The sequence below is a fragment of the Desulfocicer niacini genome, from assembly GCF_054657595.1.
Genome location: NZ_BAAHYK010000015.1, coordinates 1 through 57,671, shown reverse-complemented (window position 1 = coordinate 57,671; position 57,671 = coordinate 1). Strand labels below are relative to the sequence as shown.

Here is a 57,671-nt window from a genome sequence, read left to right as displayed (position 1 = left end):
AGTCGAATCTTTTTCAATCCTTTTCCCAGGCTGATGCCGGAACGACCCGCAAATATGGTGGGACCGGTCTGGGGCTTGCAATTTCCAGGCAGCTTGTGGAAATGATGGCAGGCCATATCTGGGTTGAAAGTGAGCCTGGCAGGGGCAGTACCTTTACATTTGAGGTGAACCTGGGAGAACAGGAGAGCAAGCCCAAAAGTCTTCGGCAATTCCCGGATAAAAATGTGCTGATTGTGGATGATACGCCAAGCTGGCAAAAGATACTGACCCGCCTTCTCAAAGGGTTTAATATCGGTGTCACCACAGCTGATAGCGGTGAAGAAGCCATTTCAATGATTTGCCAGCAGAAACAAAATTTTGATCTGGTGCTGATGGATTGGAAGATGCCGGGCCTTGACGGGATTGAAACCACAAAAAAAATCCGTGAACAATGCCAAAGCCTCCCGCCCACCATCATCATGGTATCGGCCTATCGCCAGGATAGCCTGCTCAATGCCGCCAAAGAGCAAGGCATAGAGATTTTTTTGCAAAAACCCGTCAATCCGTCCCTGCTTTACAACGTGATCATGGAGGTGTTTGGCGAGAAAATCAAGCGCGAATACCAAAAAAATGTTCAGTGCTCCTCTCTTAAAAATGAGCTCACAACTCTGAGTGGAAGCACGATTTTGTTGGCCGAAGACAACAGCATGAACCGGGAAATTGTGCATGGCATGCTTTCTCACAGCGGAATTCTGATCGTGGATGCCAGCAACGGCAGAGAGGCGGTCCAAATGGTGGAGGCGGAACCGGAAAAATATGAGCTGATCTTGATGGATATCCAGATGCCTGAGATGGATGGATATGAAGCCGCAGGTCTGATTCGGAAGCAAAACAGCGACCTTCCGATCATTGCACTAACCGCCAACGCACTGGTCAGCGATATTGCTAAAACCAAAGCTGCCGGGATGCAGGAGCACCTTAATAAGCCCATTGATGTCGAAAAGTTGTTTGCCACACTGCTGAAGTACATCAGTAAAAAATGTGAGGTAAAAGCTGTAGCCGTTAAAGCGGAACCGGAAGAGGGGCCAGACGGCACACCTCCTGATATGATCCATGTCAATACCCGGGCCGGTATCTCAAGGGTCATGGGTGATGCAACTCTCTATGAAAAATTGTTGGGTGATTTTGTGCGCAATTACAGCACGCTAAAAGTCTCTCCCCAAAAGGAAGATTTTAAGAGAAACATTCACACAATTAAGGGTCTCAGCGCCGCCATTGGTGCAGAAACGCTCAGTGAAGTATCCAAAGCTTTAGAAGATGACCCAAATGTTAAAAATCTTACAGCATTTCAGCAACAATTGACCCTGGTATGTGATGAGATAGTACGCACGGTTAAATTCAAAGAAGATTTAACGATACATAAACCTCTTTCCATAGAACGTGAGCTGGAATTGCTGCAGGAACTCAAAACCGCACTGAAATCCAGGCGGAAAAATCTCTATGCCCCCTTGCTTGAAGAATTGCCCGGACATGAGGAATTAAAATTGTTGGTCAAGCGGTACAAATTCAAAGATGCATTGGAGATATTGGAAAAGGAAATAAACTGAACCGGGCCAAGTGACTGAACACTTCGTCCTTGGAGAGGGATCAACAGATTCAATATTGTCACCCTGCATTATATGAAATATCGATTTGCAATAATAATTTTTTCCATGTAGTTTAATTTAATTTTATCCATAAACAATCAATCTGGTACCCGTTCTATATTTTTTACTCAACGGGTACAAATCAATCAAAAAAGGATCACTCATGCTCATTTTTCCCATAATTCGTTGACGTAGATGCTGCTCTGCTGCCCGTGCTGGTGGCTGCTGCTCTGCTGCATGGGGAATGCAGACATGCGTGTCCTTTCACCATCTTTCCGACTGACCGCTCTTCACTGTCTCATTCCTTTTGCAGTTTTTAATTTATAAAACCCCACTTATAGAATGTTTAATAGGGGATTAATGATTTTGTGGCAGATGTATCTGCCATGCCGTCATCAACTTATCTGGGAGAAAGATACCCCAGTTTTTTGCAAAAGGAAACTCACTATGCTGGATCGGTTGAATATCACCCACCAGAAAACAGAAATCAAAGACAAGGTCCGGGAGCTGCTGCCCGATGGAAATTTCAACATTTGCCTGACCTGCGGTGCCTGTGCCAGCGGCTGCCCTGCCACGGGCATCATGGATATGGATCCTCGTAAATTTGTACGTATGGCCACATTGGGCATGGATGCGGAGCTGGAAAGAAATCCCTGGATCTGGACCTGCACCATGTGTAAACGATGTTATGACCTTTGCCCCATGCATCTCAATATCCCCCAGCTTATTTACTATCTGCGTTCCCAATGGCCCAGAGAAGAGCGGCCCAAGGGGATTCTCGGCTCCTGTGATCATCATCTGAAATCCCGGGGAGGCGCCATGGGAGTCCCCTTAGATGACTTCACCTTCACCGTGGAGGATCTGGCCGAGGAGTGTCGGGAAGAACAGCCTGGTTTTGAAGAGCTTAAAGCCGACATCGACCGTGAGGGGGCCTTCTTTGCCCTGAACCAGAACTCCCGGGAACCGGTGACAGAGCCCGATGAGCTTTTGCCCCTGTGGAAAATTCTTCACACCGTGGGAGCCGACTGGACCTACTACTCCACCATGTGGGCCGGAGAGAACTATTGCATGTTTCTGGCCGACGATCCCTCCTGGGAAAAAATTATCCGCGAACAGGCGGAACACATTGACCGGTTGGGATGCAAGGTGCTCATCAACACCGAGTGCGGCCACTCCTTTTTTGCCCTGTGGGAAGGTCTGCAGCGTTTCAATATCCCCCATAATTTTGAGTTGAAAAGTATTGTGGAACTCTATGCCCAGTGGATCAGAGAAGGAAAACTTAAGGTGAATTCCGACTGGAATAAAACAAACATCAAATTCACTGTCCAGGACCCCTGTAACCTTATCCGCAAATCCCGGGGGGACGACATGGCCCAGGATCTGCGATTCGTGGTGAAACAGGTTGTTGGGGAAGACAATTTTGTGGACATGACCCCCAACCTGTCCAACAACTTCTGCTGTGGAGGCGGCGGTGGGTCCCTGCAATCCGGGCTCAATGACGAGCGGCACGCCTACGGCAAAACCAAGTTTGATCAGATCATGGCCACCGGGGCCACCTATGTGGTCACTCCCTGCCACAACTGCCACGCCCAGATTGAAGATCTCTCCCACCACTTCAGCGGCGGATATCAGACAGTTCATCTATGGACCCTGATCTGTTTATCACTGGGAATATTGGGAGAAAATGAAAGAACTTACCTCGGGCCAGATCTGGCCGATTATGGATTGGAATAAAGGAGAAAACAATGATTAACGTCACTGAAAAAGCACAGGAACAAATTAAGGCCTTTTTTGAAAGCAGAGACATTAAGCCCGTTCGGATTTTTTTAAACCAGGGGTGCGGTGGAGCCCAGCTGGCCATGGCCCTGGACGACAAAAAAGAGACCGATGCGGCAACAGAAATAGCCGGGGTCACCTACCTCATGGACACCGACCTTCTGAAAGACGCAACACCGGTTGAAATTGATTTTTCCGGAACGGGATTCCAAATTTCTTCCAGTCTGGAGCTTTCATCCGGGTGCTCCTCCTGCGGCAGTCACGGTTCCTGCTGTTCATAAGAACTCGTGGTAACGGCGGACGATTGTGGGGTTATACTTCATATCGCCTCCAAGGAATTTTACACGCTTGGGAAAAGGCTTCCTCCCCAAATGGGAGGAAGTCTACCGAAAGTGTAAGCTGGAAAATGGGAATGTAAATATAATGAAACGAAGAATATATATACACACCCGGGTTGAAAAAGAGCTGGAACGTCTGAAAGAACAGGAAAATACACCGGGATTTGCTGCGGAAAGGGCCCATCAGATCATTTGCTCCCTTGCTGGAGGAGAATCCCTGATCAATGCCGGAAGGCTCTCCAGAAAGGGAGATGCCCGCATCCGAAACTGTCTGAAATATAATCTTGGCAAAGGGTATCGACTTGTCTGTGTAAAAGAAAAAAATAATATTTACGTGTTGTTCAGCGGCAATCACGACAGTTGCCATACCTGGCTGGACAAGCACCGGGGCCTTAAAATTGAGAGCATCATGGAGCAAATGGTCCCCTTTGGCGGCAGTTCGTTTCCGGCCTGTGCCGTGCGTCCTCCCCATTGTACAAGATCTGAAATAGGGGAGAGCAATGATTCATGGGACGGGATAGATAAAGAGGCCGATCCCCTGCCGAGAATTTCTCAAAAGGATCTGAGAGTCGTTTTCCAGGGAATAGTCAATGCGTTGTCTTAGCCCATGGAAACAATATGTGTTTGAAATCGAGAGAATGACAATTTTCATCAAGGTGATTGCAATGAGTTATACCACATAAATGAGCTCGGTTAACAATACCTTCGTCAATTTTTAGAATGTGGTTGTGAGCAGGATCACAAGGCTCTGTATGTTGTGTGTTTATGATTTTAAAATCGCATCATATGGCTGGCAAGCTGATCAAAAATATAATTGGCGAAGGTGTTAGTTAAAAGCCATAATTAGAATTACTGATTTACCATGAAAGGAAGAAAAATGACTGAAGATTATCGATCCATGTGGACGGATCTTGGACTGGATCTGGATGGCCACGACGCATTGCTGAAAGTGCTGGGAAACGCTTATAAAGATATCTACCTGGCCCAGAGAAATCGGCCGGAGGGAATGGGGTATTTTGATTTTGTGATGAGTGAAGTCCACGGACTGCGCATCAAGGAGCTCATGGATGAAAAGGCATCCGGTCGAAAGATCATCGGTTCATATTGCGTCTTTGTCCCCGAAGAGATAGCCCTTGCCGCCAATGCCACACTGGTGGGGCTCTGCTCCGGGGCGGATTTTGCAATGGAATCGGTTGAGCAATTGTTGCCCAGAAACACTTGTGCGTTGATTAAATCTTCCTTTGGGTTTAAGCTTGGTAAGGTGTGTCCCTATCTTGAAAGCGCAGACATGATCGTAGGGGAGAACACCTGCGACGGCAAGAAAAAAGCCTATGAATCCCTGGGACATCTGGTGGACAATCTCTATGTCATGGATCTGCCCCAGATGAAAACCGAAAACGGAAGAGCCCTTCTCAAAGGAGAATATCTGCGATTCAAGGATGCGGTTGAAGCCCTAACCGGTGTCACAGTTACTGCGGAATCCCTCAAGTCTGCCATTGACGTGGTCAATGCCAAACGGGCCGCCATTCATCGCCTTTCCAGCCTGCGCAAGGCAGATCCTGCCCCGATTTCCGGGCTGGATGCTCTGCTGGCCAACCAGGTGTTTTTTTACGACAACCCTGCTCGGTTCACGGAGTCGGTTCATAAAATATGTGATGAACTGGAAAAACGCATACAGGATAAAAAAGGGGCCTTTCCGGAAAAGACCCCGCGCATACTGGTTTCGGGATGTCCCCAGGCGGTACCCAACTGGAAACTGCCCATGATTGTGGAGACATCCGGAGCTGTCATCGTGGGGGAAGAGTCGTGTGTTGGGGAACGGGGCACCCGTCACCTCACAGCCGACACCGGCAACACTGTGGACGAGATGATGGATGCTCTGGTGGATCGCTATTTTCAGGTGGACTGTGCCATTTTTACTCCCAATGAACAACGTCTTTTAAATATCCAGGAAATGGCGGCATCCTATCAAGCCGACGGAGTGATCCATTACGGCCTGCAGTTCTGTCAGCCCTATCTCATGGAATCCATCCCAGTGGAAAAGGCCCTGGAAGAAAAAGGTATCCCCTGTCTTCGCATTGAAACCGACTACGGCATGGAGGATATGGGGCAGCTCAAAACCCGGGTGGAAGCTTTTGTGGAGCAACTCAGATAGGAGAATATCATGCGTTTTGCCGGAATTGATATCGGGTCCCGGACTATAGAATTTGTAATTGTGGATGAATCGGGGAAAATTCACCACTCCGCCCAGGCAGACACGGGATTTGATCCCATGACCGAAACAAAAAAACTCATGGACGGTGTTCGGTACGACGGCATCATGGCCACCGGTTATGGGCGCAATCTTTTTGAGATTTCCTTTGAGGCCCCCACGGTGACGGAAATCAAGGCCCATGCCCGGGGGGCGCGGGCGTTTTTTCCCGACGTTGAAACCATTCTGGACATTGGGGGGCAGGACAGCAAAGCCATTGCACTGGCTGATACCGGTCGGGTGAAAAAATTTGAAATGAACGATCGGTGCGCCGCCGGCACCGGTAAATTTCTTGAAATTATGGCCAGGGCATTGGGATTTAGCATTGAGGATTTTGGCAGGGCCGCCCTTTCTGCTTCAAAAGATCTCCATATTTCCAGCATGTGTACTGTGTTTGCCGAGTCCGAAGTGACCTCTCTTATCGCCAGGGGAGAAGATCGGCAGGAGATTGCCCGGGGGCTTCACACCAGTGTCATCCGCAGGGCCGCCGGCATGCTCAATCGGGTTTCCGCTGAGGGGGATATTGTTTTCACTGGCGGGGTGGCTAAAAATCCGTGTATGGTGGAACTGTTGTCGGAAAAGCTTAATCGGAAAATTCGGGTCTCCTCGGATCCACAGATGAATGGGGCCTATGGGGCCGCCTTGTTGGCTGCTGAAAATCAGGAGAGGTGAACAGCTTCCATGAGTTCCTTCATTCAATGATCATCTTACTTTGATTATAACGTTTTTTTGGGTTTTGATCATCAAGTTTAAGAAGGTGTTGTAAAAAAAATTATCATGAAAGTGTCGCTGTAGTGTTAATGGCTGATAGCTTAACATTACAGCGACACTTCGCAACTTTAACCCGGCAGCGAATACCAAACTCCGGGTTTGGTCTCAACGTGGACGCCTCCCCATGCTCTCAGGTCCTTAAGCCCGCGATGAGGCGATTGGGAACAGACAGCAGGCCAAAAAGATCCAGAATGTCCCGGACAACGATGTCCGCAGCTGTCATGGCAGCCACCGCCATTCCTTCCTTGAGCATTACACCGACACCTATTTTTGCGGTTTTAAGCATCCGTGCATCATTGGCCCCGTTTCCGGCGGCCAGGGTTTTTTCTGCGCCAAGGGACGATACATAATCCTGTTTTTTTTTATCCTGAGCCTTTTCTGAGATTACTTTCAGGGTGCAGTTTATTCCTTCAAGTTCCTTTTTTACAGACCCGAAGGTGTCTGCCGTAAGGACATGGAATTCAACCTGTCCGGCAAGGGATGCCATGGCCTTTCCAAGTCCTGGAAGCAGGCAGCCGTCTTCTGCAATGGTGCCATTAAAATCCAGCACCACATGCTGGATGCTCACAGGCCCGAAACCGGGAATATCAATGTTGATCATATCTTTTTATCCTTAATTTACGGGGATGTTTTTGTCCCCATTAGATTTGCCGCTTCTGCCTGTGTAAGCTTAATGAAAGAATGCAACATGGCAATGCGTTGTTTAAGCAAAGTACAGTAAAAAATTCTTCAACCAGAAGCCAAAATATTGGGGGTACTATTTAATAAATCAAACACCACCCGCGCAAAACCAGCGACTTTTGAAGGGTCAGACAATAATTGCATCATCTGATTCTGATGGGCTTTGCCACTGTCCATCACCGCCGCTTTGGATTGTTCCAGCACCCCTTCCAGTCTGCACAGGAGGGTAAAGGGCAGGACGATCCGGCCATATTGGCTCTGTTTGATGTCATCGCGTAACCGGTCGGCCAGCGACCAGATATAGGCCGCAAGATTGTTTGTCCTTTGATTCATAAATTGCGTGTTCCAATGCTCTTTTTTGTTGTGCCTTTAACAGCGGGCGGTTGTTTTTTAAATTGAATCAAACGTACGTCGGAGGGCATTTTATGTCAAGGAAAAGGGGCAGGCAATGTGGTTTACAAGGCTTTTCTTTGTGGGTGTCAACTACCCCTCCTGAATCAGAGATTCAGAAGGGGCTTGTAAAAGCCCAATTTGATTAGCCTGAGTCTTAACCGACTACGTTCGGCGGGATGTAAAAAGATTTTTTACTTTTTGTACAAGATTTTTCTGATTTTTTGAATTTTTTAAAACTCAAAGCAATATGAGATTTGATACAAGAATCAGCTAACAAAAAAATGTACGAGAACGAAAAAAACTGGCCACGTGATTAAAAGGTTCAGCTCATTTATTATTATCCTATTCTTAAGTTATCAGGAGAGCCATTTTATCAAAAGAAACCGGATGTGTGGATAAAACTCGATGTTTATTTTTTAATAATCTGATATTATAAATAAAAATATATCATGTGGAATTATTAATAAAGAAAAGACCAAGGGATGGCATATGAAAAATGAAAAAAATCTCCAATGGAGACACAAACTTGTCAGCCCCGAAAAAGTGATTGAAAAAATAACCCCGGGCATGACGATTTTCATCGGCACAGGGGTTTCTGAACCCCGGACAATCTTCCGGTGTCTTAAACAGTCCAAGGCAGCCAATATTCTGGACCTGGAAGTTTTTCAACTGGTCAGTCTTGGAGATGCCATCGCCATGAAAGAAGAGCACTCTTCACGCTACCGCCTTAAAACATTTTTTTCAGGATGGGATGCAGATGAGGCCATTACCAAAGGCCTGGCTGATTTTATTCCCAGCAGATACTATCAAATCCCTGAACTTTTCCGATCTAATCAGATAAATATTGACACCGTTTTTGTTCAGATCACCCCGCCCAACGAAGCCGGATTCAGCAGTCTGGGGGTGTGTGCAGATGTGGCCCGACTGGCCATCAAGCAGGCCTCCTTTATTGTTGGCGAAATCAACCAATGGATGCCGCGGACCTATGGCGATACGTTTGTGGATATTTCTGATTTTGATATGCTGGTGGAAGCCGGGGAGCCGCCCATTTATTTTGATCGATGGAAATTTGATCCCGTGTATGACAAAATTGCTCAAAATGTAAGCTCAATGATTGAAGATCGCAGCTGCATTGGTTTTTCCATCGGCCCGTTGTACGAGGCCCTTGCCATCCATTTAATTCATAAAAAAGATTTGGGGATTCACACACCCTTTCTATTCGATAATTTAATGGATCTCATTAAAAGCGGTGCTGTGAGCAACCAGTACAAAAAAAATTATCAGGGCAAATCATTAACCTCCTATGCCATTGGTACCTCGGAACTCATGGCCTGGCTGGACAATAACCCCATGGTTGAATTTCAATCCATAGATCAGGTTTTCAACCCTGTGCACATCAGTAAAAATCCAAAATTCATGACGGTTTTGTCGGCCCGTAAAATTGATTTGTATGGGAGAGTTGCGCTGCATACCGGCAGGGGTAATGTGGGGACAGGACCCGGTGAAGTGATTGATTTCATAAATGGGGCGTTGCTTTCGGAAGGGGGGGCGGCAATACTTGCTCTGCCCAGTCGCAATCGTAAAAATGAACCCAATATTTTATCGTCTGTTGTCCAGTATCCCAATCAATTCAGCTCATGGGAATTGATCAGTGCCATTGTCACAGAGTATGGCATCGTTAATATAAGCGGCAGGACGGTGCGGGAACGGGCCCAGGGACTCATTGACATTGCACATCCCGACGATCGGCATAACCTCATTGAAGAGGCCAGGAAAAATAAAATAATTTATCCGGATCAAATTTATATCAAAGAAAGCGCACACCTGTATCCCGCAGACATTCATGTGAAACATACCTTTAAAAATGAGTTGGAAGTTCTGTTCCGGGCCATCAAACCCTCTGATGAAGAAAATATGCGAAGGCTTTTTTATCATTTTTCCCATGAGTCTGTTTATTATCGCTATTTCACCCGGATAAAGGCCATGCCCCACGCAAGAATGCAGGAATACGTGAATATTGATTATAGTAAAACCCTGTCCATTGTGGGGGAGACTAAAAATGGCAGAATTATTGCCGAGGCCAGGTTTGTGATACTGGAAGCCCAGGAAACTCACCCAGAATTTGCCATTATTGTGGATGAAAATCATCAAAATTTCGGCATTGCCACATTTATCTGCAAGCTGCTGATGCGTCTTGGTAAAGAACGGCGGCTAAAGGGGTTTAAAGGTTATATTCTTTCGCGTAACACAAAGATTTTACGGGTAATTCAAAAAATTGATTGGGATGTTCATATAAAGCTTAAAGACGAGACCTCCCATCTGACCATTAATTTTTAAGGGCCTGGATATAATACATGTGGTTGCATGCTTCTTGTTCACGTCAATTCAACATCCCGGTCACCACTTCATTGTTACTCATGACGCTGATCCGCATGGATATAAGCGTCAAACGGATGTCAGCACCACTTTATTGATGGTACGCATCGATCCAATCAACCTTAACAAAACAAGTCTGGATATTTCAAGAAAGGCATTGTCAGTGGGGATATTCTGGTATAAAGATGAGGATTAACAGCCCGTGGAGCCATTTGGTCCGTTACACTGAAAAAACACATTAAGGATGAAAGAATTATATGCCGCACATCATCGTAAAGCTGTATACCGGAAGATCTGAGCAGCAGAAAAAAGAACTGACCGAAAAAATTGTGAAAAGTGTTGTTGATGTCACAGCGTGCAAAGAGGCTTCGGTTTCAGTTGCCATTGAATCGTTTGAACCCCATGACTGGGCGGAAAAGGTCTACAGGCCGGATATACTTGATAAGCAGGAAACCTTGTCTAAAAAACCCGGATATAACCCCTTTTCCCAGGAAGCAGAAAACAAAAAGCAGGCCGATACACCCAGCTTGCAGGAATATGTCCGGGCATCCGCAGCGCTTGCAGCCAGGGAAGATACCAGCGGGATGTTTAATCCCATGGCATGGCTGGACCTTGAACTGGAGGATAATCCCCACTCTTTTGATCCCTTTTTTGATACGCCATGGCAGGCGTTGTCCGATAAGGAGCAGGGGGAACGGATGATGGCTGTCAGGCGGGTGTTGTGATGAACTGCGATCTTTTTAAGATTTGCTCAATTTAACTATTTTTTTTAATTAGCAATATTGCGATGTTAAAGTAAATATTCGGTTTGCTTATCTAACTGTTCGGACAGTGACCCATCTTGGCCTGTTTGGGTGATCAGACCAAAACAGGCCAAGATGGGTCACTGAGCGAATATTTCCATGTGAAAATATTTGAGAGGGGCAATGGCCTAACTGTTGAAGGTTGGTATTCATCAAAATAAACTTGGAAAATTAGCGTTCAGCGTTATCTACATTTAACGCAAGCCTTACTACCCCTCCCCATTCCTCCCTCAAATAGCCCATGTTGTGATCAAGCCCTCTATTTGTTTGTAAGATCATTTGTTTTGTAATAGTCTGTCGAAGCCCGGATATAGGAATTACGTATACTAACCCTACAACAACTGAGGACCTTTTATGTGGCTGCATGCTTCTTGTTCACTTGAATTCAACATCCCAGTCGCCACTCCATTTTTACTTATGCTCCGCCCCCGCAGTGGTCGGCAACAATGGATAGGCCGCGAGCAGTATGTCATGTCGCCAAGCGTAAGGGCGGTGGAGTTCACGGACCCCTTTGGTAACTTGTGCCAGCGTCTGGTGGCACCAGCCGGACCATTTTCCATCAATACCTCAGTGGATGTCGAATGCTCTGAGGCTTCTGATGCTGTTTTGGGAGCTCCCTTTGTTGAGGTGCAGAATTTACCCGAGGAGACGCTGCCCTTCCTGCTGCCAAGTCGTTTTTGCGAATCAGATCATTTCACTCAGATGGCGGCGGAAGTTGTCAAAGGACGGGCACCAGGATATGACCAGTGCGCAGCCATTGTTGACTACATTTCCCAGACCTTACAATACACACCTGGTTCCGGCCAGCAGTGCAAGAGTGCCTGCGAAGTCAATGAGAGTTCACATGTTGTCTGCAGGGATATGGCCCATTTAGGTATTGCCTGTTGCCGGGCACTTTCAATTCCCGCCCGTATGGTGGTCGGTTATCTTGAGACCCTTGAACCAATGGATCTTCACGCCTGGTTTGAAGCCTTTGTGGGAGGACGGTGGTATACTTTCGATCCAACGCAAACCAACCTTCACGGCGGGCGTGTTGCGGTTGCCTATGGTCGGGATGCGGCTGATGTAGCCATCTATACGCAATTTGGTGATCCAGTGACGTTGATCCGTATGGATATAAGCGTCAACCGGATTTTTACTTAATATTAAATTCCAAAAGGCTTTTTGGAGTTGCTCACAACATTGGACACCCATCACAGTAATCCACGAAGATCCCAATTTTTTTATCTCAAAAATTTTGTAAATGGGTTATAATACCCTATTTGACCAAATGGGTGGCTGACCATAACATCCGTAAGCCAGGTAAGATGCCTGGTAGATATGGGGAGGTTTCCGCCAACGGTGACGGCTGGCCCATGTTGTGATCAAGCCCGATTGAAATCATGGACACAGAAAAAAGATACCCATGAAGGACCGTAAGAAATGAGAAGTTCCCAGGAGCACAGGGAGAGCAGGGCGAAAGAAAAAATAGAAAAAATCCTCGGCAAAGCCGAGGGATCAACCCCTTGCCGGCTTCCTGCGTCCGCCAATTTTTATGAGGATGAATCTGAACAGGATATCGCTCATTTTTTAGCTTTCCAGGTTGCCCATCAACAATTTGCCCTTCCCCTTAAACAGGTGGCGCGGGTATTGCGCATGGTGGCGCTGATACCTGTGCCTGAAGCGCCCGATGTGATCGCCGGATTGATGAATATCCATGGAAAGGTGATGCCAGTCATCAGCTTGAGGGCTCGACTGGGCCTTGAAAGTTCATGTCCAGATGTCAATGATCGTATTGTGCTGATAAAAACCGGGGACAGAACCCTGGGGCTCATTGTGGAGAACGTAGAGGCGGTTCTGACAGTTACTGCAGATCAGATTGAACCCCCCCGGGGCAGCCTGCTCAAATCGCATCTACTGCACGCCCTTATTCGAAAGGCCGATGATATATATCTGGTGCTGTCCGCCGATGCCCTGGATCCAGAGCGTTCCAACTCCCATAGTCAAAGGCCCCATGGTGATTCAGCAAAAAAATAATTATTTTTTGGGTGCAGATGATTATCATCGGTTTCAGACATTGATTCTGAGCCGCACCGGGATGCTGTTGGGACAGAGAAGACAACATGCCTTGGGGCGAGGGGTGACAGGACAGGCACAAAAAATGACTGACGGTGATGTGGGCCGGTATTTTAACATGCTGGAACAGACACAAACCGATACCCCCCTGTGGGATGATCTGATCCAGGAACTTACCATTGGTGAGACCTATTTCTTTCGGGATAAGAGTCAGATCAGGGCGCTTGAGAAGCATATTCTGCCCCGGATTATTGCCGATCATCAGCATGATCGGCGAATCCGGATCTGGAGTGCCGGGTGTGCCTCGGGTGAAGAGCCATACACACTGGCCATGCTGCTGTCGGAGTTGATTGTCGACCTGGATCAATGGCACATCACCATCCTGGCCTCGGATATTGACAAGGCCGTTCTGGAAAAAGCCCGGCGGGCATGCTATCGAAGCTGGTCTTTCCGGCAAACCGATGAGATTTATAAAACCCGTTATTTCAGAAAACAGGCAGATGTCTATCAGCTGGTTCCGCAGATTCAAAAGCAGGTTCACTTTTTTTATCTGAATCTCAACGAAACCGTGTATCCATCCCTTGCCACCAATACCAACGCGCTGGATCTAATTCTGTGCCGTAACGTGGCCATTTACTATTCCGAGGCCGTTATTGGACGGGTGGCAGAGCGATTTCACCGGTGTCTGATTGCCGGAGGATGGCTCATGATGGGGGCTTCGGAAACCAGTATTCCGGTATTTCATCAATATACCGCCTGTAATTTTCTGGGTGCCACGGTGTTTCAAAAATGCGATGCTCCCGTTTCCACCAGCGTGCGTTTTGATATGAACCTCATGGGGGAGTGCGGCCACCGGGAAACCGCTTTTCCCATAGAAAAGTGGAATATGCCCAGCCAGGAACCCACCATAACCCTTGATACTTCTGCTTCCCTCCAGGTGCCAGACATCGGTATCGATTCCTTTCCAGAGACCTGGGGGCAGGTACCATCGGCGGACGCATTCTCCGGTAATTCCGTGGAAAAACACGATGACAGGAATGTTTTCGGTCAGGGGAGGCAATTCATAAAGGAAAAAAGATATGAGGCGGCCATTGACTGTTTTAAAACATGTGTCGCATCTACTCCCCGAGATGGTGCCTCCTTTTATCAACTGGCCCGGATTTACGCCAATCTTGGGAAAATGGATATCGCCGCCCCTTTTTGTCAGCAGGCCATTGATATAAATCCTCTCAATCCGGAGGCCCATTATACTCTGGCGTTGATTCATCAGGAAACCGGAGATATGTCATCTGCAGTGGCCCAGCTGAAACAGGCTGTTTTTATTGATAACCGTTTTGCCCTTGCCCATTTCACCCTGGCACTCTTCTATCAGCAGATGGGGCAGATGGAAAAAGTCCGGAGACACCGGCAACAGGCCATGCAACTGGCATTGGACCTTGATCCCGACGCGATTTTGTATGGTTCCGATGATCTCACGCCCAGAACTTTGCTGACCATGCTCAAAACAATGTTTAAATGATTCCATGAACCACGGAAAATTTAATGCGTCAGACACCAATAAGGAAGTATATGGATGATAGAATAATTTACACAGACAAAGAGATGCATGCACATGCAATTTTGGCGGACCGGGCCCGTAAACTGGCTAAAACGGATAACACCGCAACACTGTCCCGGGATGTACTGGAGTTGATCACCTTCCAGGCAGGGGGGGAGCGGTTTGGTGTGGATATTCAATTTGTCCGGGAGGTTCAGCCATTGATCCGGGATCTGTGGTCCCTTGTGCCCTGTACCCCCGGATTTATTGTGGGTGCCGTGAATATCCGTGGGCGTATTTATGCCATGATGAACATTGCCGATTACTTGGGTATTTCAGCCACTGTACCTGGAGAAGGTGCCCATACCCTCCTTGTCCGGGATCATCCCCGGGAAAAAGGTGAGGTGATGGAATTTTGTCTTTTTTCAGATACCATTCCCTGTCTGGAAACGGTTCCCCAGGAAGATGTTCAGTCGTCGTCTGCTTCCGTGTCCGCCCGGGCCCAGAAATATATAAAAGGGGTTACCAGTAACCTTCTCATGATCCTGGATCTTGAAAAACTCTTTGCAGATTCGGGCATTATTGTTAATGAGGGAGCCGGTGAATAAATGGAAGGCTGCTACTCGATGACCCTGTTTTTGCAGAATCGTCATAAAAAACGGGATCATCGAGCAATAAAGACACTGCGGGCAACAGTAGCGGATTAAAAAAAATGAAATTGTTATGAAGGCCATCCGGACATCAACTATTTAAAAACGTCTGGGGACTTTTTTTGCATATTATTAATGAGGGAGATAACACACATGACAGGATCTGTCTTTAAATCAATACGTGGAAAAATTATTCTCTGGGTGGGGATTTCCATGGTGGGTATATTTGGTATGATTATCACCTATGCGGCGGTCAATCAGTACCGCATGGCCACTAAAAGTGCCGAAAAAGAGATTGTCAGCCAGGCAGAAGCCCTTGCAAATTTTATTAAAGCTTACCTGGAGATCCCCCTGAATGCGTCACGCACCATGGCCCAGACCCTGGGGGCTGTGGGCAAGGTAAATCTGGACAGTGTAAATGGAAACGAGGTGTCGCTGACCCGGGATCAGGTCAATGCCATGCTCAAGCATCTGCTCATTGCCAATCCGGGTTTTCTGGGCACCTATACCCTGTGGGAGCCCGGGGCCTTTGACGGCAGGGATGCCCAATTTGCTGGAAATGCTCTCCATGATGACACCGGGCGTTTTATTCCCTACTGGAGCCGGGGAAATTCCGGGGAAATCAAGCTGGAACCCCTTATGGATTATGGGGTTGAGGGCAAGGGGGATTATTATCAGATTCCCAGAAAAACCAAAAGAGAGTCCATTATTGATCCCTATTACTATGAAGTTCAGGGAAAGGATATGCTGCTGACATCCATGGTGGTGCCCATTCTTATTGATGGGGATTTTGCCGGAATTGCAGGGGTGGACATTGAACTGAATTCGCTGCAGACCTATGTGGAAAAAAATAATCCCTATATGGGCAAGGGGATTGTGAATTTGATAAGTTATGACGGCCTGATTGCGGCATCGTCAGGACATGATGAAAATCTGGGGAAAAATCTGCGGGATATCCGTAAGGACTGGGAGGATGATTTAAAAAATATTCGGGCTGCCAAAACAATTTTTCAGACATATGAAGATCAATTTTCCGCATTTGTGCCGGTTACCATGGGCAACAGCCGGGCACCATGGTGCGTGAACATTGATTTGCCAAAAGAGGTTGTTTATCGTGATGCTGTGCGGCTGATGTGGCAGATCATTGGGCTGGGGTTGAGCTTAACACTCCTTGCCCTGGGTGTACTGTTGCTGCTCGCCTCTAAAATAGCCACCCCCATCCAGAAAATTACCATGGCCGCTGAAAAGCTGGGGGCCGGTGACCTGAATGTCACGGCAGAGGTAAATTCCAATGATGAAACCGGTGTGCTGGCCAGAAGTTTTAACCTCACCGTTGCCAACCTGAGACAGATGACCCAAGCCATTGAAGAGCAGGCGGAAGCGGATCGAAACGCGAAAATTTACCTGGAATCCACCATCAAGGATTATGTGGAATGTGTGGCTGCCGTGGGGGCAGGGGATCTCACGGCCCGGGTGACTCCGCCCGACCGGGGGGATGAGTTGACCACCCTTGGAAATCATCTGAACCAGATGACACAGAGTTTAGGGGAACTTGCGGCCCAGGTAACGGCCGGGGTTCAGGAGCTGTCTTCGGCCACCGGCGAAATCCTGGCGGCCACCCAGGAGCAGGCAGCCACGGCCAGCGAGCAGGCGGCCGGTGTGTCCCAGACTTCCAGCACAGTGGATCAGGCCCGGCAGACGGCCCGGCAGAGTTCCGAGCGCACCAATCAGGTGGCGTTGATGGCCAGGGATTCCATGAAAGAGGCGGATCTTGGGCTTGTGGCGGTTCAGGAAACCCTGAGCGGTGTAAGCCGCATAAAGGAACAGGTGGGCAGCATTGCTGAAAATATTCTGGCCCTGAGTGAGCAGACCCAGCAGATCGGGGAGATCATTGAAACCGTCAATGACATTGCCGACCAGTCCAATCTGCTGGCCCTCAATGCCGCCATTGAAGCGGCCCGGGCCGGTGAGGCAGGCAAGGGATTTGCCGTGGTGGCAGGGGAGGTCAGAAGCCTGGCAGAGCAGTCCCGCCGCGCCACGGCCAAGGTAAAGGATATTCTTGGGGACATACAGAAGGCTGCCAATACCGCCGTTATGGTCACCGAAGAGGGGATCAAACGCGCGGATGCCGGGGTGGATCAGGCCCGCAAGACAGGAACGGCCATTGATACCATAAACAGCAATATCCAAAAGGTGACCCAGACCATACAGCAGATCGCCGCAAGTACCCGGGAACAGCTGGCCGGCATGGACCAGATTTCCGGGGCCATGGAAAACATCAATCAGGCCACCCATCAGTCCGAAGCTGGTACGCGGCAGGTGGAGGAAGCTGCCAGAAATCTCAATGAACTGGGTGAGCATTTACAACGGATCGTGGAAAACTACCGGCTGGCATGATGAAAGCGGTTATATCAAAGTTGGGAGTCAATAATGGATCGCAATGAACTCCTTCGTCAATTGATGGAGACATTCAAGCTGGAGCTCGATGAGCATGTAGCCACATTGAACAATGGCCTTCTGGCCATGGAAGAGGGCTTGCCCCCGGAGGAAGGAGACAAGGTATTAAAGGAACTTTTCCGGGCGGCTCACAGTGTCAAGGGCTCTGCCCGGGCCGTTGAAATGCGTGACATTGAGCTGGTATCTCACAAAATGGAGGATGTTTTTGAGGCCCTTAAGCAGGGAGAACTGTCCTTGTCGTCGGGATTGGTGGATGGCTTGCTCCGTGCCACCGATATTCTCAGTGAGACCATGACCCTGCATCTCCAGGGGAAAACAATACCCCGGGGGACCCGGGATGCGCTTATGGCCCGCCTGGACCAGTCATTAACATCTCCCATGCCGGATACCGCAGATACATCTGCAGACACCGGGGCTTTTGCAAGAAAAGAGGAAGATGGTATCCAGCCGCCCCGGGTAACGCCGATACCGGATGGGGATGCATCCACCGTGCCCGGGCTGTCACCGCCTGCCCGGGACCGTATTGCATCGGCCACGGAATCGCCTGTTTTCCCAACCCGGGAACAACAGATGGTTCCAGACCGGTCCGGGGAGGTGGATACCCCTGAAGATCCTGAATGTGCTGCAAAATCAAACTGCCTTTTTATCCAGCCCGTGGGGCGGGATACCATACGGGTTGCCACGGAAAAACTGGATGAATTAATGGCCTTCATGGGGCAGTTGCAGGTGTCCCGCATGAGAATGGAACAACGTCTGGGTGAAGTTAAGGCGGTTCAGGAACAATTTGGTGCCTGGGAAAAAGCCTGGCGAAAAGTGAAACATCATAAAAGAACTGTTTTGCGGCGTGACAATGACAATGACCTGGAGACGCTCATGGGGTTTTGTGAACGCAATGAGCGGTATCTCAAGGAGATGCGACGCGAAGTTGATGGTATCGCAGCCCGGGTGGAAAACGACTACCGGGATATGACCCTGCTCACCGATGATATGCAAAATGGGATTCGACAGATAAGAATGGTGCCGGTGTCCACCCTGTTTGATCTGTTTCCAAGGATGATCCGGGATATTGGAAAGGAAAAGAAAAAATTCGTTCAGCTCAGGCTCGAAGGAATGAAAACGGAAATGGATCGCCAGGTGCTTGAGGGATTAAAGGACCCCTTGATCCATCTGTTGAGAAATGCCGTGGATCACGGGATTGAATCGCCCCATGTGCGAAGGCAAAAGAATAAACCAGAACAGGGCACCATTACCCTGAAGGCATTCCAGCAGGGAAACCAGGTGGTTATTGAAGTCAGCGATGATGGTGCGGGGATTCATCTGGCTGGCGTAAGGAAGGCAGCCATTGAAAATCATCTCATGGCACCGGCGGATGTAAAGACTCTCTCTCTCCAGGAAACCGTGGATCTTATTTTTCATTCGGGGTTGTCCACCCATAAAACCGTTACGGAACTTTCCGGTAGAGGGGTGGGTATGGACGTGGTCCGCGAACAACTGGAAAAACTCCACGGCCAGGTGAAAACCACCACAGAAACGGATAGGGGGACCACCTTTCATCTGATTCTTCCCCTGACCCTGGCCACCAGTCATGTGCTCATGCTGTCTGTTGCCGGTGAAACCCTTGCCATACCCACCACCTCTGTGGAGCGGATTTTATCCATTGATCCCACCGGCATCGGCAGCATGGAAGGCAGACCTGCCATTACCATCAATAACCAGGCACTTCCATTGATTTCCATGGCCCAGGTACTTGAGCTGCACCATGCCGAAGACGGGATGAAGGGGGAGGATAAACTGTCTGTGGTGGTGTTGGGGGCTGTGGAAAAAAGGATGGCCTTCCAGGTGGATAACTTCCTAGGGGACCAGGATGTGGTTGTGAAATCTCTGGGGCCTCAGTTAAGCGGGGTGCGCCACATTGCCGGTGCCACTCTTCTGGGTACTGGTCAGGTGGTGATGATTTTGAATGCCGGCAGTATGATGCAGTGGGCAAAGGGATCTTCAAAACCTTCGTATCCGGTTCGTGCACAGTTAAAAAAACCGGATGCCAAAAAAATACTGGTGGTGGATGATTCCATCACCACCCGCCTCCTGGAAAAAAATATTCTTGAAAATCATGGATATCAGGTACGGCAGGCCGCCGATGGTATGCAGGGCTGGGAGCTGTTGCAGGAGGAGACCTTTGATGCCGTGGTGTTTGATATTGAAATGCCCCGCATGAATGGATTGCAATTGACGGAAAAGGTCAGGCAGGAAGGTCGTTTTGAAAATATGCCCATCATCCTTGTGACCTCTCTTGGTGCATCCATGGATAAAATCCGGGGGATGGAGGCGGGTGCCGATGCCTATATTACAAAGGGGGCGTTTGATCAGAAGGAATTGCTGGAAACCATTGAGCGATTAATTGGCTGATTTTTTTCAATTACAATGTGGGAACTGACATGATAAACATCTTACTGGTCGATGATTCACCGACCATGCGTCACCTGATTCGATGTATCCTGACAACGGATCTGGAGTTGAACGTGGTGGGAGAGGCTAAAAATGGGGAAGAGGCGTTAAAGATGGTCCGGAATCTGGACCCCGATATCATCACCATGGATATCCACATGCCCAAAATGGATGGATACAGCGCCATTCGTCATATCATGGCCGAAAATCCCAGGCCCATCATTGTGTTGACCAGTACGGAATCGGACATTCGATTGGGGATAACCTACAAAGCCGTGGAATCGGGCGCATTGATGGTGTTTGGTAAACCCCATGGCCTGCCCGAAGATGATCCGGAAGCCCGTGCATTGATTGAGGCCATCAAGGCCATGGCCGACGTAAAGGTGGTTCGACGCAGGTGGCCGGTGCATAATTGCTTTTATAAGTCATCCCTACCGAAAGCAGCTTTGCTTAAAAGTCAATCCGAAGAATACACTCTTGTAGCCATTGGCACGTCAACCGGGGGACCGCCCGCTCTTAAAACGATTCTGGAGACGTTGCCTGTCACATTTCCTGTTCCCATTGTGGTGGTGCAGCATATTACCAAAGGTTTTACGGTGGGGCTTGCCAAATGGCTCAATGACACCATTGCGCTGGCGGTGAAAGTTGCCCAGAACAAAGAACCATTAAAAGAGGGGACTGTTTACATTGCCCCCGATGATGCCCATTTTGAAATTTCCCGGGATGGCCGGGTGGTACTCAGCGATGAACCGCCCCTGGACGGTCATCGTCCATCGGTGACGGCCCTGTTTAATTCCGTGGCCCATCACCGGGGTGCATCGGCCATTGGGGTGTTGTTGACCGGCATGGGACGTGATGGTGCCGACGGGCTGGATACCATGCACCGAAAAGGGGCTTATACCATTGCGCAGGACGAGGAAAGTTCTGTCGTTTTTGGCATGCCTGGAGAGGCCGTGGCCCTGGGGGCGGCCCGGGATATTCTGCCGTTAAATCACATTGGGCTGAAATTGAGACGGCTGGTGGAAAAAGGCTGAAATCCCCTGCTACCATTTCTCCCTGGAAATGAATTTTTAACGCAACGCATGCGTTGTAAGTCCTGAACTGTTTTTGAGACAATATGAAGAACACCCTAATTTAGATGTTGATAGAAGATAAAAGGAAGTAACCATGACCTCTAATGTGAGAATACTGGTGATTGAAGATAGCCCCACCCAGGCCCAATTGATAGAGCTTATATTAAAAGACGAGGGATATCTCGTTGATGTTGCCACCAACGGTATGGACGGGATTGAAAAGTTTGAACTGTTTCAAGCAGACCTGGTTATCCTGGATGTGGTGTTGCCGGATCTGGATGGATTTACGGTGTGCCGCCGGATGAAGAAAAAAATGAAACAGTATATTCCCATTTTGATGCTGACCTCAAGGGACAAGGTGGAAGACCGGGTGGATGGGCTTGAGTTGGGTGCAGATGATTATATGATCAAACCCCTGGAAAGCCGGGAGTTTTTGGCCAGGATCAAGGTGCTTCTAAGGATAAAAAAACTCCAGGATGATCTCCAGGCCATGCTTAATAAAGAGCGGGAATCACTTAATATTCTAAAACGGGTGGCCTTGGTGGATCATCTGACAAATGTCTATAACAGACACTATCTGTCCGAAGTGCTGGCTGCTGAATTTGAAAAGGCCCGGCGCTACTGCAATCCATTGTCCTGCATTATGGTGGATGTGGATCATTTCAGGGAATTTAACACCCTTCATGGTCATGACATCGGCGACTGGGTGTTAAAAGAGACGGCTGCAATCCTGAAATATCATCTGCGTCATGCCGATATTCTGGCACGGTATGGGGGGGATGAATTTGTTATCATTCAACCCATGACCGAAGAGCACCATGCCGCCATGACGGCGGAGCGTCTTTGCCGGGCGGTATCTGAAAAGGACTGGGAAAGTGATGCGGGACCGCTGGACATAACCATTACGCTGGGGGTTGCCTCCATGGGAACGCCTCCCCTCTGTGAGTGCGGAATGGACTTGGTTAAACGGGCAGACAATGCCCTTTACAGGGCAAAGGAATTGGGGCGCAACGGGTTTTATCAGTATTCTTTGCTTCAAAAACAGGGGGTGGAATAAATAATGGGGTCGGCTTGGGTTATAAATAACGCCCATAAGCCAAGCCTGACCCCATTTTATGACCCCATTTTACCCCATTGCACTATAAAACCGCTTTCAAGGCTTCCAGAAGTTTTTCAACATTGGCGGGTCGTGCTGTGTGACCCATAAGCCCGATGCGCCAGATTTTTCCCGCAAGGGGACCAAGCCCGGCACCGATTTCTATTTTATACTCCTTTAGCAGCCGGCTTCTGACACCTGCATCATCAACACCTCCGGGGATATAAACAGAATTGAGCATGGGAAGGCGGCAGCTTTCATCCACCAGCATGGTGATACCTGTTTCTTCAAGTCCCCTCACAAGTTGTTTGTGGATGTCCATGTGGCGCTGATGAACAGCGGTTTCACCTTCCTCAAAGATCAGATAAAGGGCTTGGTACAGGCCGTAAAGCATGTTGATGGGGGCGGTGTGGTGATAGGCCCTTGTGGCTCCCTGCCAATAGTTCATGATCATGGTTAGATCCAGGTACCAGTTGGGCACCTTTGTTTTCCGATTTTTAATGGCTTCCACCGCCTTTAAAGACATGGAAACGGGGGACAGACCAGGCGGGCAGGAGAGACATTTCTGGGTACCGCTGTATAGAATATCAATACTCCAGTCATCCATGGCAATTTCAATGCCGCCAAAACTGGTGACGGCATCCACCAGGTAAAGTGTGTCTTTGCCTTTCAGCAGTTCACCGATTTCCGCCACGGGGTTTCTGACGCCGGTGGAGGTTTCCGCATGGACCACTGCCACCATTTTATAGGTTTTTTGGGTGAGTTTTTTCTGGACTTCTTCCAGAACTACCGGGGTACCCCATTCAAAATTTAAGGTGTCCACCCGGGCTCCCAGCCTGGTTGCCACATCTTCCATGCGCATGCCAAATACCCCGTTGATGAGGATCAGAACGGGATCATCCTTTTCCACCACATTGACAAAACAGCACTCCATACCGGCGGAACCGGTGCCTGAAATGGGTAGGGTGAGTTGATTTTCTGTGTGCAGCAGTGCTTTCAGCTGATCCTTCATGGTGTCCATGATGGATATAAAATAGGGGTCCAGATGCCCGATGGTGCTTTTCGCCAGGGCATTTAAGACGCTTTGATCCACACAGGAGGGCCCCGGACCCATGAGGATTATTTCTTCAATGTTGTTTAACAGGTTTTCCATGCCATGATCCTTTTATAATATTTTTTGCTAATATTCGATGATCAATTTTTTTTATATTGACATATAACGGGGATGGGTCAGGCTTGTTTTATGGGCATTATCAGTCACGTTTCGTCTTCGTCCCGGCTTTGGTCGATAACTCCCATAACACACGCCTTACCCCGTTCTCGCAAAATCGTCAGAAAAAACTTGAACTTCAAGTAATAGTGTAATTATGTGATGCCTTTGTCAACAGAGAAATCAAATAGTGGGGTCAACGGGTTTAGGACGTAAATTGTCGGATACTTATCCTTTATATCGTTCCAAATGGTGGCTCAGATCATGTTTTTTAAGCTTACGCACCACGGAGGTCTGACTGATTTTAAGAAAAGCGGCAAGGCTCCTGGTGGAACCGCAGCTTTCCAGGGCCTGGAGCAGCATCTGTCTTTCCACCGCCATTACCCGCTGGGTGAGACTTTTTCCTTGGCTGTTTTCTCCTGGGAATCTTTCTTTTCTCTGTTTTTCAGTTGTCATCAAACCATTGATGGCACCGGCTTCGCCCATGACAACAGCTTTTTTGATGATGTTTTGAAGTTCCCGGACATTGCCCGGGAAGCCATATCGGGGCAGTTTGTCCAGCGCCAACTGTTCGAATGTGCAGGCCATGTCAAATTCCTTGTTATATTTTTCCAGAAAAAAGCGGCCAAGCGCTATCATATCTTCGGGTCTTTGGCGTAAAGGAGCAATGTTGAGGGTAAAAACATTCAAACGATAATAAAGATCCTGACGGAATCCACCGTTCTTAACTGCTTTTTCCAGATTAAGGTTGGTGGCGGCAATGATGTTACAGTTGATCTTGATCGGCTTTAATCCCCCAAGATGCATCACTTCCTTGTCTTCCAGGGATTTGAGCAATTTTGCCTGCACCGTCATGGAAAGTTCTCCAATTTCATCAAGGAACAGCGTTCCCCCCCTTGCCATTTCAAAAAGTCCTATTTTTCCTTTTTCATTGGCCCCTGTAAATGCCCCTTTTTCATAACCGAATAGCTCGGCTTCCAGAAGATTTTCCGGCAATGCAGCACAGTTTATCTGGACAAAGGGTTTGTCTTTTCGCACCCCGTTATTGTGTATAAATTTGGCCAGCAGGCCTTTCCCGGTGCCGGATTCTCCCAGGATGAGAATATTGGAAATATCCATTTCAGACAGTTTCAGGGCCGTGGACAGAATTTTTCGCATTTCCCTGCTGACGGCAATGATCTTCTGCTTTTTCAACTCCATGAGATTTAATTTGGTCAGTTCATCTTGAAACCGCCGATTGATATGACGTTGATTTTCCAGCTCAGTTTTCAGATGATTCAGCTGGGTGAGATCCCGTTCATTGACAATGACCATGCTGATCTCTCCATGATCATCAAATACGGGTGTTCCGGTGATGAGCATTTCCCTTTTCTGTTTTATCAGATGCTGCATCATGCTGATCTGCTTTTTCTTTTTTAAAACCCTTTGGGTGACGCTTTCGTTGATGTGCCCTTCGTCAAGAAGCCTTTTATATGAGCATCCCATTATTTCGGACGCCCTGCATCCGATGCTTTTTTCTGCAGCCCTGTTCAGGCTTATCACACAGCCTCTTCCATCAAACACCCATATACTTTCAGAGGATTCATTGAGAATTGTTTCCAATTGCTGATTGGTGCTTTTAAGTGTTTTTGTCTGCCGTTCCACTTCAATGGCAAGTTTTTGATTAATAAGCTTCTGGGCCTGCTTTAACTCCATCTCCTGGGTGATGTCCTGGTGGGTACCCACCATTTTGACGGGAACGCCATTCTCATCTTTTTCCGTGACAATGGCCCGGGAGCGAATCCAGCGATAGTTGCCATCCTTCTGGCGCAGACGGTACTCGGATCGATAGGTTTCTTTTTTTTCTTTTATGATGTCTACCAATCGTTTCAGAGCCAGTGATTTATCATCGGGGTGGAGCATTTCTGCCCATTTTTTAATGTCTCCGGGCAGTTCCCCCTCTTCATATCCGTAAATTTCACTGTAGCGGGGACTTAAAAAACCCTTGTCCCCCGGAATATCCCAGTCCCACAGACCATCCACTGTGGCGGAAAGGGCATATTCCAGCTGGGCCTCTTTCCTTAACTGGGCCTCCTCTTTTTGTTTTATTGTGGTGATATCCTGGACAATGGTGACCATGGCAATGGACTGTTTATTATCATCCAGCACCGGAGATGAGTGCATGAGTACATTAAGTTGTCTACCACCGGGCTGGTGAATTCGCGCCTCATACCCCCTTGCGATATAATGTTTCCGGGATAAAAGATGATGAACTAACAGGTCTTCGTTTAATACCCCGGAATTTGGATAAAAACACTTGCCGCCGGCATCAAAAAAAGCATCTTTAAGGGTGCTGTTGATGAGGCTGCCATGGGAAATTCCCATGATACGATGGAATTCAGAGTTGGCAACCATCACCCTACGTTCCCCGGTCCGGGTTACAACAAGCCCCACGGGCACCTGGGATATGGCATTGTGTAAAACCCGGTTGAGTTCTATAATTTCACTTTTAGACTGATAATTTGGCAAATGAATTTCCTCCAAGTCCTACATCTTTTTTCCCTTGTGCTTTCTCTATCACTTAGTGGCTTTTGTCGTTTTGTAATCATCTTAATTTATTGATAATGAATGGTATTTTGGGGGCTGCTTTCTGGCCTCATCCATGCAACTTATGACCAAGCTCCAACTTATGAATGCACCCTGTGAATGAACAGTCTATCATACTCACTGGGAATATCAAATACTGTCAAACACCTCTCCCCTGAATCCCCATAATTCGTTTTAAAGATATTCTTTTACTCACTAGCCCGTTTTCGCAACATCGGCAGAAAAAACTTGAACATCGAGTTTTACACGTGTCGGATCAACATTGCATATAAAAAAAACGGGGCGGATGCTGTTTTTCAGCCCGCCCCGTTTCCTTTATTGTTTTTCAGCCCGTTAGCAGTAACGGCACCTTTCAACCCCAAAGATTCTATTTGCCTGACATGGTTGCCCTGGTAGAAAAATGCTCACAGGATTATTTTTGTGCCATCATTTCACGAATTTTAACCACGCCATCATGGGCGTCCTCGGCATAGGCATCGGCCCCGATGCGGGCGGCCCATCGGGGGGTTACAGGAGCGCCTCCCACCACAGTGCGGAACCGGTCCTTGAGGCCGGCTGATTTCAGAGCCTCTTCAAGGGTTTTTTGCTGGTTCATGGTGGTGGTGAGCAAGGCACTGGTACCGATGACATCGGCATTGACTTCCACGGCTGTTTCAAGAATGGTGTCGATGTCCACATCCCGACCCAGATCATGGACGGTGAACCCATTGGCCTTCATCAACGAGACCACGATGCACTTTCCGATATCGTGGACATCGCCTTTTACCGTTGCCACCACCACCGATGCAGCAGCCTCCTTGGTGCCACCCCCCTTGGCAGCAATGGCTTCATTGATGATATCCGTGGCCACTTTCATGGCATCGGCAGCCTGCATCAGCTCCGGTAGAAAGAGCTGACCCCGACCAAAAAGATCACCCACCTCGTTAATTCCAGGGATAAAGGCATTATTCATCAGCTCCAGGGGATCTTGGCCATCGGCGATCACTTTTTTTGCAATCTCCTCCACCCTGTCCTTGTTTTGGGCCACCAGCATTTTCTTTGCTTCTTCTATTAGCGAGTTATCTATCATTTGGTTGCGTCCTCGGTGTAATACGTATTGATTATGTTGAATTTCACTTTTTTCATATTGTATTTTAAATTGGGCATGCTTTATTCCGGGCTTGGTCATAACTTGGGCCGCCCGTCATCGTTGCGTGGTCTATATTTTTTTCAAGCCCTCTTCAATAATCTCAAAGGCCCGACCCAGCTGCTCATCTGTGATGACAAAGGGTGCCAATACCCGGATCACATTGCCGTAAATGCCGCAGGCAAGAATTACCAGACCCAACTCCAGACAATGGGCACAAAGGGCTTTGGCCTTGTCCGCTGCCGGAGATCCATCGGCGTTAATAAGCGTGATACCGGCCATGGCGCCCACGCCTCGTACCTCTCCCACCCCATCAAACTGATCCTTCCACATGCCAAACCGGGTCTGGAGTTTCTGGCCCAGAACCACTGATTTTTCAAGCATCTTCTCCTGCTCAAAGATATCCAGAACCGCCAGCGCTGCGGCACAGGCCAGAGGATTGGCGCTGTACGTTCCTCCAAGGCCTGCAAGGTGCACACTGTCCATGATCTCTTTCTTACCCACCACGGCACTTAAAGGCATGCCGGCTGCAAGACTCTTGGCGACGGTCACCAGGTCCGGGACAACACCCCAGTGCTCCATGGCAAACATCTTGCCTGTGCGGCCCATGCCGCTCTGGATCTCATCGGCCACAAACAAAATATCATGTTGTTTACAAAGGGCTGCCACTTCTTTAAAGAATCCATCGGGTGGCGCAATAAAACCGCCTTCTCCCTGGACCGGTTCCGCCACAATGGCAGCCACTTCAGAAGGATCCACACCGGTGATCAAGAGTTTTTTCAGGGCATCAATGTCTCCATAGGGTGCCCGGTAAATTTCCGGCGCAAAGGGGCCAAACCCTTTTTTATAGGGCTGCACCTTGGCGGTCATGCTCATGGTGAGAAGGGTCCGGCCATGGTAGGCATTGTCAAATACAATAATCCCTGGTCGTTTTGTATAGTATCGTGCCACTTTTACAGCATTTTCCACAGCCTCGGCACCGCTGTTGAGAAACAATACCTTTTTTTCAAAATCCCCTGGTGTGAGTTTGGCTAACCGGTGGGCTAAGGTTACAGCAGATTCATAGGGATGCACCATAAAGCAGGTGTGGGTAAATTCTGCTGCCTGATCCTGGATGGCCTTGACCACTTTAGGATGGCTGTGTCCCACATTCATCACGGCAATACCACCGGCAAAATCAATGTACTCTTTGCCTTCCACATCGGTGACAATCGCCCCCTTGGCAGACTTGATATAGGCCTGGGTGGAGCTGCAGTGGGCATTGGGAATGCTTTTATTTCGCAACGCCTGGAGTGTTGCATTGGTATTTGTTTTGTCCATCTTTATTCTCCTGATTTTTTTAAAGAAACTTAATAATAATACCGAGTGCCCGTCACAATGGGCGAATCCACGAGATCAAACTTGCGCGATTTAGGTTAAGACGTTTACCCGGTTTGGGCATATGAGGTTGACCGCAACACCGGGCACCCTGCAAAATGGGTGAAGCAAAGTGGCCGGTGTTATGATCAAACCTTGCAGATACAATAAAGATCCAGAAAAATAACGACCCGCTTTAGAAGCAGGGCGTTATTTTCCGGATTTCACTTTTCCTGTTCACAAAGAATATTCATCAGATGTTTTGACTGGCGGCTTTTTCCGCGTCGCTTTCAAGGCGACGCGGTTGATGAAGGTGGGAATAATCCTGCCTGAGCCATTTTAAAAGGGAAAAGACAGAGATGGTCATCAAGAAGATCAGGGGCACACTGACCACAAGGCTGGCGGTTTTTAATGGTCCCAACCCTCCAATTTTCATCAGCACCAGGGCGATGCCGCCCAAAGCGATAGCCCAGAATCCACGGTTGAACAATATGGGCTCCTGCCCTTCTTGCATATCCTCTGAAGAGACGGTGGCAAGGGCATAGGCCGAGGAATCCACAGTGGTGCCGGAGTAGACAAAACCCACAAAGATGAACAAGGGCAAGATCAACCATTTCATGGGCATTGTCATGAGCACCCCGATGATGGCAGCCGAAGGAGACTGATTATTCATCACCTCAATGACGGGAAAGATATCATTTAATTGTGCATGCATGGCATTGTTGCCAAAGATCAGGAAAAACAGGGCGCATCCACCGCTGCCTGCCAGAATTACCGTACTGGTAAGATCCCTGAAGGTTCGTCCCTTGGAAATCCGCGCAATAAAAATGCCCATGTAGGGACCATAGGCCACCCACCATGCCCAGTAGAAAATGGTCCACCACTGGGGAAACATGCTTCTTCTGATGGGATCGGTATAAAGGGCCATGCGGGCGTAATTTGTAGCCAAAAGTCCCATGCTGTCGGTGAACACATTGACCATGAAAAAAGTCGGTCCAAGAACAAAGATGATGGCGCAGAGAAAAAATACTGCCACCACGTTGATGTCACTTAAGATTTTAATGCCCCGTTTGAGGCCCAGTGTGACGGAAATGGTGAAAATAGCCGTCCAGATCACAACCACCATGAGATCCACTCCAGGGGTGTGGGTTATGCCGAACATCTGACAAATGGCTTCGGCCAGCATGGGGGTGCCTGCGGCCAGGGTGGTTCCGGTGCCACCCACAAGACCGAATATCATGAGAATATCAATGATCTTTCCAACAATGCCCAAGGCTCGCTTTTCGCCAATGATGCCGGCACAGGCCGTACTCAGTCTCAGGCCGGACATTTTACGATTATAATAGGCATAACCGATTGGAAAAGCAGACAATAAATAGATCGCCCACCCCGATGGTCCCCAGTGGAAGATGCCGTACATGCCGGCCCATTCGGCAGCTGCCTGGGTGTTTTTTTCAATGCCAAATGGTGGTGCACCATAGTAGTATGACCATTCAATGGAAGACCAGAAAATCAGAGAGGTGCCCACGCCGGAGCAGAAAAACATGGCAATCCAGCTCCATCTGCTGAATTCGGGCTTAGCATCGGGGCCTCCCAGACGGATATCGCCATACTTGCCAAATCCCATCCATAAACAGACAACCAGGGCAAAGATGCCAAACCATATATAGACAAATCCTAATTGATCGGTGCAATAGCTGAAAATAGCGCTGATGGCCTTTTTGGACTCGGCCTCAAACACAATCATGAATAGAATTAAGGCCACAACGGTGATAACGGCTGGCCAGAATATTCCCTTTGCAATGGGGGCTCCGGTTGCAATGGGGGCTCCGGTCTCTTTTTCAACCTTTGGTGTTTCTGAAATGCCCTTGTTTATCGCGGCAGTTTCCATAACGCATCTCCTTGTTCGTTTCTTGTTTAAATTTCAGTGGTCATGGGCGGGATCAGGCATTTGTTGTGAACCCTTTAGTCTGCTCTGTGAGATGTTTTGTCGGGTCTTGCCAACCTTACTAAAAATACCTGCCCACCTGTAAATGTAACCAGTCCGAAAATTCGGTGATTTAACCTGAAAAGTGTGCCGGCCCAGAGGGTAGCACACTTTTTTTGAATATCATCTACTGGTGTTTTTTCTGAAATTGCGAACGCAGTTAATATCTATTCCCAGAATATCTGCAATGTTATGCTTGGCCTCTATACCCTTGGCGCTCCTTGCGCCGGCATGGAGGGTTCCAAGCTTTAAATCAGTGCGGACTTCCGTCATGATGATGGGATCGGTGAGATCCCTTACTGCTACACCCAGTTTTTGTGCAACATATGCTTTGGCTTCCACAAGTCTCATTCCCTGGATTTGCATACGCGCAACCAGATCTCCGGCCGCTCGCATTCCGCCCATTCCAGAGGCAAGTGCGTGGGTTACTGCCATTCCAAGGGGATCGCCGACGCCAACCTACAGCCCGTCAAGGTTGCAAAGCTCCACAAGAGCTTTGGAGGCCCGGGAGGTTACATCAATGGGGGTATGGTCATGGACGGTGACACCGCCAACGCCCATACCGATGTTGGCGTGGATGGGAATGGTTGCAATGTCACTGCATGCCTTGGTAAAAGTGACGGCCCGGGCAATGTTCCAGGGAGTGCTTTCCGTGGTGCTGGTGTTCATAACGGTTCCAAAAATATTGACCCCTGCCTTCTGGGCCAGTTCCAGCATCTGGTGATTGTAAAGGCCTGCCAGGCGTACGCCGTCATACTCCAGGGAACCGTGCATTCCCAACACAAATTCACCTGCCATGCCCATCTCGATACCGATGTCAGGATATTTTTTGCGCAGGATTTCTGCCGTCATGAGTCCTGCAAGGGCATCGGCATCACCGGCAGCTCCAACGGTGTCAAGCAAAATACAGTCTACACCGGACTCGTACATGCTGCTTGCCACATCCACCATGTCCTTAATTGCTTCTTCCACGGCCAGTTCATAGGATTCCTGGGCCTCTTTGATCTTGCCCATGGGCATGAGTTCCGCGGGGTTGGGAAAGGGACCATCGGGTTGACTGTAGCGACCGAGATTGGGCTGGGCACCGTACATGATGGGGGCCGTTGTCATGAGAAGAGCCTGTTCCATCAAGGGTTCTTCAAAGGTGAGGATGGGTTTGATGGGCTTGTAACTGTAATCCACAAATCCCATCTCCAGGGTGTCTGCTCCCATTAGTTTTTCGTAGATCATGAGGGCCTGGAGACGGTCTGCCGTCACCGTGGTGCGAAGCATTTTTATGGGTGCACCATCGTAACTGAGAACACATTCGTATCCGGGATCCACTCCCACCACCCTGTGGGTGCATTTAAAAATATCCGCCAGATGGTTCAGATCATCCTGGGTCATAACGGGGATATTACCTCTATCCGCCGCATCTTCTGTCCCTGCGATGAGGTCTTCCATCAATTCGGCTTCCGTAAGTTCAACGGCAGAGCCGTCTCCATAACGGGTGAGTATCTTTGTCATTTTTTCTCCTTAAACCCCTTTTTCTTTTTCAGCGGCCAGGACAATGTCCCGGATCTGTTGCTGCACTGCTTCTGACAATGGTGTGGGTTGATGATTTTCCAGGATATGACGGGCTTTTTCAGTGGCCACCTCGTATAAACTTTTGGATCCGGCAGCCTGCCATCTATCGATACCCTGTCGATTGATGAGCTTTGGCTGGGACTGGATACGCATGTTCTTAAAGGTGGCAGGATGGCTTAAAAAATCCTTGAACTGTCCCACTTCCCGGGTGACATCCACGGCAAGGGTTTCATCGTTTACGGGAATTCCGCCCACCACATATCGAATCATTTTCGCAAAATCGTTGTCTATAACAAGCTGACCAAAATCAAAGGTCATACCCGACTCAACCATACCCAAGCCGTAGATGAGGTTGGCACCTGCCAACGCCGGTAACAAGGCTGTAAGGGTTTTTTCATGGCCTGTCTGGATATCGGAAATTTTACTGTCAGCCTAACCACCGGCGACAAAACTTGGAAGCGCATAGTACCGGGCAAGTCTTGCCACGGCCCCGCTTATCATGGCACATTCGGGGGAGCCCACCGATGCCGTTGCAAGTCTTAAGTCCATGGCCGTGGTGGAACTGCCGTAAATAACCTTGGCACCTTTACGGGTAAGCTGACTCAATACGATGCCGGACAAAACCTCGGCATTGTGGTTCACCAGGGTTCCGGCCAGGGTCACCGGGGAAGAGCCACCGGACATGGCCATGGAGAGAATATTAACGGCCATGCCGGAACGGGCTGCGCCCATGATCACTTCACAGGTATCCTGAACCAGTTTCAGGGGACTCACCGGACAGGTGATAAAGGTGATCAACGGTCGCTCCAGCAGTTTTTCTTTGCTGCCGGCAATGGCCGTGGCCATTTCCACAATTTTGTTCAGCTGATACCCGTCAAAGGGGCCCATGAACACATGCTTGCTGGTATTGTTAAAGCTGGCTTCTGCATTGTGAAGCTGCCCTACTACCTGGGGCACTTCATGGGCACCCACGGCCCGTTCATAAACATCCACTTCATCCATGGCATCGGCAAGTTTTGCGGCATTGGCCACATCCTGCTTGGTGGGAGGACGAAGATCCCCTGTGTAGGGATCACGAACCTTTACCCCCTCACCAAAGGTGGTAAATCCCACCCGGTTACTCTCCAGAATAACATCATTTTTGGGGTCTCGACCCGCCAGAAAAAGTTTGGATGGAGCGGATTGAATGGCCTCTTCAACCAAATAGGGTGGAAGTTTTACAATCTTTTTATCGGGATCAACCGTTGCCCCGGCCTCTTTGAAAATTTCAAAAGCCTCAGGGTCTTCCACAAATACGCCGGTGTTTTCCAGCACCTCCAGGGTGGCCAGATGTATCTCCTCCAGCTCATCATCGGTGAAAAGGGGCGCACCGAACCCGCCGTTTAAGGCCTTGCCTGCATGACTGTTTCGTCTCAAAGCTACCTCCTTGGTTAATGTTTATTGATCTGTCTTGGTTATTATGGGTCAGAATACGGCCCGCCCGTGGCGTTTTTATTATGAGATGAGCGCTTTGTCCGCGGCCTTGACAATGTCGTCAATCTCCTTGAGTACGTGTGCTTCCAAGGGGGGGACTTCATGGGTGGTTTTAAGTTTTTCCAGATACGCGTCGGTTCTCTGCATCAGGGTGGTGGGGTTATCAAACCACTGCTTGGAACCGATGTAATTAAACAGTTTTGAACGGAACCGCTCTTCTGTTCGAAGATGTTTTAAGGTGTGAGGGGCAGAGACATACTCCTTTTTACCCATGGCCACCTGGCAGATGGCATCCACCCCAAGGGTGGCATCATTGATGTCGCATCCCCGTAAAATTCGTTTGGCGTAATCCATGATTTCATTTTGCAGTATCAGGGAATGGGGAGAATAGGCATTGTTGCCGTCCAGGCCGGAGCCGCCCTGTTCTCCCACCCCGAGCATGGTGTTAAACAGCGTTCCCTGGGTCAGATTGAAAATGGTCTGCTGGGCCTGGCAACTGGAGCTTGTGGTGCAGGTGGTTGTGGGGGGGATTTTGCAGTGTCGGGACACCTGTGCCACGGCGGCAAACAGTGCCTGGAGTTCCGCCGAAGTGTACTGCACGCCTCCCGTTGACATGTCAAGGGACTGAAACAGGGCATAGTACCACACCGGCATGCCGGGTTTGATGGTTTGCAAAATGGTGGTGCACCCCATGAATTCCGCCGTTGCCTGGGCTAGAATACCTGCCATGGTGTAGGGGGCATTTCCTCCCATGAGGGTTGTGATGGGCACTTTCACCGGAAGGCCGTAGTCGGCATAGAGAAAGGCACGTTCTATTTCATCATCGGGGATGGTCAGAGGTGAAATGACACAAAAGATTCCAGAACCCTGGTTTCGCCCCCCCTGCATGGTCTTCTTATCCCCAAATATTGCTTCCAGCATTTTCAGCTGATAGGCAAGATTTTTTGAACTGGATGTCAGTACCCAGACGTTTTTCCGGGTGTTTTCAATGATGGCTCTGAGAGAATAAATGTCATAGGTGGCATTGGGGGCATCGGAAGGGGTTAATGATCCCACACACCCCACATTGGTAAGGGCATCTGAAATCTGGGCCTGCTCGGCAATGTCGGCGCAGGTGAGTCTGGCCGTGGTGTCTCTGTATAAATCAAAGCGATCAATGGCTCCGGATGCCGTTCGAATCCGGGCATCCACGTTGAGTCCTGCCTGGTAGTCAAATTCTTTCGTCCGACCGCTGCAGGTGAATTTTTCCGGAGCCATGGCAAGGCATTTTTCAACCATATCACGGGGGAAGAAGACCCTTTTTTGGGAAGCGTCCACCCTTGCTCCTGCACCTGACAGCATTTCAAGTGCGCGGGGATGGGTTATTTCCATGCCTCCCTTTTCAAGTACTTCAAGGGCGGCATCGTAAATTTTGATAATTTCTTCATTGGTGTACATCTCGTAAAATGGAGGCATCGGCACTTTCCTTTCCTATATTGTTTGTCTTTTAAAAGGAGCGTCCAAAACCCTGGGGCGTTCCTGTCTTTAATCAGATGTTATCTTCATATAGCAAGGCATGTGCCAGCGGCTACTTTTGTATTATTAATATAGTTATTTTAATATGTTATGCTTTGCGCTCTCCTTGGGGTTTTTCTTTATGAAACGATTAAGACTCGAATTTTCAAGGATTGTTGATTCGTTTTTTATTCAAGCCTGGGGCTGTGGGGGGGATGGCTGTGAAAAATAAATTTTTTTGGATTTGCCATGGTCTGTGGAGGGTGAATAAAAACATGAACTCTTTTAAATTAGACTTTTATAAAATAGTTAATCATCTGTTTTTAATAAGGATAGGTCTGTGGTGAATTTTTTTTGGGGGGGAGGGAAATGGATTTACTGTTGTTTGGGAGGTGGGCTGCAGTCTTGAACACATTTAGGTTCAGCATCTCATGGGATTTAATCACAGCATGGGTCACCCGTCATGGAGCAACGGGGGCATGCCCTATGTTGTGATCAGGCAAATATGATGATCCAGGTAATGATTTCGTTTGCCTGGAGGGGGAGTGGAAATGATAATCTAAAAAAACCGCTGCATCACCTGGGTAGGGATACAGCGGTTTTTTTGTACTGAAACTTGAACATCGAGTGAAAGAGTACGTCTATTTAAATAATTAACATGCTTACATACCCACCACCGAAGGCAGCCACAAAACCACCTGGGGGAAGAAGATGATGATAAGCAGGCAGAGGGCTTGCAAGCCAATAAAAGGCCACACCGATCGGTAAATATCTCCCATGGTAATATGGGGAGGCACCACACCCTTCATGTAAAAGAGCACAAATCCAAAGGGCGGGGTCAGGTAGGCCATCTGCATATTCACAATAAAAAGAATTCCGAACCACAGGGGATCAAATCCCAACAATGTGACCAGAGGCACATAAATGGGTACGGTGATCATGATGATGGGCAGATCGTCCATGACCATGCCCAGCAGGAAGAAGCTTAGTTGCATGGCAATCAGCACCACCCATCTGTTGATACCCAGGGAGTCGATGAAATCCTTTAACATAAGCGGCAGACCCAATGTGTTGACCACGGCCGAAAAGGCAAGACATCCGATGATGATCCACAATACCATGCTGGTTAAAAGGGCGGTTTTTTCTGCAGCATCCGTGACCACTTTCAGGGTTTTCTTTCCGGACCTTTCCCGGATAAGAACAATACCCATGGAAACAAAGGCACCCACAGCAGCGGCTTCGGTGGGGGTGGCAAGACCTGAAAAAATGGTTCCCATGATGGAAAAGATTAATACAAAGGGCATGGACAGGTTTTTAATAGAGGCAAATTTTTCCGGCCAGGTGGCCCGCTCTTCCACGGGAATGGGCGGTGCCAGGGTGGGATCGATAAGACTTCTAATGAGAATATAGCTCATGAAAAGACCTGCCAGAAGAAATCCCGGAATCACACCGGCCAGAAACATTTTGCCAATGGAAAGGTTGGACAGGGATGCATAAACAATCATGGTGACACTGGGCGGAATCAGAAATCCCAGGGCACCGCCACCGGAAATACAGCCAATGGCCAGGGTGGATTTATAATTTCTTTTCAACATCGCAGGAAGGGCAATAAGTCCCATGGTAACCGTTGCAGCCCCCACAACACCCACCATGGCAGCAAATATCACACAGATAAAAACCGTGCCGATGGCAAGTCCGCCGGGCACAGGCCCCAGCCATTTATATATCATTTCAAAGATTTCGTCGGCAATGCCCGATTTTTCCAGCATACAGCCTATGAAAATGAACAGGGGGATGGCCAGAAGGATGATACTGGTCATGGTTTCAAGGATGGCCGGGGGAAGCATCAAGAGGAAGCGGGGGCCGTTGAGCATCAAAAGAAAGCCGATTCCCACCACACCAAGGGTAAAGGCCACAGGTGTTCTGAGAATAAAAAGAACAATAACGGCAAGAAACATGAGGGCAACTATTATACCGGGATTCATCGAACGCTCCTTTCCTGGTGCTTGACAATGGTTTTTGCCAGGTCTGCCGCTATCTGAAGAAGGAAAAGCAACGCCCCTGCAGGAATCATCATTTTAACCGGCCACATGGGAGGGCCAAAAATGGTGTGGGAGTGCTGATTTGTGGTAACGGCATGCCAGGCGAATTTGTATCCCTGCCAGAACAGGATGGTGAACATGAAAAATCCGATGAGTGAAACCACAATGTTGGCAAATAGTTTCCCGGATCGGGGAAAGTGCTGATAGATGATATCAACGGCCACATGGCCTTTTTTCAGCAACACCCATCCCCCTGTCAGCGCAACATAGGCGGCAAATATCTGGCCGCAGATTTCGTGGACCCAGATTGTGGGGCTTTGAAAAAAATATCGTGAGATGACTTCGTACACCATGAGGGTCATGAATACGAAAATCAGATAACTGGAAGCCCTTCCCACGGCGAGATTTATTTTTTCAATGATATTTATTAACTTTTTTAACGTTTGCATAGTGAATCCTAACCTGGACAAAAATGAGAGTACCAGAACCAGACGCTCTTTATGATATTCGTATGGAACATAGCTAGAGTAAGAGGTTAAAGATCAGACGATATATACGCTGGAGTATTTTCGGATATCGCGAGCGATATCCGGAAAAATCGTCATGTCAAGGCCATGGCGGACCTGCTGATCCACCCATGGACATTACAGGTCGTAACCTCTTTTCTTCAGGTCTTTCTTAACAAGCTTCAGGTATTGAGCAGACAGTTCGTCTTTGGCAAGTTCTTCATCCCACATGCCAACGGCGGTGCTGATCCATTTCTCAACTACATCCGGGGGAAGTTGAACATATTCTGCGCCCTGGGCCTCCATTTTTTCTTTAACCACCTTGTTTTCTGCGGCAAATAGTGCGGCTACATGGGTTGAACAGGCTTTGAGTTCTTTTTCAAAGGTTACCTGCAGGTTCTCAGGCAGCTCGTTCCATCGATCCTGGTTGATGATAACTTCACAGTTCTGTGCACCGGAGATATCGGGAACCGTTTGGTATTTTGCCACTTCAAAGGTCTTGGCAAGAAAGCTTTCCGTATGACTTCCACTGATTTCCGCATCAATGGTGCCCCGGGAAAGGGCTACATAAATTTCTGAAAAAGGGATGAAAACGGTGTTGATTCCCATTTTCTGGAAAGTCTTTGCGATGGAGCCCGAGGCCCTGACCTTGATTTTTTTTAAGTCTTCCCAGGTGTTGATGGGTTTTTTGGACACAATGGTGTAGCCGTCCATGACAAGGGGGGCGCCATAGAAGACATTTACCTTGGCATAGGCGTCCCGATAAAATTTTAGAACTTCTTCATCATAGATAAAGTCAAGAATCTGGTCCACACCCCGGGGATCGCCGGGCAGGGCAAAGGCTGTTGCTGCAACAGGTAGGATTCCACCATGGTAACACGAACAGGTGGTGCCCATGTCAATGGCACCATTGCCAACGGTTTCAAAGATGTTGGGGCCTTTTACCAGCGCACCGGAGGGAAGAATTTGAATATTAATCTGACCATCACTGTTTTTTTTAACGTTTTTTGCCATTTCCGTCACTGCCAGGGTGATGGGGTGATTTAATGAGAACATGTTCTGCATGGTGAATTTATGTGTCTTGGCGGCATGGGCATCGTCTGTAAAGCCTGTGCCAAAGCCGGTGATAATGATTGTGAGCACCATAATGAAAAGAATGTTTTTCAAAAAATCAAATTTGCTTCTTTTTAACATGCTGTTTTGTCTCCATTATACAATCTTTTGGTTAATGATCATCTCCTTTGCAGGGTATCTGGATGGGGGTAATATCTGAGGGATTATCAACTGACCCCCCGGTGTGCCCTGTTAGTCTGCAATGATCAATGCTATAGCATGCCTAAATATGCAAAGTTTATACCATATAAAATTGGGGCGGCAAATAGACTGTTTTTTTCTTCTCAAATTTTCATTGGTATATTCACAATGGGGGCTTGGGCACAGTATGGGCCACCTGTCGGTGGACCCACCACAAAGTGGCCCATACTGTGACCAAGCCCCACATTGGGAAGCAGGCTTATGATATCTGGGTGGGGTGATGTTTTTTATTTTGAGTCAAGTTTGTTGAAAGTGGCCTCAATAATACATGGCTGGTCTGGAAGGTGATTGCTTTTTGCAGTGATTTGTATGCAATAATGCATATAAAATTTTTCACCCTTACTCTTTTTGGCGGTTTATGTATTTTATGTTATGAATAAGGTAGCTGTAATCATTGACTATATCTTAAAAAGGATATTTATTTATGGGATTTTAATGCAAATGTGCATAAATATGCATTTATGCATTGTGAGGCATTGATTCGGGCAGTATATTGGAGATTCAGATTGCACTACAGCGACCTTTTGCCCGTTTCCTTAATTTTCGGTGCTGAAGGATTCATGGAAAGAAATACACCTTGGAAACCCCTGCAGAGGTGGTGAATCATGGAAGTGCAGCTTTAGTGATAACGCTTTTAGCTTTAAACATGCTGGCCTTGGCCAGAACATGGCTTACTTTGGGGTGAGTTCAAGCGGGGTGGGGCAGGCTTGCGTTATTGATTCTAGAATGTCAGCAATATGGCATATTTTTTGCTGTTTAAGTCATAAAGCAATACCAAACCCAAATCAAAGCGATAACCGCAATCGTATCATCAATTAGAATGGGAGATAAATAATATGAGTTCAGAGAAGCATGATCGTTTCATGACACTGCGTAAATCAAGCGTTCCCCAGGGACCTGCCAATATTACTCCGGCTGTTATAAGCCACGCCTCTGGTGCTGTCATGACCGATATTGACGGACGTGATTTCATCGATTTCGCCGGTGGGATTGGTGTCAATAATGTGGGCCATTGCCATCCTAAAGTTGTGGCTGCCATCAAGGATCAGGCTGAAAAATTTATTCATACCTGTTTTCATGTGGGTATGTATGATTCCTATGTGGAATTGGCTGACAAGCTCAATAAACTGGTTCCCGGCGATTTTGAAAAGATGACCATGTTTGCCAACAGTGGAGCAGAAGCCGTTGAAAATGCAGTCAAAATTGCAAGATATGCCACTAAAAGGCCTGCCGTTATCTGCTTTGAAAATGGCTTTCATGGCAGAACGCTTCTCACCATGTCCCTGACCAGTAAGGTGAAACCTTATAAATACGGGTTTGGTCCCTTTGCACCGGAAGTGTATCGCATGCCCTATCCCTATTGTTATCGCTGCCCCTTTGGGTTAACCCACCCGAAATGCAACACCTATTGTGCAGATTATCTTGAAGATTTCTTTATCAGCAATGTGAACCCCGAGTCCACGGCAGCCATCATTGCCGAGCCCATCCAGGGAGAAGGGGGGTTTGTGACACCCCCTCCGGAATATTTTCCGAAGCTGTCCCAGCTGTGCAAAAAATACGGTATTATGCTCATAATTGATGAGGTCCAGGCAGGAGCCGGTCGTACCGGTAAGTTTCTGGCCATTGAGCACTGGGGCATTGAGCCGGATCTGGTTACCCAGGCCAAGAGCCTTGCCGGCGGTATGCCATTGAGTGCCGTCACCGGTCGAAAGGAAATCATGGATCTGCCCCACATTGGTGGTCTTGGCGGTACCTACAGCGGTAACCCCATTTCCTGCAGGGCTGCCCTTGCCGTTCTTGAAATTCTTTTTGAAGATAAACTCATGGAAAGGTCCAAAGCCCTTGGTGAAACCCTTTGGGATCGGTTTACCGCCATGCAGAAATCCCATGAAATCATCGGCGAAGTCCGAGGCAAGGGACCCATGCTGGCCCTGGAACTTGTTAAGGACAGAGAGACCAAAGCGCCGGCCACGGAACAGGCCAAAAAATTGACCCAGATCTGCTACGACAAGGGGCTTGTAGTGCTTTCCTGCGGTAACTACGGAAATGTCATCAGAACCCTGATGCCCTTTGTCATCACCGATGATCAGCTGGATAAGGGACTTGCCATTCTTGAAGAGAGTCTGGAAGAAGTCTGTAAGTAAATAAATATCCCGGGTTGTTTGCGCCTCCTTTGGGCGGCTGACCCCATTGGACTTGATCCCACAGCACGCTCATTGTGGCCGCTGGTGGGATCAGGCTCCTTTATGATTTAAGAAGACCGGCTTAACCGGATAAGGAATCCTCCCATGAAAGGTTTTTTCAAACGTCTCATCATCATAGATGTGACCCTTCAGGAAGTTATTGTAGAGCCCATTAAAGAGGACGTATTAAAAAAATATATGGGTGGCAAGGGCCTTGGAACCCGGCTGCTGCTGAACCATACCCCCCCCAGAGTGGACCCGCTTTCCCCTGATAACAGTTTTATCATGGGGCTTGGGCCTGCAACGGATAGCAGGCTGTACGGCAGTTGCAGGTATGGGATTTACACCAAATCTCCTCTTACCGGTTTTTATGGTGAATCCTATTCCGGAGGCAGTGTTGCCATTGCCATGAGCCGGACGGGATATGACTTTGTTATTCTGAAAGGTGCCTCTACCCATCCCGTGTGGCTGGAGATTTCAGACACCGATGTAAAATTTCACAGAGCCGATGATCTCTGGGGAAAGGAAAGCTACGAAACCGAGGATATTGTTAAGGAACGATGTGGTGTCAAGGACTGCGGTGCATTAGTCATTGGACCCGCCGGAGAAAACCTGGTGCGGTTTGCCGTGGTGGAAAACGATTACTGGCGTTCAGCGGGCCGGTGCGGCATGGGTGCGGTTCTGGGCTCTAAAAAAGTAAAGGCCCTGGTGTTCCATGGGAGTACCCGTAGAGAATTCCATGATCCGGATAAAATCAAACAATATTCAAAAAACATGCTCCAGGAACTTAAAGGCCATGCGGCCACCACCATTTATAGGACCCAGGGAACCCCTGTGATGGTGGCAGGCTTGAACAATGCCGGCGCTTTTCCCACCAAGTATTGGTCCATGGGAAAATGCGAGCACTGGGAAAAGATCAATGCCCAGAGCATGAAAGAACGTCTGGACCCCAAACCCAGATCCTGCAAAACCTGTTTCATGGGTTGCGGTAAATTTGTCACTGTCAAGGAAGGACGTCATAAGGGGCTTCAGATCGAAGGGCCGGAGTACGAAACCATTTATGCCTTTGGGGGCCTTTGCATGATTGACAGAATTGAGGATATTGTGTGGCTCAATGATATCTGTGATCGTCTGGGCATGGATACCATGAGCGCCGGTAACCTTGCGGCCCTTGCCATTGAAGCCTCCCAGCGGGGTAAGATCAAGGAAGATCTTCCCTATGGGGATGCCGAAGTGGTGGCGGACCTTCTACATAAGATTGCGCGCAGGGAAGGTCTTGGCGGACTCATTGCAGACGGCATTAAAATTGCCGCTGCGGAACTGGATATGGAAGACGTGGCTATCCATGTTAAGGGACTTGAACCCGCAGGATATGATCCCAGAGTGTTAAAGGGCATGGGGCTTGCCTATGCCATCAGTCCCCGGGGAGCATGTCATTTGAGAAGTACCTTTTATAAGCCTGAGCTGGCGGGCATGATTGATCCCGATCAAATTGAAGACAAGGCTGAAATGTTCCTTGATTTTGAAGATCGGTGCACCCTTTTTGACGCCATTATCTTTTGCCGGTTTTACAGGGATTTCTATACCTGGGAGGAGCTGGCATCTGTCTTTGAAATGACCACCGGGGAAGTGCTTTCCAAGGAGGATCTCAAGGCCATGGCCGCCCGTATCACCGATGACACCAGACGGTTTAATATCAGAGAGGGGCTTACCCTTAAAGATGATCGGTTGCCCCGGCGTTTTTTGAAAGAAACACTTGAAACCGGCAAGGGCATAACCGAAGCGGACATGGATTATCTGGTACAGGATTATTATAAGCTCAGGGGATGGGATACAAAGGGCGTTCCTTTGACTTAAATGGTCCCGTTAACTATGATAAATAGATCATATTGTGATAAAACCGGAAAAATGAAAATACGTCTCCCATCAGATCAGTAGATGTTTTTTCAGTTTCCGGGCCACAGTGGATTGGTTTAATCCAAGGGACTCAGCCATTTTGGCCTGGGTCCCGTGGAAAGACAGGGCCTTTTCAAGAATTTCTTTTTCAATGGCATCCACCCTTTCTTTAAGGGTCTGTCCCGGATACCACACCTCCGCCTCCGAAGGTGCGGGGAAAAGGCTTTCACGAATACTTGCGGGCAGATCTTCAAGGCGGACATGCCCGTCATGGGACATTACCACCATTCGTTCACAGATGTTGATCATCTCCCTTACATTTCCCGGGTAATTGTACTCCAGCAGGGCGGACAGGGCTTTCCGGGAAAGCATAACCTCTTTTTTATTGTATCGTCGTCGAAATTGATCCGTAAAATGGTTGATCAGGGGTAAAATGCAATTTCGTCGATTGCGCAGTGGCGGCAGGGTCAGCGGAATGACGTTGAGGCGATAGAAGAGGTCACTTCTGAACTGTTCCTGGGCCACCATTTCTTTTAGATTTCGATTGGTGGCGGCAATGATTCTTACATCAACGGTTTTACTGGCGGTGCCGCCCACCCGGCTGATCAGCCCGTCTTCCAGAAACCGTAGCAGTTTGACCTGGGAGGAAAGGGGCAGTTCTGCGATTTCGTCCAGGAAAATAATACCTTTGTGGGCCATTTCAAATTTACCGGCTTTACCCGTTTTGCCGGCACCGGTGAAGGCTCCTTTTTCGTAGCCGAACAGCTCACTTTCCATCAGAGCTTCCGGAATGGACCCGCAATTCAGTTTTATCATGGGGTTGTTTTTCCGGGGGGAATATTTGTGAATGAGATCGGCCAGTAGCCCTTTTCCGGTTCCGGATTCTCCCAGGAGCAGCACCGTGGAATCCACCGTGCCAAGTTTCACAGCCTGTTGAATGATGTTTACATATTCAGGAGTTATGGCAATTATCTGGCGGGATTCCATTTCTTCAATCTGCATTTCCAAAAGATCCTGGCGATACTGATTGTTCAGAGCTTCTTTTTCATCCAGCTCTTTTTGAAGGGCTTTTATTTCGGTGATATCCCTTTCATTGACCACCACTCGGAACAGTTTGCCCTGGGCATCGAAAATAGGGTTGCCCGTTAAAAAAAGTTCCTTTCCATGGCTGGTCTTTTGAAGAATATTGACCTTTTTTTTTGTTTTAAGTACTTCAAGGGTAACGGATTGGTTGATTAGCCCTTCCTTCACCAGTTCCCTCATGTTCCTTCCCACCATGTCCTCTGATTTGACATTGGTCATATATTCCGAAGCCGGGTTGATTTTTAAAATAATGCCGTCTCCGTCACAAATCCACAGGCCATCGTTGCTGGAGTCAATGATGGAGTCAAGTTCCATGGAGAGTTTCTGAAAGGATTCCATCTGGGAGATGACCTGCTCCATTTTCGTCATATCTTCAAAAATACAAAAAATTCCAAGGAGGCTGCCCTGGTGGCGTATGGGATTTAAAAGAACCGAATATCGGACATTTTTTTTGGTGATATCAAGTCCTTTTACGGTTTTTCCGGAGATTAATACCCGGTTTGCGGGTTCGGACAGTTCTGGCAGGGTGGTGGCCACCATGGCCCCCGGAAACAGGTCCAGGCCGCCCTGGGCAATTCGATTTGAAATCATGATTTTCAGGGACATGTCAAGGGCGGCAATGCCGTTGGGTGAAGCATTTAAAAGGGCTTTGCTGAACTGTTTCCAGTCCAGGGCCTGCTGATCTTCCTTTCCATTATTCCAGTAAAGCTGATCTGTTTTGAAATTCATTCCCAAGTCTCCTGCTTTTTTAACTTTAAAAGAGGAAGGACTCCGGGACCTCCCTTTTCCCAGATCAGACTAAGCATATCTGTCTGGAATTGCAAGTCCCATGATGGGACAATGAAGTCATGCTTGTGTGGTTATCAATCAAGCCAAAAAAATCTCATCATTGAGTTGACATCTTCATTCTGGTATGAGATTTTCGGTTAAAAAAACAGTGTTTGACAATATGAAACAAAATGATGAAAAAAAATATAATGCCATTGAGAAAGCTATACTGACCCTGCTGGCATTCCGTGAAGATAAATCCAGCTGGGGGGTGCGGGAGTTGAGCCAGGAACTGGGGTTCAGCCCGGCAACGGTGCAGCGAATTCTGCAGACGTACAAGACCTATGGGTTTGTCAATCAGGATGCAGTTACACGCCAGTACCATCTGGGGAATATTTTTTATAGGTTTATTGAGCCCCTTCAACAGGTGAATCAAGTCACCCGGGGGGCCCGGGAATACATGGAGCAGGTGGCATCGGAAACAAGGGAGACTGTTCATTTAAATATCCTTGAGGACGGCCACCGCATCTGCATTGATACCATGGAATCTCCCATGCCGCTTCGGGCCGGCATGCCCCTGGGGCACCGATCACCCCTTCATGCCGGGGCCTCGGCCAAATGTCTTCTGGCCTTTTCTTCCCAGGAGTTTATTGACACTTATCTGGCATCGGCGCAACTTACCAGATTGACGGAAAATACCCTGGTTGATGTTTTTTCCATGGAATCTGAAATTTCCCGAATCCGCTCCCAAGGCTACGCCGAGAGTCTTGGGGAAAGAACCCCGGGCCTGGGATCTTTGAGTGCCCCGGTGATGAATCACCAGGGAAAAATAATTGCAAGCCTGAGCCTTGCCCTGCCAGAGATTCGATTTTCCCAGGCAGATCATCGGCACAAGTGCATTGATTCATTGATGGCGGCAGCCCGTTCTTTTTCTTCTGCGCTTGGTCATGGATGAATAAGACAGCCACCGACACAACGAATATTGAAAATGGCAATATGCCTCCCCCAACGGCGGTCTGGCCCGGGACCGTCGGCAGCCCTTTTGCCCTGCCGGTCTATAAGCGCAGGAAGTGCGGGCAAGTTTGTCCTCAAACAGCCTGCGCTTCTTAACGCCCGGCAGGTCGTACCGGACCGGCCGCCCGTTTGGGGCTCTGTTGTCGCTACTTTGAGGCAGTGTTTTCCTATAAAACCATTATGTTGGCCCGCCGACATAATGAAGAATAAAAAAGCAGTTGCTGTTAGCACCCAGCACCTGCTTTTTATATAAAAATCATATATTAGAACCCCGCCCAGAAAGATTTACAGAATCAGGCGCTGGTGGTCACATTTTTCCCTTAACAGGGTCAACTCTTCGGGGGTGGGAGGAGTGGCTTCCACTGCCAGGGAAGTGTCCACGCTGAACTCCATTCGTTCCTGAATCATTTCCGGGGTAATACCGGGATAATATGCCGACAGATACATCTCTTTGGTGGTGTCATGGAATCTCATCACCCCCATGTTGGTGATCACCATTACAGGGCCGCCCGGGGGAAATCCTGCTTTTTCCCGGGCCCCGGGACCATCGAGATACCCGGGGCTGGTTAGATAATCAAGCTTATTTACAAATTTTCGTTTTTCATGCTGCATGAAAATGATGCTTCTGGGAACAAAAGAAGCCATGTCGCATCCGCCACCGCTGCCGGAAAAACGGGTTTTCGGGGAGTGGTAATCTCCGATTACCGTGGAGTTCAGGTTGCCGAACTTATCCACCTGGGCAGCACCGAGGATGCCCAGCACATGCTTGCCGGTGATGGGGTTCTGCATGGTGGCAAAGGCATCCAGAAGTCCGCCGTTGGCCGATGAATAGTACATCACCCGGGGATCTCCCACGGCCAGAGGGATTTCTTCAAGTTTTGAATCAATGGCACCGGTTTCAAAAAAAATCACGCTTTCCGGGGCGTTGATATTTTTGGCTGCCATGGCCGCCAGCATGGAGATACCCGTCCCGCAGAACACGATATCCTCGTTTTTAATTTCCCTTGCGGCGGTGATGGCCATCATCTCTTTTAATGTGTATTCCATTGGGGATTCCTTCATCATTTACGGTCCAGATTTCTGGCATAACCGGTTATGGGATCAGCGGCAATGGCGGCCATTTGTTCCGGGCCCGCCTTGGCAATGAGGTCCTGGTGGGTTTCGCATCCATGGACCATTTCTTCAAGATATGCTCTGTGGGTCACGTCGTCCTTGGCCTTTTGTCCATAGGCTTTAAGATACTGGGGGGCATAATCATAGTAATGATAGCATGCCGTGGGAAAGGCTCCATGGGGCACATGGACAACGGCATCTACATGGATAAAGGGGATCTGGTTCTGGTCGGAATTGGTTTTTAATTCACCATTGTCGCAGAGCTCTTCACAGGTGACGATGAGGTGTTTCGCCGACTTTGCCTGTTCTGCATCGGCAAAGGTCAACCCCTGAATCCGGCAGTTGCCCCGTCGGTCGGCTTTCTGAACGTGTATAATAGTGACATCGGTCTGGATGGCCGGCACCAGTACCACTTTTTCGGTGTCCATCCACCCTGAAAAGGGATTGTCCATGGTGACGACTTTCTCATCGGGAAGTTTAGCTGCATTTTGTCGCATTTCCGGTGAAAACCCCCATTTGCTGATAATATCGGTTCCCATGGAGGACCGGCAGGGAAGAAAGGGAACTCCCATGGACCCGGCCAGAAACCGCAGGGTCATCTGATAATTGGTGTAGTCCTCCACCTGAATTTGCCTTTTTTCCACGGCTTTGCGAAATCGGATGCAGGTGGAGGCAAATTTACCGTTCCCCCCATAGGCGATTTCCAGGCGTGATACACAGCCCCCCCCAATGAGTTCATCTACACCCTGGCCGTTGGAATGAGCGTAAAGATGAATGTTTTTAACCTTTTGCCGGATGATTTCGTAAACGGCAGCCATGGGATTCCGGTTGATGGTAAATCCGCCTATGGAAAGGTGACAGTTGTCTTTTACATAGGTGCTCACAGCCGTTTTAAGGTCCATGACCTTGTCTTGTTTTAAATTCATGCTGTATGACGTCCTTGTTTGTTTTGTATAGTGAAACGCTGTTTTATATAATAGTACCTATAAACACATGCGTTCTTTCATGTCAAGTCGAACCTGCTATTATCTCCAATTTTTATGGGACAACGAGGCCAGGCTTGTGTTATTGTGCTTTTATCAGCCCCAGAAGATTTTAAACAAAAGGGTCAATTACTCAAACTTGATCCTGCTTCAGGGTGGCCAGATATTGTGATCAGCTCCGAAAAAAATGAGGTATTGTCATGCCTTTTCGGGATGCAACTGCATTTCATACATTTAAAATTGCCATTGTGGGAGGTGGGCGGCGTTGCCTTTCCTTTCTCAAACTCCTTGAATTAAAAAAACTCAATCGCCTGAAGGTTGACATTGCAGGGGTGGCTGATGTCCACCCCCGGGCTGTGGGATGGCAGTATGCAAGGGATAAGGGGATATTTACCACCACCAGGTACCAGCAGCTTTTTGATATCCCAGGCCTTGAATTAATTTTGAACCTCACCGGAGATATGGATTTTTCCCATGAATTAAATGCCGCCACCCCGGAGGACCTTCCGGTTTTAAACCACATAGCCTCCCGGCTGTTCCAGGAAATTGTGCAGGACGTGTTTAGCTCCACCCAACAGATTGCCCAGCAAAGAGAAGCCTTGAGCCTGAATCATTCCTTTATCCAGGCCCTGGCAGAGGTTACGGTGGTGGGGGCCATGGTCATTGACATCCAATATAAAGTGGTGTGGGTCAATGAATCGGCACTGAAAAAGATCGGATTACGAAAATCCGAGGTTCTGGGGCGTTATTGCTTCCAGATTTCTCATAATGCCATCACCCCATGTGACAGCCCCGACTGCCCCTGTCCCATGAAAGAAACCTTGAAAACAGGGCAATCTGCCCATGCCATTCACGAACATATCCTCCATGAGCAGGCAAGATATTGCGATGTGACCACCTTCCCCATTTTTAATGACAAGGGGGATGTGGCCCAGGTACTGGAGGTTGTCAGGGATATCACCGCAGAAATGAACGACCGGCTGGATCACCGGACCCGGGCCATTAAAAATGACCTGGCGCGGTTGGTGCACGAGGATAAGATTATTTCACTTGGTAAAATGGTGGCCTCCGTGGCTCATGAGATCAATAATCCCATCGGCTCTATTATAAATTTTAACAAACTGATTCTAAAGATTCTTGAGGAAGGAAAACCCACGGACAATGACCTTGATGATTTTAAACGATATCTTCATTTAACCATCCGTGAAGCCCAGCGATGCGGTAAAATTGTGAATAATCTGCTTTCCTTTTCCCGGCAGCAGCAGATAGAAACCAAAACAATTGACTTAAAGGAAATGTTTCATCGTATCATTGCCCTGACCCAGCATAAAATGACCCTGTCAAATATTGATCTGCACCTTGATGTGGAGACCACCTCCCTTGAAGTGATGGGGGATTATACCCAGATCCAGCAATGCTTTACTAATTTTGTGTTCAATGCCATGGAGGCCATGCCCCGGGGTGGCAGTCTTAGCATCAAGGCAGGTATCAACAACATTCCACCGGGGGTATGGGTAACTGTGACCGATACAGGTGTGGGCATTCCCCGGGAAAATATGGATAGAATTTTTGAGCCGTTTTTTTCCACCAAAACCCAGGTCAGCGGGGTGGGGCTGGGGCTTGCCATGGTGCATGGCATCATCACTGCCCACAAAGGGCACATCGCCGTGGAAAGTGAGGTGAATAAGGGAACCACTTTTCGTATCATCTTGCCAGCACCCGGCATTGAAACAGAATTAGGGGTGGAGGAGGACCATGAACGCCTTTAATATTTTAATTGTTGATGATGAAGAGGCCATGCGTGAATCGCTGTCTGCCTGGCTGATGCGGGAAGGCTACCGCATAAAAACGGCGGGTTCGGGCAGGGATGCCCTTGATTGCCTTGAAAAACATTCCTGTGAACTGGTGCTGGTGGATATGCGCATGCCCGGTATGGATGGGCTTGAGCTCCTTGAAGAAATTAAAACGGCCCATCCCGGAACCATGGTGGTGATGATTACTGCCTATGGCTCCATAGAATCGGCCATCAAGGCCATGAAGCAGGGGGCCAGCGATTACCTTCTAAAACCCTTTGATCCGGAACAGCTCATTCTCTTGATTGAAAAGCTTTCCGCCCAAAAGGCCCTGAAAGATGAAAATGAACATCTGCGTACCCGTTTGAGTCAGCAGGATGAAATCTGGATGGAAGATCTTTTGGGGCAAAGCCAGGCCATGCGGACGGTTTTCCAGCAGATTGAAGACATTGCCCAGACCAATGCACCGGTTTTCATCACCGGAGAAACCGGCACCGGCAAGGAACTTGTGGCCCGGGCCATCCATTCCCGCAGTAAAAGACTTTTTTCTCCGTTTGTGGCCATCAACTGTGGCGCGGTCAGCCAGACCTTGCTTGAAAGTGAATTGTTTGGTCATGAACGGGGGGCCTTCACCGGTGCCACCCAGGTGAGAAGAGGGCGCATTGAACTTGCCCACACTGGTACCTTGTTTCTGGATGAGGTGGGGGAAATATCTCCCCGGATGCAGGTGACGCTTTTAAGGGTGCTGGAAAAAAACACCTTTTTCAGACTGGGGGGAAGCCGGGAGATTGAAAGTGACTTTCGACTGATCTGCGCCACCCATCGGGATATTCCCGCCCTGATTGCCACCAGTGATTTTCGCCAGGATTTTTATTTCAGGATAAATGTGATTAATATTCATATTCCACCGTTGCGGGACCGGGTGGATGATATCTCCTTGCTTGCTCTTCATTTTCTGGGAAAATTTTCAAGGGAAATGGGAAAGTCCGTTGAGGGACTTTCCCCGGAGGCCTTTGCTCTGTTAAATGCCTATGACTGGCCAGGGAACGTTCGTGAACTGAAAAATGTCATGGAAAGGGCTGTGGTACTGACTAAAACGCCACTTATAAAAAAGGAGCTTTTAACATTTATCAGACCCGAAGAGCATCCGACATCAGGCCCAGGCATGACCAGCCATTCCGGCGCTGCTTTAAGTGAAGTGGAGGCAAGTCATATCAGACATATGCTTGGTGCATGTGATTGGAACATTTCCCGGTGCGCGGACATGCTTCACATCGACCGGGGCACCCTTTCCAGGAAAATTAAAAAATATGGACTTAAAAATCAATGATATCGTTCCGGGGATGTATCACAACACAGCAGGGGAAGGGACGGCTTTCCCAATGGCAGAAAAAAACGGGGCTTGATCATCATCGACACACCGCTGCCTGATATATATCTTCCCCATGGGCCGGGGCACATCGTTGTGATTCCTCTGGGAGAGGTGGATGCAGTGGCGGTGCGGGTGGTTGCTGCCAACATACAGGCGGTTTTTGATGTTGCCACGGATGTGTCTTTGCCATGGCCTGAGCCTGCATCTGCGCTGTTTCCCACCCGGAATCAGTACAATGCCGCCCATATCATTAAGACCCTAGGTGCCGGTGTTCAGGGCTCCATGAAGCGCATGGGAATTATGGCCGGAGATATCAGTCTGCCCTTTTTGACCCATGTTTTTGGGGAGGCATACATCGGGGGCCAGGCGGCAGTTATTTCCACATACCGCCTGCAACTTCCCCGTAACGGAGTTATGCCCGGAAAATCACATGTTTACCAACGCCTGGCCAAAATTGCCATACATGAAACCGGCCATCTTCTGGGCCTGTCCCATTGCCATAGCCCCAAGTGTATCATGAATTTTTCCGTGGGACTGGATAAGCTTGATACCCTGGACCTTGCCTTTTGCCATCATTGCAGGATTGCCCTGGGACGATGAAAGGCAGGGGGCTTAACGGCTCTGGCAGACCTTGTGAGTAAGCTCATAAAAAAAACTTAATTATCGAGTATTATCCCGTTAAAAGAAATGCCTTCACCAGCCTGTCCCACCCCAGTTCCGGCATATGTCCATAAATATCGCTAATGGCACGGCCGCCGGTTGCCGCCAGTTTGTAATCAGTATCATCACAGACAAGGGCTGCCAGGCGGCTGCTTTCTTCCTCCATCCAGGCCATACTCTCCTGTCCGAAAATCAGATTCTTTAAATTCATTTTGAGCCTTGTGGGTTCAATGACCATCAGCCATCCCTGACCATAGGGGTCCCGGGCTGCCATTTCTGCCCGTTTTAACCCATGGGGATTTACGGCAAGCACAATGCCCTCCATGGGGCTCAATGCCTCGGCTTTTAAATGGCCCCTGCCAAGGCCCATGGCCGGTTGCCCCTGGTGAACGGTACTGCCAAGAGACGGTAAATCAAGGGTGTCCAGTGCTCCCAGTAATCGCATGGAAAAATCATCCATGCCCATGCGAACACGTCCCCCATACTCAATGCGGGCCCATGTGTGGCCACGATGGTAGTAGTATTTCTTGGCAAGGTAAAATCCGCCGGCATGCTCCTGGTCCACAGGGGCTGCGTCAAGACATGCGATTTCTTCTTCCATCAACTGATGGTAGGTACAGGTGGCGCAATCGTAATTGTGCACGCAGTATTTATACGATACCCTGCCGGACAGCATGTGTCTGCATTTGCAATCAACGGGGATCTGCATATCTGTTTCACCGGAAGAAATTCGTGGGGACCATGGCTGTTTCCTGGACAGAGTTTTATCCATGAGGCGCTCCTGCATTTTTGCGTCCAGGGGGCAGTCTGTACAATTAAAGGCATTCATGCAGGGGAAGGGGGCCATTAGGCCTGCTTTTGACCAGACACACTGGTTGGAAGTCATGTCAAAGACCATGGGGCCGTGCTTGGATTTCATGTTTGTTGTTGATTTCATTGTGTACCTCCCTTGGATGAAAAAAATATCTCCTTGACTTGATCATCGCGTTGGGCTTGGTCAGAGCATGGATCATGACGGGTGGCCCATGTTGTGACCAAGCCCATCGCGTTTAATCAGGGTTTGCCTATAATTATTACAAAAATCAGGCCAGGAATAAAAAAAATGATCAGCAGCTAATAACAATCAACGGTTATAGGGGGGGGATCCGTTTTCAGATGAAGCATTGCAACATCATATTGGCACGGGACTGCTTCATTTTGCCCCGGGACTGCTGCAGGATGCCGCATCAAATTGGACTGCCTGGCCTGCAAGGATGTCTTTGGGTTCCAGAATCATCATACGTACACGGCCCGATGCAGCCAGACGATCCTGGTTGTCGTAGATGCGGGTTTCCCAGACATGGGTTCTTCTGCCCCGGGCCAGGGGCACAGCAATACATTTCAGGATTCCAGAACGCACGGCCCGAAGAAAGGTGGTGGTGTTTTCCAGACCCACGGCGTTTTTTTGTTCTCCCATGACATTGATGACAGCCCCCACACTGCACATGCTTTCGGAAATGGCGGCATATACGCCGCCATGGACGATGCCGTAAATCTGGTGATGTTTTTTTGAAACTTCAAGTTCCGCCACCAGGCGGTCCAGGGTAACATCGGTAAATTGTAGTCCCAGTACCTCATTGAATCCGCCTGCGTTATCATTGAGCATCTGGATAATATTTTCAGGTAGTTTTCCCATAGATTGTCTTTTTCTCCTGTGAATTGTGTGACGCGATGTTCAAGTGCTTTATGCCGATTTTACGAGAAGGCGTTTAGATTTGGGATGTGGGGGTATCGACCAAAGCCGGGACGAACCTGAAACGTGATTGAAAATGTCCATAACGTAAGCCTGACCCCTCCCCGTTACGGCTTTCAAAGTCTTGAAACCACACCGGAAAGCATCGTGCTCAGATTGTCCGAGGCTTTTTCCGCCGTATGAATAATTTCTTCCACCGTGGCTTTTTCCGGTGCATTGGGGTTGTTGATGTTGGTGATGGTGGCAAGGCCCAGTATTTTCATGCCGGCATGAACTCCGGCAATGGCCTCCATCACCGTGGAAAAACCAACGGCATCTGCACCGATGATTTTCAGGTAACGGGTTTCTGCCGGGGTTTCCAGGCTGGGCCCCATGAGACCTGCATATACCCCCTGCCTTAATGGGATGCCTGCTGCGGTGGCTGTTTTTTGGGCAAGTTCAGAAAGGGATGTGTCATATACTTTTGTCATGTCCGGAAACCGGATTCCCCAATTATCATTATTGGGGCCCCTTAAAGGGTTTTTTCCGGTAAGGTTGATGTGATCCGTGATGAGCATGATTTCGCCGGGTGAAAAATCAAGGTTGATGCCCCCTGCTGCATTGCTGATAATCAGATATTCAACCCCCAGTTCCTGCATGACCCTCACCGGGAAGGTCACCTGAGCCGGGGAATATCCTTCATACAAATGAAATCTTCCCTGCATGGCCATGATGGGAGAGCCGGAAAGGGAGCCAAAAAGCAGCTGGCCGGTGTGACTTTCCACTGTGGATATCGGGAAATTGGGAATCTGGGCATAGGGAAGGCAGGTTGTAACGGCAATATCCCTGGTGCTGCCGCCAAGGCCCGTTCCGGTGAGAAAGCCCACACGGGGTGCGGTCTGAAAGTGTTTTTCGATGAAGGTGGCGGTCTGTTTGATATGGGTTTTGTTTGGTTGCATATCTTCTTTTCCTGGTATATGGTGTGCAGTCATACCCGTGTGCCGGATCTGCCCGGGCGTCAAAGGTTCAAGGTGGTTGCCGTGAATGGTAGTAGCAGATTCCGGGAGGGGGCTCAAGGGAATTCATGACGTTTTGATGGGGGACACAGAATGTTCAATCTGATTTGTAAAAATATAACGTATGAGATAAGATGAATTTCACGGAGCATAAGAAATATTTTTTTGTTTGTGTTTCCGTGTGGCTTTCTGTTATTTTCTGGTTTTTTTTATACAGGACGTCTTTGAACCGGCATATATTTGCGTGGCCATCCACCCTGTTATTGTGTGGAATGGGTCTTTTTTCTTTTCTTTTTTTTATCTGGCGCTATCATCGGCTTAAAAGTGAAATGTACCTCTGGAAACAGGAAACGGAAAAATTGCGCCTTGCGGAAACCCTGTTTGGTAAGGTGTTTGATCTTAACCCCATCCAGACCATTATCGTGGATAAGAATGCCGGGATCATCATGCATAATTTTGCCGGTAAAAAAACCCATGGTGCGCTTCCGGCCATTGGAGATGTTCTATATAAAGATTATGCATCCAAGCATCAAGTGGACATGTATGGTGCATTGATCAGCTGCATCCGGAACAATGAACACCGGGAATTTTCAGAAATTAAATATAAGGAACGTTACCTGAATATTAATATTGCTCCCTTCAGCCATGGAGCCATTGTTACCCTTATTGATGTTACGGAAAGGCATTATCTGGCAGATGAACTGCACCAGGCCCGGAAGATGGAGGCCATCGGCACCCTGGCAGGAGGGGTGGCCCATGATTTTAATAATATTTTGAGTATAATTCTGGGAAACATGGAACTTGCTCTGGATGAGGTGCCCCGGTGGAGCCCTGCCAGGAAGAATCTCCAGGAAATCCAGACCGCCGGGCTACGGGCCCGGGAGGTGGTGCGTCAACTGCTAAGCTTCAGTCGCAAGACCCATGTGGCCAAAGTGGCGGTGGATATCCGTAAAATTGTCCATGAATCCGAAAATCTGCTTAGATCTTCCTTTCCGTCATCCATTAAAATAGTAACAAAGATACCAGGGGATCTTTTCCCCATAAAGGCAGATGCAACCCAGATTCAACAGATTGTCATCAATCTTTGCACCAATGCCGCCCATGCCATGGAGGCAATGGGTATTGGAACATTAACCATTGCCTTGAAAAATGTGGTTATGGAAGAGATGTCTGTGGTTGGGTTTGGTACCATGCCACCCGGGAAGTATGTGATGCTGCAGATCATCGACACCGGTCATGGCATTGACCCACTCATAAGTAAAAAATTATTTGACCCTTATTTTACCACAAAAGATGTTGGCAAAGGCACGGGCATGGGCCTTTTTGTGGTGCAGGGTATTGTGAAAAACCATGAGGGAGCTGTGCAGGTAGACAGCCTTCCGGGGCAGGGCGCCACTGTGAGTGTTTTTTTCCCGGCAACGGATGAGCAACCCATTGAGAGCCAAGACCAGAAATTACCGCTTGCCAGGGGGACAGAAACCGTTCTGGTGGTGGATGATGAAGTCTCCCTTGTAAATATTGCCCGTGCCATGCTAACCCCCTTGGGATATCAGGTGATGGGAACCACCTTTCCCCATGACGCCCTGAAATTGTTCCAGACGGATCCCATGGCAATTGATCTTGTTATCACCGACATGACCATGCCGTTTATGAGCGGGGAAGATCTTGCCCGCCAGATGATGAAAATACGTCCCCTGATTCCCATTATACTTTGCACGGGCATTTCCCGGAAAATTACCCGGGAACAATTACGGGAAATGGGTATTGTTAAATGTATTGAAAAGCCTCTGGATAGAGGGGTTTTGTCCAGCACGGTACGCCAGGTACTGGACCAGGTAACAGGGTAAAGTTGAGTTGTTAATTTAACAGAAATCTGCTATCACGTTTTTGGAACGTAACGCACGGTGGTGCGTGAAAGGTCATATAACAAAGTTTCTTCAGAGACGGACAAGTTAAAATGGCTCTGAACCAACAAATTAATTAATTGAAATTGTTTATTGAAAAAGACAGGAGGGGCTGAATGCGTGGTAAATTTGAAGGACAAAATCTACTTTTCATCGTTATGCTGGCGTTGATTGTACTGTTAAGTTATTGTTCCATTCCCCATAAGGATAAGACCCAGGATCCATGGGAAACAGCAAAGATAGAGCACATGAAACGCACTGCCGTACACCATGATGCGTCGGACAAAAAAGATTCAGCCCATGGTAAAACCCACGGGGATGCACCGGAAGTGGTTGAAACGGAAAAAATCTTGACTGAACCTGCCATGGAAGCCCCGGCTAAGATGGTGGCCCATGAAAAAGAAGTTGTTCATGAAGCGCCGGTGAAAGCCCATGAAGCCGAGGCCCAGACCCAGGCTGTAGAGCCGGTTGTCAAGGAGACCAAAGAACCGGTAACAGCAGAACCCGTTGCCCATGAAGCTGCTCCGGCAGTTGTGGATACTCCGGCCCCGGAGACTCCGGAAGAAGCAGCTCCGGCAGAGGCCGCTCCGGCGGAGGCTGCTCCTGCAGAAGTCGCTCCCGTTGCCCCGGCACCGGCAATAACCGGTGCTCCAGCCGATGTCATGGCCATGGAAAATGCCTCCTATCCCAAGCATAAAAAACCCATTGTTATCTTTACCCATAAGAAACATATGGAAGATTATGGCATTGCCTGTGGGGAGTGTCATCATGATGATGCCGGGCAGCCTCTGTCTGATTTGAAAATGGGAGATGATGTTGAGGCTTGTATTGCCTGCCATGCAGAGCCTGGTAAAGCACCGGGCAAGGTTGACAATAAAAAACTCACCAATGCAGAAAAACTTGAATACCACGCTGATGCCCTTCATCAGAACTGCATTGACTGCCACAAGGATTTTAATAAAAAGAACAATTCCAAGGCGGCACCTGCAAGCTGCAATGCCTGCCATGACAAAGATAAAACCATGCCTGTGGCAGCCCCTGCAGTGGCAGCAGCAAAAGTCCCTGCAGCGCCAGCAGTAGAAGTGACTCCGGCAGAAGCAGCAGCCCCAGCAGTAGAAGCTGCTCCGGCAGTAGAAGCCGCTCCAGTAGAAGAAGCTGCTCCGGCAGCAGAAGCCGCCCCGGCAGCAG

General features: G+C 48.6%; 41 protein-coding genes and 2 pseudogenes (1 of these 43 running past the window's edge). 24 read left to right on the top strand and 19 right to left on the bottom strand.

What is annotated here, in order from left to right:
• From ACYQ2M_RS09865 to ACYQ2M_RS09840, 6 genes are all read left to right on the top strand, one after another.
• A protein-coding gene (locus tag ACYQ2M_RS09865; protein ID WP_459916168.1) for a response regulator crosses the window boundary here: on the top strand, nucleotides 1-1,586 show its 3' end. Its footprint begins 2,152 nt before the window's first position; 1,586 of the gene's 3,738 nt are visible here — the last part of the coding sequence; its start codon lies off the left edge, out of view; its stop codon occupies nucleotides 1,584-1,586.
• 486 nt (nucleotides 1,587-2,072) lie between these two features.
• A complete protein-coding gene (locus tag ACYQ2M_RS09860; protein WP_459916167.1) occupies nucleotides 2,073-3,359 on the top strand; it encodes a (Fe-S)-binding protein in 1,287 nt (428 codons plus the stop codon).
• Between the two features lie 11 nt (nucleotides 3,360-3,370).
• On the top strand, nucleotides 3,371-3,682 hold the full coding sequence (locus tag ACYQ2M_RS09855) for an IscA/HesB family protein (RefSeq protein ID WP_459916166.1): 312 nt from the start codon (nucleotides 3,371-3,373) through the stop codon (nucleotides 3,680-3,682).
• Between the two features lie 142 nt (nucleotides 3,683-3,824).
• Nucleotides 3,825-4,343: a hypothetical protein gene (locus ACYQ2M_RS09850; protein ID WP_459916165.1), complete on the top strand. Its 519-nt coding sequence runs from the start codon at nucleotides 3,825-3,827 to the stop codon at nucleotides 4,341-4,343.
• Between the two features lie 273 nt (nucleotides 4,344-4,616).
• A complete protein-coding gene (locus tag ACYQ2M_RS09845; protein ID WP_459916164.1) occupies nucleotides 4,617-5,894 on the top strand; it encodes a double-cubane-cluster-containing anaerobic reductase in 1,278 nt (425 codons plus the stop codon).
• 9 nt (nucleotides 5,895-5,903) lie between these two features.
• Nucleotides 5,904-6,662, top strand: coding sequence for an acyl-CoA dehydratase activase (locus tag ACYQ2M_RS09840; RefSeq protein WP_459916163.1), 759 nt, complete (start codon nucleotides 5,904-5,906; stop codon nucleotides 6,660-6,662).
• A 229-nt stretch (nucleotides 6,663-6,891) separates the two neighbouring features.
• On the opposite strand, the gene ACYQ2M_RS09835 is transcribed toward ACYQ2M_RS09840, so the two are convergent.
• Both ACYQ2M_RS09835 and ACYQ2M_RS09830 read right to left on the bottom strand, forming a co-directional pair.
• Complete coding sequence (locus tag ACYQ2M_RS09835) at nucleotides 6,892-7,362, bottom strand: HAD family hydrolase (RefSeq protein WP_459916162.1); 471 nt, start codon at nucleotides 7,360-7,362, stop codon at nucleotides 6,892-6,894.
• 128 nt (nucleotides 7,363-7,490) lie between these two features.
• Nucleotides 7,491-7,775 carry a type I restriction-modification system subunit M N-terminal domain-containing protein gene (locus ACYQ2M_RS09830; RefSeq protein ID WP_459916161.1) on the bottom strand — a complete coding sequence of 95 codons (285 nt, stop codon included), beginning with the start codon at nucleotides 7,773-7,775 and terminating at the stop codon, nucleotides 7,491-7,493.
• A 549-nt stretch (nucleotides 7,776-8,324) separates the two neighbouring features.
• On the opposite strand from ACYQ2M_RS09830, the gene ACYQ2M_RS09825 reads away from it, so the two are divergent.
• The 10 genes from ACYQ2M_RS09825 (at nucleotide 8,325) to ACYQ2M_RS09780 (ending at nucleotide 22,288) form a co-directional block, all read left to right on the top strand.
• Nucleotides 8,325-10,172: an acetyl-CoA hydrolase/transferase C-terminal domain-containing protein gene (locus tag ACYQ2M_RS09825; protein WP_459916160.1), complete on the top strand. Its 1,848-nt coding sequence runs from the start codon at nucleotides 8,325-8,327 to the stop codon at nucleotides 10,170-10,172.
• 296 nt (nucleotides 10,173-10,468) lie between these two features.
• Nucleotides 10,469-10,936: a tautomerase family protein gene (locus tag ACYQ2M_RS09820; RefSeq protein WP_459916159.1), complete on the top strand. Its 468-nt coding sequence runs from the start codon at nucleotides 10,469-10,471 to the stop codon at nucleotides 10,934-10,936.
• A gap of 549 nt (nucleotides 10,937-11,485) precedes the next feature.
• A complete protein-coding gene (locus tag ACYQ2M_RS09815) occupies nucleotides 11,486-12,157 on the top strand; it encodes a transglutaminase-like domain-containing protein (protein WP_459916158.1) in 672 nt (223 codons plus the stop codon).
• A gap of 279 nt (nucleotides 12,158-12,436) precedes the next feature.
• Nucleotides 12,437-13,030: a chemotaxis protein CheW gene (locus tag ACYQ2M_RS09810; RefSeq protein WP_459916157.1), complete on the top strand. Its 594-nt coding sequence runs from the start codon at nucleotides 12,437-12,439 to the stop codon at nucleotides 13,028-13,030.
• Nucleotides 13,031-13,154: 124 nt separating this feature from the next.
• Complete coding sequence (locus ACYQ2M_RS09805; RefSeq protein WP_459916156.1) at nucleotides 13,155-14,588, top strand: CheR family methyltransferase; 1,434 nt, start codon at nucleotides 13,155-13,157, stop codon at nucleotides 14,586-14,588.
• A gap of 50 nt (nucleotides 14,589-14,638) precedes the next feature.
• Nucleotides 14,639-15,214 (top strand): chemotaxis protein CheW, encoded by a 576-nt coding sequence (locus tag ACYQ2M_RS09800; RefSeq protein WP_459916155.1) that lies wholly within the window; start codon nucleotides 14,639-14,641, stop codon nucleotides 15,212-15,214.
• Between the two features lie 195 nt (nucleotides 15,215-15,409).
• The gene (locus ACYQ2M_RS09795; protein ID WP_459916154.1) at nucleotides 15,410-17,653 is read left to right on the top strand and encodes a methyl-accepting chemotaxis protein; all 2,244 of its coding nucleotides are present in this window, start codon (nucleotides 15,410-15,412) and stop codon (nucleotides 17,651-17,653) included.
• A 33-nt stretch (nucleotides 17,654-17,686) separates the two neighbouring features.
• Nucleotides 17,687-20,119 carry a hybrid sensor histidine kinase/response regulator gene (locus ACYQ2M_RS09790; protein ID WP_459916153.1) on the top strand — a complete coding sequence of 811 codons (2,433 nt, stop codon included), beginning with the start codon at nucleotides 17,687-17,689 and terminating at the stop codon, nucleotides 20,117-20,119.
• Between the two features lie 29 nt (nucleotides 20,120-20,148).
• The gene (gene cheB, locus ACYQ2M_RS09785) at nucleotides 20,149-21,192 is read left to right on the top strand and encodes a chemotaxis-specific protein-glutamate methyltransferase CheB (RefSeq protein WP_459916152.1); all 1,044 of its coding nucleotides are present in this window, start codon (nucleotides 20,149-20,151) and stop codon (nucleotides 21,190-21,192) included.
• Between the two features lie 133 nt (nucleotides 21,193-21,325).
• The gene (locus ACYQ2M_RS09780; RefSeq protein ID WP_459916151.1) at nucleotides 21,326-22,288 is read left to right on the top strand and encodes a diguanylate cyclase; all 963 of its coding nucleotides are present in this window, start codon (nucleotides 21,326-21,328) and stop codon (nucleotides 22,286-22,288) included.
• Between the two features lie 82 nt (nucleotides 22,289-22,370).
• Here ACYQ2M_RS09780 and ACYQ2M_RS09775 read toward each other — a convergent pair whose 3' ends face one another.
• The 11 genes and pseudogenes from ACYQ2M_RS09775 to ACYQ2M_RS09725 form a co-directional block, all read right to left on the bottom strand.
• Nucleotides 22,371-23,480 (bottom strand): pyridoxal-phosphate-dependent aminotransferase family protein, encoded by a 1,110-nt coding sequence (locus tag ACYQ2M_RS09775; RefSeq protein WP_459916150.1) that lies wholly within the window; start codon nucleotides 23,478-23,480, stop codon nucleotides 22,371-22,373.
• Nucleotides 23,481-23,765: 285 nt separating this feature from the next.
• Nucleotides 23,766-26,045, bottom strand: a complete 2,280-nt coding sequence (locus ACYQ2M_RS09770) for a sigma 54-interacting transcriptional regulator (RefSeq protein WP_459916149.1) — start codon at nucleotides 26,043-26,045, stop codon at nucleotides 23,766-23,768.
• Between the two features lie 490 nt (nucleotides 26,046-26,535).
• Complete coding sequence (locus ACYQ2M_RS09765) at nucleotides 26,536-27,192, bottom strand: cobalamin B12-binding domain-containing protein (RefSeq protein WP_459916148.1); 657 nt, start codon at nucleotides 27,190-27,192, stop codon at nucleotides 26,536-26,538.
• Nucleotides 27,193-27,321: 129 nt separating this feature from the next.
• Nucleotides 27,322-28,569, bottom strand: a complete 1,248-nt coding sequence (gene gabT, locus ACYQ2M_RS09760) for a 4-aminobutyrate--2-oxoglutarate transaminase (protein ID WP_459916147.1) — start codon at nucleotides 28,567-28,569, stop codon at nucleotides 27,322-27,324.
• 289 nt (nucleotides 28,570-28,858) lie between these two features.
• Nucleotides 28,859-30,496 (bottom strand): BCCT family transporter, encoded by a 1,638-nt coding sequence (locus tag ACYQ2M_RS09755; RefSeq protein ID WP_459916146.1) that lies wholly within the window; start codon nucleotides 30,494-30,496, stop codon nucleotides 28,859-28,861.
• A 219-nt stretch (nucleotides 30,497-30,715) separates the two neighbouring features.
• Nucleotides 30,716-32,098, bottom strand: a pseudogene (gene mtbB, locus ACYQ2M_RS09750) ([dimethylamine--corrinoid protein] Co-methyltransferase).
• Between the two features lie 9 nt (nucleotides 32,099-32,107).
• Nucleotides 32,108-33,472, bottom strand: a pseudogene (gene mttB, locus ACYQ2M_RS09745) ([trimethylamine--corrinoid protein] Co-methyltransferase).
• 180 nt (nucleotides 33,473-33,652) lie between these two features.
• Nucleotides 33,653-35,086 (bottom strand): trimethylamine methyltransferase family protein, encoded by a 1,434-nt coding sequence (locus tag ACYQ2M_RS09740; RefSeq protein ID WP_459916145.1) that lies wholly within the window; start codon nucleotides 35,084-35,086, stop codon nucleotides 33,653-33,655.
• A gap of 701 nt (nucleotides 35,087-35,787) precedes the next feature.
• A complete protein-coding gene (locus tag ACYQ2M_RS09735; protein ID WP_459916144.1) occupies nucleotides 35,788-37,110 on the bottom strand; it encodes a TRAP transporter large permease in 1,323 nt (440 codons plus the stop codon).
• A complete protein-coding gene (locus ACYQ2M_RS09730) occupies nucleotides 37,107-37,616 on the bottom strand; it encodes a TRAP transporter small permease subunit (protein WP_459916143.1) in 510 nt (169 codons plus the stop codon). The genes ACYQ2M_RS09735 and ACYQ2M_RS09730 overlap by 4 nt, the downstream gene beginning before the upstream one ends.
• Before the next feature lie 195 nt (nucleotides 37,617-37,811).
• The gene (locus ACYQ2M_RS09725; protein WP_459916142.1) at nucleotides 37,812-38,867 is read right to left on the bottom strand and encodes a TRAP transporter substrate-binding protein; all 1,056 of its coding nucleotides are present in this window, start codon (nucleotides 38,865-38,867) and stop codon (nucleotides 37,812-37,814) included.
• A 956-nt stretch (nucleotides 38,868-39,823) separates the two neighbouring features.
• On the opposite strand from ACYQ2M_RS09725, the gene gabT (ACYQ2M_RS09720) reads away from it, so the two are divergent.
• Entirely contained in the window at nucleotides 39,824-41,131 is a 1,308-nt protein-coding gene (gene gabT / locus ACYQ2M_RS09720; RefSeq protein ID WP_459916141.1) for a 4-aminobutyrate--2-oxoglutarate transaminase, read from the top strand.
• A 144-nt stretch (nucleotides 41,132-41,275) separates the two neighbouring features.
• Nucleotides 41,276-43,027: an aldehyde ferredoxin oxidoreductase family protein gene (locus ACYQ2M_RS09715; RefSeq protein WP_459916140.1), complete on the top strand. Its 1,752-nt coding sequence runs from the start codon at nucleotides 41,276-41,278 to the stop codon at nucleotides 43,025-43,027.
• A 69-nt stretch (nucleotides 43,028-43,096) separates the two neighbouring features.
• Here ACYQ2M_RS09715 and ACYQ2M_RS09710 read toward each other — a convergent pair whose 3' ends face one another.
• A complete protein-coding gene (locus ACYQ2M_RS09710) occupies nucleotides 43,097-44,878 on the bottom strand; it encodes a sigma-54 interaction domain-containing protein (RefSeq protein ID WP_459916139.1) in 1,782 nt (593 codons plus the stop codon).
• A 220-nt stretch (nucleotides 44,879-45,098) separates the two neighbouring features.
• Between ACYQ2M_RS09710 and ACYQ2M_RS09705 the strand changes: the two genes are divergently transcribed.
• Entirely contained in the window at nucleotides 45,099-45,872 is a 774-nt protein-coding gene (locus ACYQ2M_RS09705; RefSeq protein WP_459916138.1) for an IclR family transcriptional regulator, read from the top strand.
• Between the two features lie 344 nt (nucleotides 45,873-46,216).
• Here the strand turns inward: ACYQ2M_RS09705 and ACYQ2M_RS09700 are convergent, their stop codons facing one another.
• Both ACYQ2M_RS09700 and ACYQ2M_RS09695 read right to left on the bottom strand, forming a co-directional pair.
• Nucleotides 46,217-46,978: a CoA-transferase subunit beta gene (locus ACYQ2M_RS09700; protein WP_459916137.1), complete on the bottom strand. Its 762-nt coding sequence runs from the start codon at nucleotides 46,976-46,978 to the stop codon at nucleotides 46,217-46,219.
• 14 nt (nucleotides 46,979-46,992) lie between these two features.
• Nucleotides 46,993-47,970 (bottom strand): CoA transferase subunit A, encoded by a 978-nt coding sequence (locus tag ACYQ2M_RS09695; protein ID WP_459916136.1) that lies wholly within the window; start codon nucleotides 47,968-47,970, stop codon nucleotides 46,993-46,995.
• A gap of 257 nt (nucleotides 47,971-48,227) precedes the next feature.
• Here ACYQ2M_RS09695 and ACYQ2M_RS09690 point away from each other — a divergent pair, with 257 nt between their 5' ends.
• From ACYQ2M_RS09690 to ACYQ2M_RS09680, 3 genes are all read left to right on the top strand, one after another.
• The gene (locus tag ACYQ2M_RS09690; RefSeq protein WP_459916135.1) at nucleotides 48,228-49,796 is read left to right on the top strand and encodes a sensor histidine kinase; all 1,569 of its coding nucleotides are present in this window, start codon (nucleotides 48,228-48,230) and stop codon (nucleotides 49,794-49,796) included.
• The gene (locus ACYQ2M_RS09685; protein ID WP_459916134.1) at nucleotides 49,783-51,150 is read left to right on the top strand and encodes a sigma-54-dependent transcriptional regulator; all 1,368 of its coding nucleotides are present in this window, start codon (nucleotides 49,783-49,785) and stop codon (nucleotides 51,148-51,150) included. Before ACYQ2M_RS09690 ends, ACYQ2M_RS09685 begins: the two co-directional genes overlap by 14 nt.
• A 72-nt stretch (nucleotides 51,151-51,222) precedes the next feature.
• Nucleotides 51,223-51,792 carry a matrixin family metalloprotease gene (locus tag ACYQ2M_RS09680; protein WP_459916133.1) on the top strand — a complete coding sequence of 190 codons (570 nt, stop codon included), beginning with the start codon at nucleotides 51,223-51,225 and terminating at the stop codon, nucleotides 51,790-51,792.
• A gap of 70 nt (nucleotides 51,793-51,862) precedes the next feature.
• Here the strand turns inward: ACYQ2M_RS09680 and ACYQ2M_RS09675 are convergent, their stop codons facing one another.
• The 3 genes from ACYQ2M_RS09675 to ACYQ2M_RS09665 form a co-directional block, all read right to left on the bottom strand.
• The gene (locus ACYQ2M_RS09675; protein WP_459916132.1) at nucleotides 51,863-52,789 is read right to left on the bottom strand and encodes a glycine cleavage system protein H; all 927 of its coding nucleotides are present in this window, start codon (nucleotides 52,787-52,789) and stop codon (nucleotides 51,863-51,865) included.
• A gap of 255 nt (nucleotides 52,790-53,044) precedes the next feature.
• Nucleotides 53,045-53,527, bottom strand: a complete 483-nt coding sequence (locus ACYQ2M_RS09670) for a PaaI family thioesterase (protein WP_459916131.1) — start codon at nucleotides 53,525-53,527, stop codon at nucleotides 53,045-53,047.
• A 173-nt stretch (nucleotides 53,528-53,700) separates the two neighbouring features.
• Nucleotides 53,701-54,522: a purine-nucleoside phosphorylase gene (locus ACYQ2M_RS09665; protein WP_459916130.1), complete on the bottom strand. Its 822-nt coding sequence runs from the start codon at nucleotides 54,520-54,522 to the stop codon at nucleotides 53,701-53,703.
• Nucleotides 54,523-54,938: 416 nt separating this feature from the next.
• On the opposite strand from ACYQ2M_RS09665, the gene ACYQ2M_RS09660 reads away from it, so the two are divergent.
• Entirely contained in the window at nucleotides 54,939-56,426 is a 1,488-nt protein-coding gene (locus ACYQ2M_RS09660; RefSeq protein WP_459916129.1) for an ATP-binding protein, read from the top strand.
• Between the two features lie 173 nt (nucleotides 56,427-56,599).
• A partial coding sequence (locus ACYQ2M_RS09655; RefSeq protein ID WP_459916128.1) for a cytochrome c3 family protein occupies nucleotides 56,600-57,671 on the top strand: 1,072 nt, incomplete at its 3' end.

Coding starts and splice junctions, on each gene's coding strand:
- ACYQ2M_RS09820 (WP_459916159.1), top strand. CDS start 10,469: ATGCCGCACATCATCGTAAAGCTGTATACCGGAAGATCTGAGCAGCAG.
- ACYQ2M_RS09725 (WP_459916142.1), bottom strand. CDS start 38,867: ATGTTAAAAAGAAGCAAATTTGATTTTTTGAAAAACATTCTTTTCATT.
- ACYQ2M_RS09795 (WP_459916154.1), top strand. CDS start 15,410: ATGACAGGATCTGTCTTTAAATCAATACGTGGAAAAATTATTCTCTGG.
- ACYQ2M_RS09695 (WP_459916136.1), bottom strand. CDS start 47,970: ATGAATTTAAAACAAGACAAGGTCATGGACCTTAAAACGGCTGTGAGC.
- ACYQ2M_RS09810 (WP_459916157.1), top strand. CDS start 12,437: ATGAGAAGTTCCCAGGAGCACAGGGAGAGCAGGGCGAAAGAAAAAATA.
- ACYQ2M_RS09790 (WP_459916153.1), top strand. CDS start 17,687: ATGGATCGCAATGAACTCCTTCGTCAATTGATGGAGACATTCAAGCTG.
- gabT (WP_459916141.1), top strand. CDS start 39,824: ATGAGTTCAGAGAAGCATGATCGTTTCATGACACTGCGTAAATCAAGC.
- ACYQ2M_RS09840 (WP_459916163.1), top strand. CDS start 5,904: ATGCGTTTTGCCGGAATTGATATCGGGTCCCGGACTATAGAATTTGTA.
- ACYQ2M_RS09855 (WP_459916166.1), top strand. CDS start 3,371: ATGATTAACGTCACTGAAAAAGCACAGGAACAAATTAAGGCCTTTTTT.
- ACYQ2M_RS09675 (WP_459916132.1), bottom strand. CDS start 52,789: ATGAAATCAACAACAAACATGAAATCCAAGCACGGCCCCATGGTCTTT.
- ACYQ2M_RS09670 (WP_459916131.1), bottom strand. CDS start 53,527: ATGGGAAAACTACCTGAAAATATTATCCAGATGCTCAATGATAACGCA.
- ACYQ2M_RS09685 (WP_459916134.1), top strand. CDS start 49,783: ATGAACGCCTTTAATATTTTAATTGTTGATGATGAAGAGGCCATGCGT.
- ACYQ2M_RS09715 (WP_459916140.1), top strand. CDS start 41,276: ATGAAAGGTTTTTTCAAACGTCTCATCATCATAGATGTGACCCTTCAG.
- ACYQ2M_RS09845 (WP_459916164.1), top strand. CDS start 4,617: ATGACTGAAGATTATCGATCCATGTGGACGGATCTTGGACTGGATCTG.
- ACYQ2M_RS09775 (WP_459916150.1), bottom strand. CDS start 23,480: ATGGAAAACCTGTTAAACAACATTGAAGAAATAATCCTCATGGGTCCG.
- ACYQ2M_RS09740 (WP_459916145.1), bottom strand. CDS start 35,086: ATGCCTCCATTTTACGAGATGTACACCAATGAAGAAATTATCAAAATT.
- ACYQ2M_RS09735 (WP_459916144.1), bottom strand. CDS start 37,110: ATGAATCCCGGTATAATAGTTGCCCTCATGTTTCTTGCCGTTATTGTT.
- cheB (WP_459916152.1), top strand. CDS start 20,149: ATGATAAACATCTTACTGGTCGATGATTCACCGACCATGCGTCACCTG.
- ACYQ2M_RS09830 (WP_459916161.1), bottom strand. CDS start 7,775: ATGAATCAAAGGACAAACAATCTTGCGGCCTATATCTGGTCGCTGGCC.
- ACYQ2M_RS09730 (WP_459916143.1), bottom strand. CDS start 37,616: ATGCAAACGTTAAAAAAGTTAATAAATATCATTGAAAAAATAAATCTC.
- ACYQ2M_RS09690 (WP_459916135.1), top strand. CDS start 48,228: ATGCCTTTTCGGGATGCAACTGCATTTCATACATTTAAAATTGCCATT.
- ACYQ2M_RS09700 (WP_459916137.1), bottom strand. CDS start 46,978: ATGGAATACACATTAAAAGAGATGATGGCCATCACCGCCGCAAGGGAA.
- gabT (WP_459916147.1), bottom strand. CDS start 28,569: ATGGACAAAACAAATACCAATGCAACACTCCAGGCGTTGCGAAATAAA.
- ACYQ2M_RS09755 (WP_459916146.1), bottom strand. CDS start 30,496: ATGGAAACTGCCGCGATAAACAAGGGCATTTCAGAAACACCAAAGGTT.
- ACYQ2M_RS09800 (WP_459916155.1), top strand. CDS start 14,639: ATGGATGATAGAATAATTTACACAGACAAAGAGATGCATGCACATGCA.
- ACYQ2M_RS09665 (WP_459916130.1), bottom strand. CDS start 54,522: ATGCAACCAAACAAAACCCATATCAAACAGACCGCCACCTTCATCGAA.
- ACYQ2M_RS09860 (WP_459916167.1), top strand. CDS start 2,073: ATGCTGGATCGGTTGAATATCACCCACCAGAAAACAGAAATCAAAGAC.
- ACYQ2M_RS09825 (WP_459916160.1), top strand. CDS start 8,325: ATGAAAAATGAAAAAAATCTCCAATGGAGACACAAACTTGTCAGCCCC.
- ACYQ2M_RS09835 (WP_459916162.1), bottom strand. CDS start 7,362: ATGATCAACATTGATATTCCCGGTTTCGGGCCTGTGAGCATCCAGCAT.
- ACYQ2M_RS09815 (WP_459916158.1), top strand. CDS start 11,486: ATGTCGCCAAGCGTAAGGGCGGTGGAGTTCACGGACCCCTTTGGTAAC.
- ACYQ2M_RS09805 (WP_459916156.1), top strand. CDS start 13,155: ATGACTGACGGTGATGTGGGCCGGTATTTTAACATGCTGGAACAGACA.
- ACYQ2M_RS09780 (WP_459916151.1), top strand. CDS start 21,326: ATGACCTCTAATGTGAGAATACTGGTGATTGAAGATAGCCCCACCCAG.
- ACYQ2M_RS09705 (WP_459916138.1), top strand. CDS start 45,099: ATGAAACAAAATGATGAAAAAAAATATAATGCCATTGAGAAAGCTATA.
- ACYQ2M_RS09765 (WP_459916148.1), bottom strand. CDS start 27,192: ATGATAGATAACTCGCTAATAGAAGAAGCAAAGAAAATGCTGGTGGCC.
- ACYQ2M_RS09850 (WP_459916165.1), top strand. CDS start 3,825: ATGAAACGAAGAATATATATACACACCCGGGTTGAAAAAGAGCTGGAA.
- ACYQ2M_RS09710 (WP_459916139.1), bottom strand. CDS start 44,878: ATGAATTTCAAAACAGATCAGCTTTACTGGAATAATGGAAAGGAAGAT.